56 protein-coding genes and 2 riboswitches (1 of these 58 only partly in view) are annotated in these 53,772 nt (G+C 62.7%); of the genes, 36 read left to right on the top strand and 20 right to left on the bottom strand.

All coding sequences use genetic code 11. The features are described from left to right. The 6 genes from rpsD to bfr form a co-directional block, all read left to right on the top strand. Window positions 1-189 carry the 3' end of a 30S ribosomal protein S4 gene (rpsD, locus tag B3M58_RS07680; RefSeq protein WP_296218082.1) on the top strand. 432 nt of this gene lie to the left of the window's left edge, so the window shows 189 of its 621 coding nt (coding positions 433-621); the start codon falls outside the window, past its left edge; its stop codon occupies window positions 187-189. A gap of 22 nt (window positions 190-211) precedes the next feature. Next, window positions 212-1,213: a DNA-directed RNA polymerase subunit alpha gene (locus tag B3M58_RS07675; RefSeq protein WP_296218079.1), complete on the top strand. Its 1,002-nt coding sequence runs from the start codon at window positions 212-214 to the stop codon at window positions 1,211-1,213. 42 nt (window positions 1,214-1,255) lie between these two features. Then, window positions 1,256-1,642 (top strand): 50S ribosomal protein L17, encoded by a 387-nt coding sequence (rplQ, locus tag B3M58_RS07670; protein ID WP_160347644.1) that lies wholly within the window; start codon window positions 1,256-1,258, stop codon window positions 1,640-1,642. 27 nt (window positions 1,643-1,669) lie between these two features. Then, the gene (locus B3M58_RS07665; RefSeq protein WP_296218075.1) at window positions 1,670-1,837 is read left to right on the top strand and encodes a hypothetical protein; all 168 of its coding nucleotides are present in this window, start codon (window positions 1,670-1,672) and stop codon (window positions 1,835-1,837) included. 117 nt (window positions 1,838-1,954) lie between these two features. Beyond that, window positions 1,955-4,108, top strand: a complete 2,154-nt coding sequence (gene katG / locus B3M58_RS07660; RefSeq protein WP_296218074.1) for a catalase/peroxidase HPI — start codon at window positions 1,955-1,957, stop codon at window positions 4,106-4,108. 158 nt (window positions 4,109-4,266) lie between these two features. Continuing rightward, window positions 4,267-4,731, top strand: coding sequence for a bacterioferritin (gene bfr, locus B3M58_RS07655; RefSeq protein ID WP_296218072.1), 465 nt, complete (start codon window positions 4,267-4,269; stop codon window positions 4,729-4,731). A 92-nt stretch (window positions 4,732-4,823) separates the two neighbouring features. On the opposite strand, the gene uvrA is transcribed toward bfr, so the two are convergent. Then, entirely contained in the window at window positions 4,824-7,658 is a 2,835-nt protein-coding gene (gene uvrA, locus B3M58_RS07650; protein ID WP_296218071.1) for an excinuclease ABC subunit UvrA, read from the bottom strand. Between the two features lie 133 nt (window positions 7,659-7,791). Between uvrA and B3M58_RS07645 the strand changes: the two genes are divergently transcribed. The 4 genes from B3M58_RS07645 to B3M58_RS07630 are packed head-to-tail and all read left to right on the top strand — an operon-like array spanning window position 7,792 to window position 11,522. Beyond that, window positions 7,792-9,180, top strand: a complete 1,389-nt coding sequence (locus B3M58_RS07645) for an MFS transporter (protein ID WP_296218070.1) — start codon at window positions 7,792-7,794, stop codon at window positions 9,178-9,180. 18 nt (window positions 9,181-9,198) lie between these two features. Further along, window positions 9,199-9,690 carry a single-stranded DNA-binding protein gene (locus B3M58_RS07640; protein WP_296218067.1) on the top strand — a complete coding sequence of 164 codons (492 nt, stop codon included), beginning with the start codon at window positions 9,199-9,201 and terminating at the stop codon, window positions 9,688-9,690. Between the two features lie 22 nt (window positions 9,691-9,712). Beyond that, complete coding sequence (locus B3M58_RS07635; protein ID WP_296218066.1) at window positions 9,713-10,597, top strand: sugar nucleotide-binding protein; 885 nt, start codon at window positions 9,713-9,715, stop codon at window positions 10,595-10,597. After that, window positions 10,590-11,522, top strand: a complete 933-nt coding sequence (locus B3M58_RS07630; protein WP_296218065.1) for an NAD-dependent epimerase/dehydratase family protein — start codon at window positions 10,590-10,592, stop codon at window positions 11,520-11,522. The genes B3M58_RS07635 and B3M58_RS07630 overlap by 8 nt, the downstream gene beginning before the upstream one ends. A 69-nt stretch (window positions 11,523-11,591) precedes the next feature. Here B3M58_RS07630 and B3M58_RS07625 read toward each other — a convergent pair whose 3' ends face one another. Then, window positions 11,592-12,263 (bottom strand): OmpW/AlkL family protein, encoded by a 672-nt coding sequence (locus B3M58_RS07625; protein ID WP_296218063.1) that lies wholly within the window; start codon window positions 12,261-12,263, stop codon window positions 11,592-11,594. A 185-nt stretch (window positions 12,264-12,448) separates the two neighbouring features. Between B3M58_RS07625 and B3M58_RS07620 the strand changes: the two genes are divergently transcribed. The 6 genes from B3M58_RS07620 (at window position 12,449) to B3M58_RS07595 (ending at window position 17,491) form a co-directional block, all read left to right on the top strand. After that, window positions 12,449-13,219 (top strand): DUF3450 domain-containing protein, encoded by a 771-nt coding sequence (locus B3M58_RS07620; protein WP_296218062.1) that lies wholly within the window; start codon window positions 12,449-12,451, stop codon window positions 13,217-13,219. Next, window positions 13,216-14,565 (top strand): MotA/TolQ/ExbB proton channel family protein, encoded by a 1,350-nt coding sequence (locus B3M58_RS07615; protein WP_296218061.1) that lies wholly within the window; start codon window positions 13,216-13,218, stop codon window positions 14,563-14,565. The genes B3M58_RS07620 and B3M58_RS07615 overlap by 4 nt, the downstream gene beginning before the upstream one ends. Before the next feature lie 10 nt (window positions 14,566-14,575). Further along, a complete protein-coding gene (locus tag B3M58_RS07610; RefSeq protein ID WP_414704063.1) occupies window positions 14,576-15,106 on the top strand; it encodes a MotA/TolQ/ExbB proton channel family protein in 531 nt (176 codons plus the stop codon). A gap of 192 nt (window positions 15,107-15,298) precedes the next feature. Further along, window positions 15,299-15,709: an ExbD/TolR family protein gene (locus B3M58_RS07605; RefSeq protein ID WP_296218058.1), complete on the top strand. Its 411-nt coding sequence runs from the start codon at window positions 15,299-15,301 to the stop codon at window positions 15,707-15,709. Next, complete coding sequence (locus B3M58_RS07600; protein ID WP_296218057.1) at window positions 15,709-16,392, top strand: energy transducer TonB; 684 nt, start codon at window positions 15,709-15,711, stop codon at window positions 16,390-16,392. The genes B3M58_RS07605 and B3M58_RS07600 overlap by 1 nt, the downstream gene beginning before the upstream one ends. A 1-nt stretch (window position 16,393) precedes the next feature. Next, window positions 16,394-17,491: a tetratricopeptide repeat protein gene (locus tag B3M58_RS07595; RefSeq protein ID WP_296218056.1), complete on the top strand. Its 1,098-nt coding sequence runs from the start codon at window positions 16,394-16,396 to the stop codon at window positions 17,489-17,491. A 188-nt stretch (window positions 17,492-17,679) separates the two neighbouring features. Here B3M58_RS07595 and B3M58_RS07590 read toward each other — a convergent pair whose 3' ends face one another. The 4 genes from B3M58_RS07590 to B3M58_RS07575 form a co-directional block, all read right to left on the bottom strand. Then, window positions 17,680-18,201 (bottom strand): DUF3299 domain-containing protein, encoded by a 522-nt coding sequence (locus B3M58_RS07590; protein ID WP_296218055.1) that lies wholly within the window; start codon window positions 18,199-18,201, stop codon window positions 17,680-17,682. A gap of 8 nt (window positions 18,202-18,209) precedes the next feature. Then, the gene (locus B3M58_RS07585; protein ID WP_296218054.1) at window positions 18,210-19,475 is read right to left on the bottom strand and encodes an ABC transporter permease; all 1,266 of its coding nucleotides are present in this window, start codon (window positions 19,473-19,475) and stop codon (window positions 18,210-18,212) included. Between the two features lie 217 nt (window positions 19,476-19,692). Then, window positions 19,693-20,403, bottom strand: coding sequence for an ABC transporter ATP-binding protein (locus B3M58_RS07580; protein ID WP_296218053.1), 711 nt, complete (start codon window positions 20,401-20,403; stop codon window positions 19,693-19,695). Window positions 20,404-20,527: 124 nt separating this feature from the next. Continuing rightward, complete coding sequence (locus tag B3M58_RS07575) at window positions 20,528-21,151, bottom strand: DUF2796 domain-containing protein (protein ID WP_296218052.1); 624 nt, start codon at window positions 21,149-21,151, stop codon at window positions 20,528-20,530. Window positions 21,152-21,277: 126 nt separating this feature from the next. Between B3M58_RS07575 and B3M58_RS07570 the strand changes: the two genes are divergently transcribed. Further along, window positions 21,278-21,616, top strand: a complete 339-nt coding sequence (locus B3M58_RS07570) for a hypothetical protein (RefSeq protein WP_296218051.1) — start codon at window positions 21,278-21,280, stop codon at window positions 21,614-21,616. A 92-nt stretch (window positions 21,617-21,708) separates the two neighbouring features. On the opposite strand, the gene trxA is transcribed toward B3M58_RS07570, so the two are convergent. From trxA to B3M58_RS07555, 3 genes are all read right to left on the bottom strand, one after another. Continuing rightward, a complete protein-coding gene (gene trxA, locus B3M58_RS07565; protein ID WP_296218050.1) occupies window positions 21,709-22,581 on the bottom strand; it encodes a thioredoxin in 873 nt (290 codons plus the stop codon). 72 nt (window positions 22,582-22,653) lie between these two features. Then, window positions 22,654-23,310 (bottom strand): class I SAM-dependent methyltransferase, encoded by a 657-nt coding sequence (locus B3M58_RS07560; RefSeq protein ID WP_296218048.1) that lies wholly within the window; start codon window positions 23,308-23,310, stop codon window positions 22,654-22,656. Beyond that, window positions 23,307-23,753, bottom strand: coding sequence for a hypothetical protein (locus tag B3M58_RS07555; RefSeq protein WP_296218047.1), 447 nt, complete (start codon window positions 23,751-23,753; stop codon window positions 23,307-23,309). Before B3M58_RS07555 ends, B3M58_RS07560 begins: the two co-directional genes overlap by 4 nt. A 122-nt stretch (window positions 23,754-23,875) precedes the next feature. On the opposite strand from B3M58_RS07555, the gene nrdR reads away from it, so the two are divergent. From nrdR to B3M58_RS07490, 13 genes are all read left to right on the top strand, one after another. Beyond that, window positions 23,876-24,340 carry a transcriptional regulator NrdR gene (gene nrdR / locus B3M58_RS07550; RefSeq protein WP_296218045.1) on the top strand — a complete coding sequence of 155 codons (465 nt, stop codon included), beginning with the start codon at window positions 23,876-23,878 and terminating at the stop codon, window positions 24,338-24,340. After that, window positions 24,340-25,452 carry a bifunctional diaminohydroxyphosphoribosylaminopyrimidine deaminase/5-amino-6-(5-phosphoribosylamino)uracil reductase RibD gene (ribD, locus tag B3M58_RS07545; RefSeq protein WP_296218044.1) on the top strand — a complete coding sequence of 371 codons (1,113 nt, stop codon included), beginning with the start codon at window positions 24,340-24,342 and terminating at the stop codon, window positions 25,450-25,452. The genes nrdR and ribD overlap by 1 nt, the downstream gene beginning before the upstream one ends. 99 nt (window positions 25,453-25,551) lie before the next feature. Then, a riboswitch (FMN riboswitch) is annotated at window positions 25,552-25,713 on the top strand. Window positions 25,714-25,838: 125 nt separating this feature from the next. Then, window positions 25,839-26,501: a riboflavin synthase gene (locus B3M58_RS07540; RefSeq protein ID WP_296218042.1), complete on the top strand. Its 663-nt coding sequence runs from the start codon at window positions 25,839-25,841 to the stop codon at window positions 26,499-26,501. A gap of 12 nt (window positions 26,502-26,513) precedes the next feature. Continuing rightward, the gene (gene ribBA, locus B3M58_RS07535) at window positions 26,514-27,608 is read left to right on the top strand and encodes a bifunctional 3,4-dihydroxy-2-butanone-4-phosphate synthase/GTP cyclohydrolase II (protein ID WP_296218041.1); all 1,095 of its coding nucleotides are present in this window, start codon (window positions 26,514-26,516) and stop codon (window positions 27,606-27,608) included. A 197-nt stretch (window positions 27,609-27,805) separates the two neighbouring features. Beyond that, on the top strand, window positions 27,806-28,282 hold the full coding sequence (ribE, locus tag B3M58_RS07530) for a 6,7-dimethyl-8-ribityllumazine synthase (protein WP_296218040.1): 477 nt from the start codon (window positions 27,806-27,808) through the stop codon (window positions 28,280-28,282). Then, window positions 28,279-28,776: a transcription antitermination factor NusB gene (nusB, locus tag B3M58_RS07525; RefSeq protein WP_414704062.1), complete on the top strand. Its 498-nt coding sequence runs from the start codon at window positions 28,279-28,281 to the stop codon at window positions 28,774-28,776. Before ribE ends, nusB begins: the two co-directional genes overlap by 4 nt. A 120-nt stretch (window positions 28,777-28,896) precedes the next feature. Beyond that, a complete protein-coding gene (gene thiL / locus B3M58_RS07520; RefSeq protein WP_296218038.1) occupies window positions 28,897-29,865 on the top strand; it encodes a thiamine-phosphate kinase in 969 nt (322 codons plus the stop codon). Beyond that, on the top strand, window positions 29,858-30,370 hold the full coding sequence (locus tag B3M58_RS07515; RefSeq protein WP_296218036.1) for a phosphatidylglycerophosphatase A family protein: 513 nt from the start codon (window positions 29,858-29,860) through the stop codon (window positions 30,368-30,370). The genes thiL and B3M58_RS07515 overlap by 8 nt, the downstream gene beginning before the upstream one ends. Before the next feature lie 66 nt (window positions 30,371-30,436). After that, window positions 30,437-31,165 carry a substrate-binding periplasmic protein gene (locus tag B3M58_RS07510; RefSeq protein WP_296218034.1) on the top strand — a complete coding sequence of 243 codons (729 nt, stop codon included), beginning with the start codon at window positions 30,437-30,439 and terminating at the stop codon, window positions 31,163-31,165. Between the two features lie 18 nt (window positions 31,166-31,183). Continuing rightward, window positions 31,184-31,831: a retropepsin-like aspartic protease family protein gene (locus tag B3M58_RS07505; protein ID WP_296218033.1), complete on the top strand. Its 648-nt coding sequence runs from the start codon at window positions 31,184-31,186 to the stop codon at window positions 31,829-31,831. A gap of 178 nt (window positions 31,832-32,009) precedes the next feature. Further along, window positions 32,010-32,630: a GTP cyclohydrolase II gene (gene ribA, locus B3M58_RS07500; RefSeq protein WP_296218031.1), complete on the top strand. Its 621-nt coding sequence runs from the start codon at window positions 32,010-32,012 to the stop codon at window positions 32,628-32,630. After that, window positions 32,627-33,043: an MFS transporter gene (locus tag B3M58_RS07495; protein WP_296218029.1), complete on the top strand. Its 417-nt coding sequence runs from the start codon at window positions 32,627-32,629 to the stop codon at window positions 33,041-33,043. The genes ribA and B3M58_RS07495 overlap by 4 nt, the downstream gene beginning before the upstream one ends. Next, window positions 33,043-33,840 (top strand): cobalamin-binding protein, encoded by a 798-nt coding sequence (locus B3M58_RS07490; RefSeq protein ID WP_296218027.1) that lies wholly within the window; start codon window positions 33,043-33,045, stop codon window positions 33,838-33,840. The genes B3M58_RS07495 and B3M58_RS07490 overlap by 1 nt, the downstream gene beginning before the upstream one ends. Before the next feature lie 153 nt (window positions 33,841-33,993). On the opposite strand, the gene B3M58_RS07485 is transcribed toward B3M58_RS07490, so the two are convergent. The 6 genes from B3M58_RS07485 to B3M58_RS07460 form a co-directional block, all read right to left on the bottom strand. Further along, the gene (locus B3M58_RS07485) at window positions 33,994-35,886 is read right to left on the bottom strand and encodes a TonB-dependent receptor domain-containing protein (protein WP_296218026.1); all 1,893 of its coding nucleotides are present in this window, start codon (window positions 35,884-35,886) and stop codon (window positions 33,994-33,996) included. A 99-nt stretch (window positions 35,887-35,985) separates the two neighbouring features. Next, a riboswitch (cobalamin riboswitch) is annotated at window positions 35,986-36,223 on the bottom strand. A gap of 103 nt (window positions 36,224-36,326) precedes the next feature. Beyond that, the gene (dxs, locus tag B3M58_RS07480) at window positions 36,327-38,237 is read right to left on the bottom strand and encodes a 1-deoxy-D-xylulose-5-phosphate synthase (protein WP_296218025.1); all 1,911 of its coding nucleotides are present in this window, start codon (window positions 38,235-38,237) and stop codon (window positions 36,327-36,329) included. Window positions 38,238-38,351: 114 nt separating this feature from the next. Next, window positions 38,352-41,633, bottom strand: a complete 3,282-nt coding sequence (locus B3M58_RS07475; RefSeq protein ID WP_296218023.1) for a carboxyl transferase domain-containing protein — start codon at window positions 41,631-41,633, stop codon at window positions 38,352-38,354. 218 nt (window positions 41,634-41,851) lie between these two features. Further along, a complete protein-coding gene (ispA, locus tag B3M58_RS07470) occupies window positions 41,852-42,739 on the bottom strand; it encodes a (2E,6E)-farnesyl diphosphate synthase (protein WP_296218021.1) in 888 nt (295 codons plus the stop codon). Continuing rightward, complete coding sequence (locus B3M58_RS07465; protein WP_296218019.1) at window positions 42,736-42,978, bottom strand: exodeoxyribonuclease VII small subunit; 243 nt, start codon at window positions 42,976-42,978, stop codon at window positions 42,736-42,738. The genes ispA and B3M58_RS07465 overlap by 4 nt, the downstream gene beginning before the upstream one ends. A gap of 152 nt (window positions 42,979-43,130) precedes the next feature. Then, the gene (locus B3M58_RS07460) at window positions 43,131-43,901 is read right to left on the bottom strand and encodes a sulfite exporter TauE/SafE family protein (RefSeq protein WP_296218018.1); all 771 of its coding nucleotides are present in this window, start codon (window positions 43,899-43,901) and stop codon (window positions 43,131-43,133) included. A 472-nt stretch (window positions 43,902-44,373) separates the two neighbouring features. On the opposite strand from B3M58_RS07460, the gene B3M58_RS07455 reads away from it, so the two are divergent. From B3M58_RS07455 to B3M58_RS07430, 6 genes are all read left to right on the top strand, one after another. Beyond that, window positions 44,374-44,949, top strand: coding sequence for a fimbrial protein (locus tag B3M58_RS07455; protein ID WP_296218016.1), 576 nt, complete (start codon window positions 44,374-44,376; stop codon window positions 44,947-44,949). Window positions 44,950-45,014: 65 nt separating this feature from the next. Then, a complete protein-coding gene (locus tag B3M58_RS07450) occupies window positions 45,015-45,713 on the top strand; it encodes a fimbrial biogenesis chaperone (protein ID WP_296218015.1) in 699 nt (232 codons plus the stop codon). Between the two features lie 35 nt (window positions 45,714-45,748). Continuing rightward, entirely contained in the window at window positions 45,749-48,379 is a 2,631-nt protein-coding gene (locus B3M58_RS07445; protein WP_296218014.1) for a fimbria/pilus outer membrane usher protein, read from the top strand. Continuing rightward, complete coding sequence (locus B3M58_RS07440) at window positions 48,372-49,298, top strand: fimbrial protein (RefSeq protein WP_296218013.1); 927 nt, start codon at window positions 48,372-48,374, stop codon at window positions 49,296-49,298. Before B3M58_RS07445 ends, B3M58_RS07440 begins: the two co-directional genes overlap by 8 nt. Before the next feature lie 20 nt (window positions 49,299-49,318). Then, window positions 49,319-49,810 (top strand): fimbrial protein, encoded by a 492-nt coding sequence (locus tag B3M58_RS07435; protein ID WP_296218012.1) that lies wholly within the window; start codon window positions 49,319-49,321, stop codon window positions 49,808-49,810. A gap of 7 nt (window positions 49,811-49,817) precedes the next feature. Next, the gene (locus tag B3M58_RS07430; protein WP_296218009.1) at window positions 49,818-50,336 is read left to right on the top strand and encodes a fimbrial protein; all 519 of its coding nucleotides are present in this window, start codon (window positions 49,818-49,820) and stop codon (window positions 50,334-50,336) included. On the opposite strand, the gene B3M58_RS07425 is transcribed toward B3M58_RS07430, so the two are convergent. From B3M58_RS07425 to B3M58_RS07405, 5 genes are all read right to left on the bottom strand, one after another. Further along, window positions 50,337-50,969 (bottom strand): response regulator, encoded by a 633-nt coding sequence (locus B3M58_RS07425; RefSeq protein WP_296218007.1) that lies wholly within the window; start codon window positions 50,967-50,969, stop codon window positions 50,337-50,339. Between the two features lie 45 nt (window positions 50,970-51,014). Further along, the gene (locus tag B3M58_RS07420; protein ID WP_296218004.1) at window positions 51,015-51,662 is read right to left on the bottom strand and encodes a response regulator; all 648 of its coding nucleotides are present in this window, start codon (window positions 51,660-51,662) and stop codon (window positions 51,015-51,017) included. A gap of 413 nt (window positions 51,663-52,075) precedes the next feature. Then, a complete protein-coding gene (locus tag B3M58_RS07415; protein WP_296218002.1) occupies window positions 52,076-52,204 on the bottom strand; it encodes a hypothetical protein in 129 nt (42 codons plus the stop codon). Between the two features lie 72 nt (window positions 52,205-52,276). Then, entirely contained in the window at window positions 52,277-52,939 is a 663-nt protein-coding gene (locus B3M58_RS07410) for a transmembrane anchor protein (protein ID WP_296218000.1), read from the bottom strand. Window positions 52,940-52,955: 16 nt separating this feature from the next. Then, window positions 52,956-53,690, bottom strand: a complete 735-nt coding sequence (locus B3M58_RS07405) for a HupE/UreJ family protein (protein WP_296217999.1) — start codon at window positions 53,688-53,690, stop codon at window positions 52,956-52,958. Window positions 53,691-53,772 lie beyond the last annotated feature (82 nt).

Genomic DNA, 53,772 nt, shown 5'->3' with positions numbered 1-53,772 from the left:
GTTCGCGAGAAATCGAAAAATCAGCTGCGCATTGTTCAAGCTCTTGAGCTGTGTGCCCAGCGTGGCCGCGTTGAATGGGTAGAAGTAGACATTGAGAAGAAGTCTGGCGTGTTCAAAAACGTCCCGGCTCGTAACGATCTGTCCGCCGACATCAACGAAAGCCTGATTGTCGAGCTCTACTCCAAGTAAGGGCTAGAAAATAGGTGCATCCATGCAGATTTCGGTAAATGAGTTCCTGACCCCCCGTCACATTGATGTGCAGGTGGTCAGTCCGACCCGCGCCAAGATCACTCTCGAGCCTCTCGAGCGTGGCTTTGGCCATACCCTGGGCAACGCGCTGCGTCGCATCCTGTTGTCCTCCATGCCTGGCTGTGCAGTAGTCGAGGCCGAGATTGACGGTGTACTTCATGAGTACAGCGCCATCGAAGGTGTTCAGGAAGACGTCATTGAAATCCTGCTCAACCTGAAAGGCTTGGCTATCAAACTGCACGGTCGCGACGAAGTGACGCTGACTCTGGCGAAGAAGGGCTCGGGTGTAGTTACCGCTGCCGATATTCAGCTGGATCATGATGTCGAAATCGTCAATGGCGACCACGTAATCGCCAACCTGGCCTCCACTGGCGCGCTGAACATGAAGCTCACTGTAGCTCGTGGTCGCGGCTATGAGCCGGCTGACGCCCGTCAGAACGACGAAGATGAGAGCCGCAGCATTGGTCGCTTGCAGCTTGATGCGTCGTTCAGCCCGGTGCGTCGTGTGTCGTACGTGGTGGAAAACGCTCGTGTTGAGCAGCGCACCAACCTGGACAAACTGGTTATTGACCTGGAGACCAACGGTACTCTGGACCCGGAAGAGGCTATCCGCCGTGCCGCAACCATTCTGCAACAGCAGTTGGCTGCGTTCGTCGACCTCAAAGGTGACAGTGAGCCTGTGGTAATCGAGCAGGAAGACGAGATCGATCCGATCCTGCTGCGTCCGGTAGATGACCTGGAACTGACTGTGCGTTCGGCAAACTGCCTCAAGGCAGAGAACATTTACTACATCGGCGATCTGATTCAGCGCACCGAAGTAGAACTGTTGAAAACGCCGAACCTGGGCAAGAAATCCCTGACTGAAATCAAGGATGTTCTGGCTTCTCGCGGTCTGTCCCTCGGTATGCGCCTCGACAACTGGCCGCCGGCAAGTCTGAAGAAAGACGATAAGGCTACTGCCTGATCGTCATCATCACCGAACGTGAGTTTGGTAAGGAATTGAACCATGCGTCATCGTAAAAGTGGCCGTCACCTCAGCCGCACCAGCGCACACCGCAAGGCCATGTTCCAGAACATGGCGGTATCGCTGTTCGAGCACGAGCTGATCAAAACTACTCTGCCGAAAGCCAAAGAGCTGCGTCGCGTTGCCGAGCCGCTGATTACTCTGGCTAAAGAAGATAGCGTTGCCAATCGTCGTCTGGCCTTCGACCGTACGCGTTCGAAAGCCATCGTCGGTAAGCTGTTCAACGACCTGGGCAAGCGCTACGCCACCCGTCAGGGCGGTTACCTGCGTATCCTCAAGTGCGGTTTCCGCGCTGGCGACAATGCTCCGATGGCTTATGTTGAGCTGGTTGACCGTCCGGTCGCCGGTGCAGCGGTAGACGCCGAGTAAGTTGTAGGTTGTAAAAAAAACCGGGCCTTGGCCCGGTTTTTTGTTGCTGAGATAAATGTTTCCGCAAGCCCATACCTTGGTTTCCAGGCCTTCGGCTGCCTGGCCATTGCCATCGTCATGCCGCTGGCCCGCGCCATGAATGCCGATATCCCGCCAGCGAGCGACGCATTGATGCCGTATCTGCGCGTTGATTGAAAAATAATTTCTATCGCCTGCATTGCTTTCAATGCATTGGTTGGTCTGTCTGTCAGGGTCTAGTCTTTCCTAACTGTTGGCGTAAGCCAGCTGATTGACCTGATAAGGAGAGAATACATGTCGACCGAATCAAAGTGCCCGTTCCATCATGTCGCCGGTGGCGGCACCAGTAACCAGGATTGGTGGCCTAATCAGTTGCGCGTCGATCTGCTTAACCAGCATTCGTCAAAGTCCAACCCGCTGGGTGAGCAGTTCAATTACGCCGAAGAATTCAAGAAGCTCGACTACGCCGCGTTGAAGGCCGATCTGGTCAAGCTGATGACCGACTCGCAGGACTGGTGGCCGGCCGACTTCGGCCACTATGGCCCGCAGTTCATTCGTATGGCTTGGCACAGTGCCGGCACCTACCGCACTGTTGACGGCCGCGGCGGCGGCGGTCGCGGTCAGCAGCGCTTCGCACCGCTCGGCGCATGGCCGGACAACGTCAACATCGACAAGTCGCGCCGCCTGCTGTGGCCGATCAAGCAAAAGTACGGGCAGCAGATTTCCTGGGCCGACCTGTTCATCCTCGCGGGTAACGTCGCGTTGGAGTCGATGGGTTTCCGCACCTTCGGTTTTGCCGGTGGTCGCGAGGATACCTGGGAGCCGGACAATGACGTGAACTGGGGCAGCGAAACCGCCTGGCTGGGCGATGACAAGCGCTTCCACGGCAATCGCGAATTGGACAGCAATCTGGCCGCTACCCACATGGGCCTGATTTACGTGAATCCGGAAGGTCCGAATGCCAGCGGCGACTACCTAGCCGCCGCCCACGACATCCGCGCCACGTTCTATCGCATGGCGATGGACGACGAAGAAATTGTCGCCCTGATCGCCGGTGGTCACACGTTCGGCAAGACCCATGGCGCTGCACCGGAATCACACAAGGGCCCCGACCCGGAAGCCGCTCCGATCGAGTCGCAGGGGCTGGGCTGGATCAGCAACTATGGCAAGGGCCACGGTGGCGACACCATTTCCAGCGGTTTGGAAGTGACCTGGACCAAGACCCCGGCGTTGTGGAGCAACAACTTCTTCGAGAACCTGTTCAAGTACGAGTGGGAGCTGACCAAGTCTCCCGCTGGTGCCAAGCAGTGGATTGCCAAGGATGCGCCGGAGATCATCCCGGATGCGCATGATCCGTCGAAGAAGCACAAGCCGACCATGCTGACCACCGACCTGACTCTGCGTTTCGACCCGGAGTTCGGCAAGATCTCCAAGCGCTTCTACGAGAACCCGCAAGCCTTCGCCGAAGCCTTCGCTCGCGCCTGGTACAAGCTGACCCACCGCGATATGGGGCCAAAAGCGCGCTACCTTGGCCCGGAAGTGCCGAGCGAAGACTTGATCTGGCAGGACCCGCTGCCAGCAGCCGCGCACAAGCCGAGCGCGGCGGACATCGCCGAACTGAAGGCGCAGATCCTGGCTTCCGGCCTGTCGGTTGCCGAGCTGGTGTCTACCGCCTGGGCTTCGGCCTCGACTTTCCGCGGTGGCGACAAGCGTGGCGGCGCCAATGGTGCGCGCATTCGTTTGGCGCCGCAGAAGGACTGGGAAGCCAACAGCCCGGCGCAATTGGCCAGGGTGCTGGCCAAGCTTGAGGGCATCCAGCGGGCATCTGGTAAGGCTTCGCTGGCTGACGTGATCGTGCTGGCCGGCAGCGTGGGGGTCGAGCAGGCCGCCAAGGCCGCTGGCGTGAACGTCGATGTGCCATTCGCCCCCGGCCGCGTGGATGCCGTGCAGGCGCAGACCGATGTCGAGTCTTTCGCCGTGCTGGAGCCCATCGCCGATGGCTTCCGCAACTATAAGAAGGGCACGATCGGTGCGACGACCGAGGCTTTGCTGCTCGACCGTGCGCAGCTGCTGACCCTGACCGCCCCGGAAATGACCGCGCTCGTCGGTGGTCTGCGCGTGCTCGGTGCCAACCACGATGGCAGTAAGCACGGGGTATTCACCGCGAAGGTCGGCGTGCTCAGCACTGACTTCTTCGTCAACCTGCTCGATATGGCAACCGAATGGAAGTCGCTGGACAGCCAAGCGGAAGTGTTCGAGGGCAAGGACCGCCAGAGCGGTGCGCTGAAGTGGACTGCCACGCGCAACGACCTGATCTTCGGTTCCAACTCGGTGCTGCGTGCTTTGGCCGAGGTTTATGCCCAAAGCGACGCCAAGGAGAAGTTCGTCAAGGACTTCGTCGCTGCCTGGACCAAGGTGATGAACCTGGACCGCTTCGACCTCGCCTGAGTCATTGCCGGGCGTGGGCGCCGCTTGGCGCTGCGTCTGGCGAGTCCGTCAACCGATGCAGCGCCTCCCTTGTGGAGGCGTTGCGCTTTTTGCTTGACCCGGAGGGGTGAGGCGCCGAGCATTCGGTTTATTCCACAGAATGTTGCAGGGTTCCAGGCATGAAAGGCCATATCGAAGTCATCGACTACCTCAAGCAGCTGCTCAAGGGCGAGCTGGCCGCGCGCGATCAGTATTTCGTGCACTCACGGCTGTACGAGGATTGGGGTTTCAGCAAGCTCTACGAGCGGATCAACCATGAAATGGAAGAAGAGACGCAGCACGCGGATGCGATTCTGAAGCGCATTCTGTTTCTCGAAGGCTCGCCCGATATGCTGCCGGACACCTTCGTCTTCGGTCAGACCGTGCCCGAGATGCTCAAGCTCGATCTTGCCCTGGAATATCAGGTGCGTGAGGCGCTGCGTAAAGGCATCGAGTTGTGCGAGCGACACCAGGACTATCAGAGCCGCGACATGCTCTTGGTGCAGCTGAAGGACACCGAAGAAGACCATGCCTATTGGCTGGAAATCCAACTCGGCTTGATCGCCAAGATGGGCTTGGAGAATTACCTGCAGACGCAGATGTAAGTGAGACCATGCAACAAAAAGCCCCGACTTCTCGGGGCTTTTTGTTGGGCGGCGTTTGCCTGGGCTAGTTGTTACAGGAGCGTTCAGCGGGCCTATGCACGGTCGCGTTCCAGCAGGGGTTTGAGGAAGTAGCCGGTGTGCGATTGCGGCATTTCGGCGACTTCTTCCGGCGTGCCGACGGCGATGATTTGGCCACCTTTGGAGCCGCCTTCCGGACCGAGGTCGACCAGCCAGTCGGCGGTCTTGATCACGTCCAGGTTGTGCTCGATCACCACCACGGTGTTGCCGTGGTCGCGCAGGCGGTGCAGCACGTCGAGCAGTTGCTGGATATCGGCGAAGTGCAGGCCGGTGGTCGGCTCGTCGAGGATATACAAGGTCTTGCCGGTATCGCGCTTGCTCAGCTCGCGGCTCAGCTTGACGCGCTGCGCCTCGCCGCCGGACAGGGTGGTCGCACTCTGTCCCAGCTTGATATAGGACAGGCCGACGTCCATCAGCGTTTGCAGCTTGCGCGCCAGGGCCGGCACGGCATCGAAGAACAGCCGCGCTTCCTCGATGGTCATGTCGAGCACTTCGGTGATGCTCTTGCCCTTGTATTTCACTTCCAAGGTTTCGCGGTTGTAGCGCTTGCTCTTGCACACATCGCAGGGCACGTAGATGTCCGGCAAAAAGTGCATTTCCACCTTGATCAGACCGTCGCCCTGGCAGGCTTCGCAGCGCCCGCCCTTGACGTTGAAGCTGAAGCGCCCCGGGCCGTAACCGCGCGAGCGCGATTCCGGCACGCCGGCGAACAGTTCGCGGATCGGCGTGAACAGCCCGGTGTAGGTCGCGGGGTTGGAGCGCGGGGTGCGGCCGATCGGGCTCTGGTCGATGTCGACCACCTTGTCCAGGTGTTGCAGGCCGTCACAGCTGTCGTGGGCGGCGGCTTCCAGGGTGGTCGCGCCGTTCAGTGCGGTGGCGCTGAGCGGGAACAGGGTGTTGTTGATCAGCGTCGATTTGCCCGAGCCGGACACGCCGGTGACACAGGTGAGCAAGCCAATCGGAATATCCAGGTCGACGTTGCGCAGGTTGTTGCCGCGCGCCCCCTTGATCTTCAGCGAGAGCTTCTTGTCGCGGGGCGTGCGCTTGGCCGGTACGGCGATCTTCACGCGCCCGGACAGGTATTTACCGGTCAGTGAATCGGGGTGGGCCATGACTTCGGCGGCGGTACCCTGGGCAACGATCTGCCCGCCATGCACCCCGGCACCGGGGCCGATATCGACCACGTAGTCGGCCATGCGGATGGCGTCTTCGTCATGCTCGACCACGATCACGGTGTTGCCGATGTCGCGCAGGTGGCGCAGGGTACCGAGCAGGCGCTCGTTGTCGCGTTGGTGCAGGCCGATCGACGGCTCGTCGAGGATATACATGACCCCGACCAGGCCGGCACCGATCTGGCTGGCCAGGCGGATACGCTGCGCCTCACCGCCGGACAGGGTGTCGGCGCTGCGGTCGAGGGTCAGGTAGTCGAGGCCGACGTTGACCAGAAACTGCAGGCGTTCGCGGATTTCCTTGAGGATCTTCTCGGCGATCTCACCGCGGCGGCCGGGTAGTGCCAGGCTGCCGAAATACTCGGTGGCATCGCCAATCGGCATGCCGCTGACGGCCGGCAGGGTCTTCTCGCCCACCCACACATGCCGCGCTTCACGGCGCAGGCGGGTGCCGCGGCAATCCTGGCAGGCCTGGGTGCTGAGAAACTTGGCCAGCTCCTCGCGCACGCTGGTGGATTCGGTTTCGCGGTAGCGCCGCTCCAGGTTGGGCACGATGCCCTCGAAGGGGTGCGAGCGCTTGACGATATCGCCACGGTCGTTGAGGTACTTGAAATCGACGTTCTGCGTGCCGCTGCCGAACAGGATGCACTTCTGCTGTTCGGCGCTGAGGTCGTCGAACGGCACTTCCAGGCTGAAGCCGTAATGCGCGGCCAAGGAGCCGAGCATCTGGAAGTAATAGACGTTACGCCGGTCCCAGCCGCGGATTGCACCTTCGGCCAGGGTCAACTCGCCATTGACCAGGCGCTTGGTATCGAAGAACTGCTTGACCCCAAGGCCGTCGCAGGTCGGACAGGCACCGGCCGGGTTGTTGAAGGAGAACAGCTTGGGTTCCAGTTCGCTGATCGAGTGGCCGCAGACCGGGCAGGCGAAGCGCGCGGAGAAGATGATCTCTTCGCCTTCCTCGCCTTCCATTGGCGCGATCAGGGCCAGGCCGTCGGCCAGCTTGAGGGCGGTCTCGAAGGATTCGGCCAGGCGCTGCTGCAGATCGCCGCGCGCCTTGAAGCGGTCGACCACGGCATCGATGCTGTGCTTCTTCTGCTTGTCGAGTTTTGGCAGTTCGTCCAGCTCGTAAATCTTGCCGTTAACCCGTACGCGGACGAAACCCTGGGCGCGTAGCTCGTCGAAGATCGCCAGGTGTTCGCCTTTGCGCTCGCGAATCACCGGCGCCAGTAGCATCAGCTTGCTGCCTTCGGGCAATGCCAGTACCTGATCGACCATCTGACTGACTGTCTGCGCTTCCAGCGGTAGATCGTGGTCCGGGCAGCGCGGAATACCGGCGCGGGCGTAGAGCAGGCGCAGGTAATCGTAGATCTCGGTGATGGTGCCGACGGTCGAGCGCGGGTTGTGCGAGGTGGATTTCTGCTCGATGGAGATCGCCGGCGACAGGCCTTCGATGGTGTCGACATCGGGCTTTTCCATCATCGACAGGAACTGCCGGGCGTAGGCCGATAGCGATTCGACGTAACGGCGCTGGCCTTCGGCATACAGGGTATCGAAGGCCAGCGACGATTTGCCGGAACCGGACAGGCCGGTGATCACAATCAGCTTGTCGCGCGGCAGGGTAAGGTCGATGTTTTTCAGGTTGTGGGTACGTGCCCCACGGATCAGAATCTTGTCCACAAACAGCGGCCTCGCATGGCGGGCGGAAACCCGCGAGTATACGGCCCGCCGGCACCCTGCGGCAAAGTGCGCTCCTGTGCCACAGGCGGGATGACTGCTAGAATCGCCGGCTTGTTTGAATAGGGCCTATGCAATGCACGATCCGCACAGCGAGCGCATGAGTGGCGGTGAAACCCGCGCGGCCGGTGGCCTGGCGCTGGTGTTCGCATTCCGTATGCTCGGTATGTTTATGGTTTTGCCGGTATTGGCGACCTATGGCATGGAGCTGCAAGGCAGTACGCCGGCCTTGATCGGCCTGGCCATTGGCGCCTACGGCCTGACCCAGGCGTTTCTGCAAATCCCCTTTGGCATGCTCAGTGACCGTATCGGCCGGCGGCCGGTGATCTATGTCGGCTTGCTGATCTTCGCCGCCGGCAGCCTGCTGGCGGCCAATGCCGACTCGATTTGGGGCGTGATCGCCGGGCGTGTGTTGCAGGGAGCTGGAGCGATTTCCGCGGCGGTGATGGCGTTGCTCTCGGATCTGACTCGCGAGCAGCACCGCACCAAGGCCATGGCCATGATCGGCATGAGCATCGGCCTGTCGTTTGCCGTGGCCATGGTGGTCGGGCCGTTGCTGACCCGTGCCTTTGGCTTGTCCGGCCTGTTTCTCGCCACCGCCGCCATGGCGCTGCTGGGGATCGTGATCGTCGCCGGGGTGGTACCGGGGTCAGCCGGGCCGCTGCAGCACCGCGAATCCGGGGTGGCCAGACAGGCGTTGCTGCCGACACTCAAGCATGCCGATTTGCTGCGTCTGGACCTCGGCATCCTGGTGTTGCATGCGATCCTCATGGCCAGCTTTATCGCCCTGCCGTTGGCCCTGGTCGAGGAGGGCGGCCTGCCTAAGGAAGAGCACTGGTGGGTCTACCTGACCGCCTTGCTGGTGGGCTTCTTCGGCATGCTGCCGTTCATCATCTATGGCGAGAAAAAACGTCGGATGAAGCATGTGTTGCTCGGTGCGGTGACCGTGCTGCTGGGCTGTGAAGTGTTTTTCTGGGCCTTTGGCGATAACCTGCGCGCGCTGGTGCTCGGCACCGTGGTGTTTTTCACCGCGTTCAACCTGCTGGAGGCCTCGCTGCCGTCGCTGATCAGCAAGGTCGCACCGGCTGGCGGCAAAGGCACGGCGATGGGCGTGTACTCCACCAGTCAGTTCCTCGGCGCGGCATTGGGCGGCATTCTCGGTGGCTGGCTGTATCAGCATTACAGCTTGTCGGGGGTGTTCCTCGGTTGTGCGGCGCTGGCTCTTCTTTGGCTGGTCTTTGCTGTTACTATGCGTGAACCGCCTTATGTCACCAGCCTGCGCCTGCCGCTTTCAGCTGCGGCATTGCAAGAAGTGGGGCTGGCCGAGCGTTTACAGGCAGTGCCGGGAGTGGCGGATGCCGTGGTGGTGGCTGACGAGGCTGCCATCTATATCAAAGTAGATACCCAACAATTGGATCGCATGTCCCTTGAGCGCCTGATCGAATCGGCGCCGGCGACGTGCTGAAAGCCTAGGAGAACGTTTATGGCCCGTGGGGTTAACAAAGTCATTCTGGTCGGTACCTGCGGACAGGATCCGGAAACCCGTTACCTGCCAAGCGGTAATGCGGTGACCAACCTGAGCCTGGCTACCAGCGAGCAGTGGACTGACAAGCAGACTGGCCAGAAGGTCGAGAAAACCGAATGGCACCGCGTCTCGTTGTTCGGCAAGGTTGCCGAAATTGCCGGTGAGTACCTGCGCAAGGGGTCGCAGGTGTATATCGAAGGCAAGCTGCAAACCCGCGAGTGGGAAAAAGACGGCATCAAACGATACACCACCGAAATCATTGTCGACATGCAGGGCACCATGCAGCTGCTCGGTGGCCGTCCAGACAACGCCGGTGGCGATTCCGCACCGCGTCAGCAGCGCCCGGCACCGCAGCGCGAGCCGCAACAGCAAGCGCCGCGTCAGGCACCGCAGCAACAGGCGCAACCTGCGCAGGACTTCGACAGCTTCGACGACGATATTCCATTCTGATCACCTGAGTCGGCGTTCAATCATGCGTATGCGCCTGATGCTGCTGGGTGGCGGCAATGCCTTGGGGCAGGCGCTGATTCGTCTTGGCGCCGAGGAAGATATTGGTTTTCTCGCACCGAAACCGCCGGAGTCGGGCTGGGATGCCGCCAGCCTGACTCAGTTGCTCGACGACACCCGCCCCGATGCGTTGATCAACCTCGCCTATTACTTCGACTGGTTCCAGGCTGAAGACGTCGGCGAGGCGCGCTTTGCCTCACAAGAGCGGGCGATCGAGCGGTTGGCCGAGCTCTGCCAGCACCACGATATTCGTCTGCTGCAACCGTCGAGCTACCGCGTCTTCGACGGCTCGCGCGCCACTGCCTACAGCGAAAAGGAAGAGCCGGTGCCGTTGGGTGCCCGTGGCCAGGCCTTGTGGCGACTGGAACAGCGGGTACGGGCGACCTGTCCGCGGCATGTGCTGCTGCGTTTTGGCTGGTTGCTGGATGACAGCCCCGAGGGTTTGCTGGGGCGCTTTCTCAGTCGAGCCGAGCGCGACGAAAGCATGTCGCTCGCCGATGATCGGCGCGGCAATCCGACCCCGGTCGACGATGCGGCCCGGGTGATTCTCGCCGTGCTCAAACAACTCGATTGCCAGACGCCGTTGTGGGGCACCTACCACTACGGCGGTCACGAGGCGACCACCTCGCTGGCGCTCGGCCAGGCGGTGTTGAGCGAGGCGCGCAACTTCCGCAGCAATCTGGTTGAAGAGCTCGTCGCCCAGGCGCATGCCGTGCGTCCGGACGCGGCCGACGAACCGCAGCACGCGGTACTCGCCTGCAAGAAAATCCTCCACACCTTCGGTATCAAGCCGCGTGCCTGGCGCGCCGGTCTGCCGAGCCTACTGGATCGCTACTATCGCCATGTCTGACGCCCCTGTTCTGGTCACCGGCGGCGCCGGCTTTATCGGTTCGCACCTGGTCGATGCGTTATTGGCGCAAGGCCATGCGGTGCGGGTGCTGGACAACCTGTCGATGGGCAAGCGCGCCAACTTGCCGCTGGATAACCCGCAGCTGTGCTTTATCGAGGGCGATGTCGCCGACGCCGGGTTGGTCGAGCAGGCCGTGGCCGGCTGCAGTGCGGTGGTGCACCTGGCGGCTGTGGCCTCGGTACAGGCCTCGGTCGATGACCCGGTGAGTACCCACCAGAGTAATTTCATCGGCACCCTCAACGTCTGCGAAGCCATGCGTCTGCATGGCGTCACGCGCGTGCTGTTCGCCTCCAGCGCGGCGGTCTACGGCAACAATGGCGAGGGTTTGGCGATCAATGAGGACACGCCCAAGGCGCCGCTGACCCCCTACGCCACGGACAAACTGGCCAGCGAGCACTACCTGGATTTCTATCGCCGCCAGCATGGCCTCACGCCGGTGATCTTTCGTTTCTTCAATATCTTCGGCCCGCGCCAAGATCCGTCTTCGCCGTATTCCGGGGTGATCAGCATCTTCACCCAGCGTGCGCAGCAGGGGTTGCCGATCAGCGTATTCGGAGACGGCGAGCAGACCCGCGATTTCTTCTATATCGCCGACCTGGTGCAGGTGCTGCTGCAAGCATTGTTTGCGCCGCAGGTGGCGGCCGGTGCACTGAATGTTGGCTGGAGCCAAGCCACCAGCCTGAATCAGTTGCTGAGCGAAATCGGCAGCCTGTTCGGTGGTTTGCCTGCCGTGACTTACCTGCCGCCGCGACCTGGCGATATCCGTCACTCGCGGGCGGACAACCAGCGCTTGCGCGCTGGTTACTCATTGCCCGCGCCCACGCCGATTCGTGAGGGCTTGCAGCGCTTGCTGGGGTTGGCCTGACGAACGCTTGACGCGACGCAGAAAAAAGCCGGCATCTATTGCCTACTTTTTTCTGCGTGCGGCTACGGCTCAGAATTTGTAACCGAGGCCGACCATATACACCCACGGGTCGATGTCCAGGTCGACTTTGACCTTGCCAGCGCCGGCCAGGTCGGTGCGGGCAGTGGTGTCGATGTCCATGTACCAGACGGCGGCATTGAGCAGCAGCGTGTCGCTGAGCATGTAGTCCATGCCCGCTTCCAGAGCCAGGCCCCAGGAGTCGTCCAGCTCCAGATTGCTGAAGCCCTGCTCCCGGCGTTGTGCGCTCAGGCTTTCGTCGAAGAACAGGGTGTAGTTGAGGCCGGCGCCGACGTACGGCTGGAAGGCGGAGTCGGCATCCAGTGGGTAGTACTGCAGGTTGAGCGTCGGCGGCAGGTGTTTGATATCTGCCAGCTTGCCGTCCAGTGCGCCCAGTCCCTTGATCCCGACCTGGTGTTTGAAGGGACTGGCAGCGACCAGTTCCACGCCAATATAGTCGGTCAGCATGTAGGTGCCAGTCAGGCCCAGTTGCGTGTCGCTGTCCAAGGTGGCCTGGGTTGCGCCAACGCGGCTGCCGGCGATCGACAGGCTGGAGCTGTCTTCGCGCGGGTCCACGGTCGCCGCGCCAGCGCGGAGGATAAGGTCACCGGCGCGGTGGGCGTGGGCCACCGGGGCGGCGAGGGCCAGGGCGATTAGCGAGGCGGTGAGCAGCGGCTTGTGCATAACGAACTCCAGCGAGTCATCTGAGATGGGCGCTAGGGTAGGAGATCGAGCAAATACCTGGTTGATCCAGCTCAATAGAGCGGTGAATGGTCTGCGCGGGCTTTTCGCCGTTGCCTTTAGATGCGGTTGCAGATGATAATGTTTCTCTTTTTGAAATGTGCCCGTCGCTCGAGGACTTTTCCCGCATGAACCCGTATCCCCTTCGTTCGCTTGCTGCCGCCTTGCTGGTGGCCAGTGCGCCACTGGTGGCGGCGCCCCTGGATGCCGCGCTGGACGAAAGCCAGCGCCTGGCTGCCGAGGCCAAGGCTTCGCAAGCGCGCATCGAGCAGCTCGATGATGCCAGCCGCGAGATGCTCACCGAGTACCGCAATGCTTTGCAGCAGGCTGATGCATTGAAAGGTTATAACGAACAGTTGCGTGAATTGGTGGCTGCCCAGCGTACCGAGCTGGCCGGTTACCAAGCGCAACTGGATGGCATTGAGCGTACCCAGGAAGCGGTGACCCCGCAGATGCGTCAGATGGTCGAAGTGCTGGGTGAGTTCATCGCTGCCGACCTGCCGTTCCTGCCGGATGAGCGCAGTGATCGGCTGGCGCAGTTGCAGGATTTGCTGCCGCGTGCGGATGTCAGCCTGGCGGAAAAATACCGGCGCATCCTCGAGGCGTATCAGGTCGAGAGTGATTACGGCCGCACCCTTGAGGCCTGGCGCGGCGAGCTGCCGGTCGACGGCGGTTCGCGCAGTGTCGAATTCCTGCGCCTGGGCCGCAGCATGCTCTACTACCAGACCCTCGATGGCCACGAAAGCGGCTGGTGGAGCCCGCAGAGTCGCAGCTGGCAGGTGCTCGACGGCAGTGCTCGACGTCCCTTGCACCAAGCCATCGCCATCGCCCGTCAGGAGCAGGCACCCGCACTGCTCGACCTCCCGGTGCAAACGCTGTCCCAGGAGACTGCCCAATGAACCGTCGTTTTCTCGCGGTACTCACCCTCAGTTTGTTCTCGGCCGCCGCGAGCGCTGCCGAGCCGCTGACCCCGGATCAACTGTTACAGCGCATTCGCAGCGACCGCGCCGCCGAAGTCACGGCCATGCAGGCGCGTGAGCAGGCGTTCGTCGCCGAGCGTAGCGAGCGTGCGCAATTGCTCGCCGGTGCCCAGGCCGCATTGGCCACCCAGAAAGCCGAAGCCGAGCGCCTGAAGGCCGAGTTCGACCGTCAGGAAGCGGCCTTGGCCGAGCAGGAAAAACTTCTCGCCCAGCGCGTCGGGCATCTCGGCGAGCTGTTCGGCGTGGTGCGCCAGAGTGCCGGCGACGTGGCCGGGCAATGGCAGGACAGCCTGCTCAACGCGCAATACCCCGAGCGCTTGCAGCGCCTCAAGGCCCTCGCCGAAAGCCGTGCCTTGCCTTCTGCGGCGGACCTCGACGGTTACTGGATGCTGCTGCTCGAAGACCTCGCCGCCAGCGGCCGGGTCGAGCAGGTCGAGTTGCCGGTGGTGGCGGCCGATGGCACCCGCTCGACCCAGCCCGTGCTGCGTGTCGGCGCGTTCTCGGCGTTCAGCCCGACAGCCTTCCTGCGCTACGACGCCGATGCCGGCGAGCTGCTGGCGCCGGCCATTCAACCGTCCGGTCTGGGTCGGGTTGAGGATTTTCTGGCGAGCAGTGAAGCGCTCGCCCGTCTGCCGATCGACCCGAGCCGCGGTACCTTGCTGGCGCAATTGCAGCGCCAGCCGAGCTTCTGGGATCGCCTGCAGCAAGGCGGCCTGGTCGGTTGGGTGATCGTCACCCTGGGTGTCTTCGGTCTGCTCCTGGCCATCTGGCGGATGGTGTATTTGGCCCGCGTGGCCAAGGGTGTGAATGCGCAGATGCATGACCTCAGTGCGCCGCGTGGCGACAACCCGCTGGGGCGGATCATTGGCGTGCTGGGGCCGAAGCCGCAGCTGTCGGACCTGGAAACCCTGGAGCTGAAGCTCGACGAGGCGATCCTGCAGGAAACCCCGCCGCTGGAAAAAGGCCAGGGTCTGCTCAAACTGCTCTGCGCCGTGGCCCCGCTGCTCGGCTTGCTCGGCACCGTGACCGGCATGATCGTCACTTTCCAGGCCATCACCCAGGGCGGTGGCGGCGATTCGCGGCTGATGGCCGATGGCATCTCGCAAGCGCTGGTGACCACTGTGCAAGGTTTGGTCGTGGCCATTCCGCTGCTGTTCCTGCACACCTTGCTGGCCAGCCGCAGCAAGGGCTTGATCCAGTTGCTCGAACAGCAAAGCGCCGGGCTGATCGCCCTGCACCTGTCCGGGGCGCCGCGTCGTGACTGAGCTGCTCGGCATGTGGCTGCGCCTGGTTGACAGCAGCCACGCGCTGCTCGACTTCATGAGCGCCGGTGGCATGGTGATGTGGGCGCTGGCCGGGCTCTGCGTGGTGTTCTGGACGCTGGTGTTCGAGCGTTTCTGGTACATGCGCAAGGTTTTCCCGCTGTGGGTTGGCGAGCGGCGCCTGGCTTGGCAGCAGGTGCTTCGAGACGACAGCGGCAGCTGGCAGCGCGCGGTGCGCAGTGCCTGGCTGGCGCAGGCGCAGCAACACCTGCTCGGGCCGTTGCGCCTGAGCAAAACCCTGGTGGCGATGTGTCCGCTGCTGGGGCTGTTGGGCACCGTCAGCGGCATGGTCGCGGTGTTCGATGTGCTGGCCATCAACGGCACCGGCAATCCGCGCGGCATGGCGGCCGGTGTTTGGCAGGCAACCTTGCCGACCATGGCCGGCATGGTGCTGGCGATTACTGGATTGTTCAGCCTGGCGCGCCTTGAACGCGACGCCCGTCAGGCCATCGAGCGGCTGGCCGACCAGCTGCGTCACGAGTGAGAGCTTGTGAAAACACTGCCCGTCTGCTGCGGCCGCCTCCAAACGCCCGCAGCGGCGTTGTGTTAATTGAAACGCGGGGTCATTTAGCTCACTAAGCTCCCCCGTTTTTCAACTAGCGCGCCTTGCCGCGAACGCCTGGAGTCGCCCTCGCGACGACGCTCAATATTTTCACAAGCTCCGAGACTGCAAAACATGAGAATGCGCCGTCACCACCAGCAAGACGAAGACACCGGCATCGACCTGACGCCAATGCTCGACGTGGTTTTTATCATGCTGATCTTCTTTATCGTCACCAGCTCCTTTATCAAAGAAGCCGGTGTCGACGTGCAGCGCCCGCAGGCGGAAACCGCCAGCCCGCAGGACAAAGGCAACATCCTGATCGCCATCACCGCCGACGGGCAGGTGTGGATGGACAAGAAAGTCGTTGATGTGCGCAGCGTGCGTGCGCACGTCGAGCGCATGCGCGTCGACCAACCGGAGGGCGCTGTGGTGGTGCAGGCCGATCAGGATGCGCGCACCGGTCTGGTGGTGCAGGTGATGGACCAGGCGCGCCTGGCGGGTGTACAGGATGTGGCGCTGGCGGCCACCGCGGGAGCGCTTTGATGCGCGTGCCGCTGTCTTTTCTCGGCGCCTGCCTGATGGCCCTGGCGCTGTTCGCGTTGATGCTCTACATGGTCGCGCCGCCGCGTAGCCAGCCGTCCGATGAACCGGTCACGGTGGCCAACTTCGTACGCCTCGATGGCGAGTCGAGCAACGCCGCGACCCGTACCCGTCAGCAAGCGCCGCAGCCACCCCAGCCGCAAACTCCGCAAACGCCGACGCCACCGACGCCGGTCGCGGCCACGCCGAGCGCCAACCTGCCGGCATTGGACCTGCCCCTGCCTAGCCTGAGCAGCGGCATTAGCGTCAACAGTGCGCCAACCCCGAGCCTGAGTGGCTTGAGCGCCGGGGCCGCAGCACCGAGCGCGGCGAGCCCGGCACCAGCGGGCGGTCAGCCCGGCGGCCCGGAAAGCGAAGTGATGCCGCTTAACGATGTCAGCCCGGAATACCCGCGTTACGCGTTGCAGCGCGGGATTCAGGGGCACGTCAAATTGGCCTTCACCATCAACCGTGCCGGCGCCGTGGAAAACGTGCGCGTGCTGGAGGCCAGCCCGCAGAACGTCTTCGAGCGCGAAGCGCGCCGCGCCGCCGTGCGCTGGCGTTTCGCTCCGCGTACCGAGGGCGGCTTGGCCGTGGCGCGGGAAGCGGTGAAGACCCTGTACTTCCGTCTTGAGGGAGGTCGCTGAGATGCAGCGTCTGTTGCTGATATGGATTCTCTGCACGGCTGGCGCTGTCCAGGCTGCCGGGCAAACCGTCGAGCCGGGTGTGTTCCGCGCCCTGAACAGTGCACAAAGCGCCCAGCAGCAGGGTGATTACGCCGCTGCCCGGCGCGCGCTGGACGCCGCCACGGCCAGCCCCGGCAGCCTGGAAGAAACCCTGTTGTGGCGCAGTCGCGGTTACCTGGCCTGGGCCGAGGGGCAGAATGCCACGGCCATCGAGTTTTTCGACAAGGCGGTTCAGAGCGGCAAGCTCGATGCCGAATTGCAGGCCACTGAAACGCTGAACCTGGCCAAGCTCAACCTGGTCGAGCAGCGTTACGCCCGGGTTGTCGCCTTGCTCGCTGGCAATCAGGCCAGCGCAAATGAAGAGGTGCTGCACATGCTGGTGCAGGCCTATCAAGGTTTGGGCCAGCCCGCCAAGGCGCTGCCGTTGGCCGAGCGTTATGTGCAGGCCAATCCAAATGCCGCGGACAGTTGGTTGCAGTTTCTGGTGGCGGTCAACGCCGATCTCAAGCGTTATTCGGCGGCCGAACGCTGGCAGCGCCAGTTGCTGCTGCGCCAGCCCAATCGCGCGCAGCACTGGCGCCAGCTGGCCGCGTTGCAACAGATGACGGGTGGCCACGACAAAGCCTTGGCCACCCTGCGTACCGCGCACAGCAAAGGCCTGCGCTTCAACGAAAGCGAACTGGACAATCTGGTGTTGCTGGCGGGCGCGGCCGATCAGCCGTGGCAGGGTGCCAAGCTGCTCAGCGGCCTGCTCGAACAGGGCTTGCTGCCGCGCACCGCAGGCCGCGAAGAGCGCCTCGGCCTGCTCTGGTGGCAGGCACGCGAGCGCACGGCGGCGGCGCGGATCTTCCGCGAGCTGGCGGCGCGCTCCGGCAGTGCCAAACATTGGTTGAACCTGGCGCAACTGGAGCTGGAACAGGCGCGCTGGGAAGCTGGCCTCGATGCCTTGGCCAAGGCCGAGCGCGCCGGTGCCGAACGCAGCAAGGTGCGCGCCTGGCGTAACTGGGCGGAAAGCGAGCTGCGCTACCAGCGGGAAAAGCGCGTGGCCAGCACGCGCTAGGGTGAGTAAAGAGTCACAAATGCGTAGGGTGGGTTAGCCGCATGCAGCCATTACCCGGCATCACGCCACCGGGGACGCGGCGTAACCCACCATTGGCGCAACGCGGTCGATCGCTTGGTGGGTTACGCGCCGCGGCATGATCGGGCCGGCGTACCGCGCCGCTAACCCACCCCTATCGGTCAAGGTGCTCAGCTGTCCGGCAGTTCGTAGGCGTAGATCTTCTCGGCTTGCATCTGGTAGCCGGCCTCGGCCAACTCACTGCTGCTCTGCTCGACCTTCAGCGGGCCTTCGATCCAGAACGGCTGGTACAGCGCATCGAGCAGCACGCCCAGCTCGCTGGTGACGTGCACGATCTGGTTCGACGGCGGTGGCGGTACGTGGATGCAGGCGCCGAAATACGGCACCAGGAGGAATTCGGTGACACGGCCTTCGTCGGTGACGTCCAGCGGCACGATATAACCCGGCAGCTTGATCGCCTGGCCGTCCAGCGCCGTCACTACCGGGGCGGCCGGCGATTGCTGCATGGCCGCCGGGCCGGACTCCGCCAGGGCGTCGGCGAGTTGCGATAGATCATGGATCGGCGCCGGTTCGACGTTTTGCGGTGGCGCGTCGGCGGGCACCAGTTCGGACCAGGTCAGTTCGCGGACCCCGTCGGCCCACAGCGGTGTGGCCAAGGCGAACAGCAGGGCGGCGAGCAGCGGGCGGGGCATGTGAAACCTCATAAACGAATGGACAAGCCGTCGGCCAGCGACTGGCGGTAGGCCCGCCAGGCGGGCACGCCGCCCATCAGCAAGGCAGCGCCCAGAATAGCGCCGAGCAGCGTCCACTCATAGGCCGTTGGCAGGCTGAGTGGCAGGTACAAGCCGTAGTGTGCCTGAACGAAGCCCTGCGCGCCGGCGATGCCCAGGTACAGCAACACGACGCCGAGCACGACGCCGGCCAGGGCCAGGGCGAAAGCCTCGAGAATCAGCAGGCCGGCGATGTGCCAGGGGCGGGCGCCGACCGAGCGCAGGATCGCCATCTCCCGTCGACGTTCGTTGAGGCTGGTGAGAATCGCCGTGAGCATGCCGATCAGCCCGGTCAGCACGACGAACAGCGAGACCACGAACAGGGCCTTTTCCGCCGTGCCCATCAGACTCCACAGTTCCTGCAAGGCGACGCCTGGGAGAATCGCCAGCAGCGGCTCGCCACGGAATTCGTTGATCTCTCGTTGCAGGCTGAAGGTGGCGATCTTGCTGTTCAGGCCGAGCAGGACGGCGGTGATCTGTCGCGGCTGCAAATCCATGCCGCGCGCTTGCTCGGCGCTGACCTTGCCGGCACCGCGCGCCGGCATGCCGTTCTGCCAGTCGACATGCAGCGCTTCCATGCCGGCCAGCGAAATATGCAGGGTACGGTCCACTGGGGTGCCGGTGCGCGCGAGGATGCCGACCACCTTGAATGGTTTGTCGTCGTGTTTGAGTAGACTGATGGTGGCCACGCCATGGGCCAGCACCAGTTCCTCGCCGAGTGTGTAACCCAGCGCATGTGCGACTTCGGCACCGAGCGTGACCTCGAACGGGTCGTCGGCAAAGGCGCGGCCCTCGGCCAGTTGCAGGTGCTGGCCGCGCGCGAAGCGGTAGTGCTGGAAATACGCCGGGCTGGTGCCCATCACCCGGTAGCCGCGGTGCGAATCGCCGAGGGAGATTGGAATCGCCCACTTCACCTGACGGTGTTCGGCGAACTGCTCGAAGCTGTCCCAGCGGATGTTGTTGGTGGCGTTGCCGATGCGAAACACCGAGTACAGCAGCAGGTTCACGCTGCCCGAGCGCGCGCCGACGATCAGGTCGGTGCCGCTGATGGTATTGGCGAAGCTGGCGCGAGCCTCGGTGCGCACCCGCTCGACCGCCAGCAACAAACACACAGAGAGCGCGATGGCGAATACCGTCAGCCAGGCGGTAAAGCGGCGGTTGCCCAGGCTGGCCAGGGCGAGACGCAGTAGGTACATCCTTAAATCTCCGTGAGCAGGCCGTTGAGAAACGTAGGCGAGGCCGCCGAGGTAAGGCAAAGACAGGCGAGACACGAGCGCAGCGAAGTAACAGCCAACGGCTGGCCCGAAGGGCGAGCGAAGCGAGTCAAGCGGAGTTTACTGGTGTAAATGAGCATTTCGAGCCTGTTTTTAACGCCCCTTTCTTTTCTAAAAGAGGGGCAACGTAGGTAGTTTCTCAATGGTCTGCGGGGCGTGTGGCGCGGTTCAGTTCGGCCAGCGACAGGCTGCGGTCGAACAGCCGCGCCAGGCTCTGATCGTGGCTGACGAACAGCAGGCTGGAGCCGGCTTCGCGGCATTCGGCGAACAGCAATTCGAGAAAGGCTTCGCGGGCATCGGCATCCAGGGCCGAGGTGGGCTCGTCGGCGATCACCAGCTCCGGCTGGCCGATCAGTGCCCGTGCGGCAGCCACGCGTTGCTGCTGGCCGATCGACAGATCACCGGCGCGGCGCTGCAGCAGTTCCGCCTGTTGCAAGCCCAGGTGGGCGAGCAGGGCGCTGGTGGCCTTGGCCACGCTGCCATGGCGCTGCACCGCACGGCTGGCGCGCAGTTTGGAGAAATGACAGGGCAGTTCGACGTTCTCGCGTACCGAGAGAAACGGCAGCAGGTTGAACTGCTGGAAGATATAGCCGGTGTGGTCGACGCGAAAACGGTCGCGGGCGCCGGCCGAGAGTGTACTCAGGTCCTGTTCAAGCAGGTGAATCGTGCCGCGGTTGGGCTTCTGCACGCCGCCGAGCAAGCCCAGCAGGGTGGTCTTGCCACTGCCACTGGGGCCCTTGAGAAACAGGCTTGCGCCGCGTTGCAGGGTGAAGGTGTCGATGTCCAGCAACTCGGGCTGGCCGGGCCAGGCAAAGCCGAGGTTGGACAGTTGGATCAGGGCTGAACTCATGGAAAACTCGTTTGGCGCGTAGGGTGGATCGGGGCGCGTAGCTGACGCTCTTTTCATCCACCACAAAATTGCAATGGTGGATGGATGAAGCGTCATCCACCACAAACGTTCTGCAAAGTGGCGATTAGAAACTCAGGGTCGGCTGGGCGGGCGTCAGCTCCAGGCCCTGCTGGCCGTTCGGGCCGATCAGTTGTACCTGAATTTTCTCGGTGGTGGGGAAGCGCTTGAACAGTTCGCCGAGGTCAAGTTGTTTCAATTCTTCAGGCTTCTGACAGTCGAGGCTGTAGTGCGCGTGGATATCGCTGTGCTCGCTGTCATGGGACTTTTCATGTTCATGTTCATGTTCATGTTCATGTTCATGTTCATGTTCATGTTCATGTGAGTCGGCATGCTTGGCGAACAACGGGCTTTCCAGCTCTTGTTTGCTGATGTTGCAGGCGCCCGCATTCAGGCCGAACAGCGCCTGCGGTTGTTCCAGCTGGCTGCGCGCAGCAGCGACCTTGGCTTTGTCGGCGTCGCTCTTGGCCGCATGCTCGAAGCCCACCAGGTTCATGGCCGGGCTATCCAGTTGCAGGTGCAGCATCTTGCCGTCGAGCACCACATTGAGCTGCGCCGCGCCGTGCTCGTGGGCATCCAGGCTGCCGTGTTCGGCGTGATCATGCGCGTGGTCGTGTTCATGGCTGTGCGCGGCAGCGCCAGTGGCGAGGGGTAGCAGGGCAAACGGCAGGGCAAGTAGCAGGCGGCGCATGGCGGTCTCCGGGCAGAAATAATTACGTGTTACGTTATAACAACTTTGTGGTGGCCATGGCCAGCCTTGCTTGGCGGCCCGCTGCGGACATGGGAGCATGGCGGCTGATCAGTTGAGGGCAGAATAATGGTGCGAATTCGTGGGCAGATCGGTGCCTGGCCGGTGGATCTGACGGTTGAACTGGATGCGCAGGAGTGGGCACAGTTGGCTCAGCACGTGACCCTTGAAGCACCCGCTACGCCAGTAGCGGCTGCCGCGCCGGTGGCCAACGATGCCCTGTGGCAGACCACGCTGGAGTTGTTGCGTCAGGCTGGGCAGATCGAGGGGCCACAATTGCTCGGGCAATTGGCCGGTTTGGCCGGCGGAGAGGCGGCAGGCAAGCGCCTGTTGGTGCGCCTACGTCATTGCGCGCAGGTGCGCATGGAAACCGGTGTCGATGCGCCGATCTATCACTGGGTCGGGTAACAAGTGCTGCCATGGCAGGGCCGGTTAGCCATCATCTGATCTGTCGCGGCTAAAGCGGAGGGGCTTTAGCCGCGAGGCTCGACAGGCAGTTGTCAGTAAATCGCCTGGTACAGCTTGCGCCGGTAGGCGGTGACCAGCGGGTGGTCGTTGCCGAGCAGGTCGAAGACTTGCAGCAGGGTTTTGTGCGGCAGGCCGTCGGCATAGCTGCGGTTGCGCACGAACAGTGTGAGCAGAGCCTCCAGCGCCGGTTCGTATTGCTGGCGCGCCAGTTGCTGAATGGCCAGCTGGTAGGTGGCCTCATCGTCTTCGCCGTTCTGCGCCAGGCGGCTCTTCAGGCTGGCGGCGTCGGGCAGATCGGCGGCTTGGCGGAGGAAGGTCAGTTGCGCGCGGGCGCCGGCCAGCGCCTGTTTGTGTTCATCGCCTTTTACCGCGCCCAGTACCGCCTCAGCTTCGCCCAACTCGTCGCGCTCGGCCAGGCAGCGAGCGTAGAGAATCAAGGCGGCGGGGTTTTCGCTGTTTTCGCTGAGCAGTTGCTTGAGCACGCTTTCGGCGTCGGCGATGCGGCCGTCGGCGAACAGCGCCTGGGCACTGTCGAAGGGATCGGCCTGGACGGCCGGCGGCTCGGCGACATGCGGCTGGAGCAGGGCGCGGATCGCCGATTCCGGCTGGGCACCGGCAAAGCCATCGACCGGCTGGCCATCCTTGAACAGCACCACGGTCGGCAGGCTGCGAATGCCAAAGCGCGCGACGATGTCCTGCTCCAGGTCGCAGTTGACCTTGGCCAGCAGCAGCTCGCCGCGGTACTCCTCGGTGATTTTCGCCAGCAGCGGCATCAGCGCCTTGCACGGCGCACACCACTCGGCCCAGAAGTCCACCAGCACCGGTTTGTGGAACGAATTCTCGATGACCAGCTGCTCGAATTGGGCGGCGCCGGTTACATCAAACAGATAAGGGGAGTCGCTCATGGTCGGTCTCGCTGGCTCAAGGGTGATGGGCACTATAAATGTGGGCGCCTGCTTGCGGAAACAAGGCGTGGGTCAATTGCGCTGTGCGTGGTACAGGCTGACGTAGCGAAATTCGGCGGGCTCGGCCAGGTCGGGCCAGGTGCAGGCCTCCAGCACGTCGAGGCGCTGGTACAGCGGGTGCTGGAAATCGCGTACCCGCGAGTCGGCGACCAGTGCCTCGCGGCCGCGGCTGAGAAACTGGTCGAGCAGCGGCAGGTTGGCGCGGTCGTAGAGCACGTCGGCGACGATGATCAGGTCGAAGCGGTCGGCCTCGGCGAAGAAGTCTGCGGAGTAACTCAGCTCCACCTGATTCAGCGCGGCGTTGGCCCGGCAGGCCGCGAGCGCCAGCGGGTCGAGGTCGCAGGCCAGCACTTCCAGCGCGCCGGCCTTGGCCGCGGCAATCGCCGCCACGCCGGAGCCTGCGCCGAAATCCAGCACGCGCTTGCCGCGCACCCACTCGGGGTGCTCGGCCAGCCAGCGCGCCAGCGCCAGGCCGCTGGCCCAGCAGAAACACCAGTAGGGCGGTTCTTCGAGGATCAGGCGGGTTTCTTCCGGGCTGAAACAGCGATCCATGTTCGCCGCATCGATCAGCCAGAGCTGTAGCGCGGTGCCGGGCAGGGGCTGCGCGGTGAGTTGCGCGTCGCCGAGCAGTTCGCCCAGTGCGGCCTGCAACGCCGCTGGTGCCGTCATGGCGCCGGAACCAGGCGCAGTTCGCCCAGTGCCTGGCTTTGCCCGTGACGAATCGGTTGCAGAGGTAGACGCAGAATCAGTCGACCAGTCTGGTGGGCGCGCCCGCGCAGTTCGATACGTGTGCCTGGGGCGAAGGCCTGCGGATTGAACATCAGGCGAAAGGGCAGCGCGGCGCCAGTGCCGCGTAATTGGATATTGCCCAGCAAGCCTTGCGGCAGGCCGCGCTCATTGAGCGTCAGCAAGGCCAGCTCGGCATCCGCGCCGCTCGGTACGCCGAGCAGGCTGCCGCTGAGTTCGCGTAAATCTGCCGCTGGCGCCGTGGGCGTCGGCACGCTGGGCTTGGCTGGCGCCGCGGGCGTGGCCGGCGGTGTGCTGGCGCAGGCACCGAGCAGGCCGACAAGGCTGAGCAGAGCGAGCAATCGCAGCGAGGAGGATGCGTGCATTGGAACCAGAAGCCCGAAATAGAGTGATGGAATGCGCGCGCCTGTATACCGCAAAGCCCTCGGCTTGTCTTGCCTGTGGGATGCGCTACCATGGCGCCTTCCTGTTCAAGGCTGTTGCTCCTATGCACTGTCCCTTCTGCGGCGCCAACGACACCAAGGTCATCGACTCGCGTTTGGTCGCCGAGGGCGAACAAGTGCGCCGTCGCCGCGAATGCCTGGCCTGCGAAGAGCGCTTCACCACCTTCGAGACCGCCGAACTGGTGATGCCGCGTCTGATCAAGCAAGACGGCAGCCGCCAGCCCTTCGACGAAGACAAGCTGCGTGCCGGCATGCAGCGCGCCCTGGAAAAACGCCCGGTGAGCATCGAACGCTTGGAGGCGGCGATTGCCCATATCAAGCACAAGCTGCGCGCCACGGGCGAACGCGAGATCAAGTCGCTGGTGCTCGGCGAACTGGTGATGACCGAGCTGCAAAAGCTCGATGAAGTCGCCTATATCCGTTTCGCCTCGGTGTATCGCCGCTTCCAGGACCTCAACGAATTTCGCGAGGAAATCGACCGGCTGTCCCGCGAGCCGTCGCACGATTGATGATGACTTCCGATCACGCCTTTATGGCCCGCGCCTTGGAGCTGGCCAATAAAGGCCTGTATTCCACGCACCCCAACCCGCGCGTCGGCTGCGTCATTGTCCGCGACGGGCAGATCGTCGGCGAAGGCTGGCACGCCCGCGCGGGCGAGCCGCACGCCGAAGTGCACGCCCTGCGCCAGGCCGGCGACAAGGCGCGCGGCGCCACCGCCTACGTCACCCTTGAGCCGTGCAGCCACCACGGCCGCACGCCGCCTTGCGCCGATGCGCTGGTGCATGCCGGTGTGGCGCGGGTGGTCGCGGCCATGCAGGACCCCAACCCAAACGTCGCCGGCAGCGGCCTGCTGCGCCTGATGCATGCCGGCATCGCGGTGCAGAGCGGTGTGCTGGAAGCCGAGGCGCGGGCGCTCAACGCGGGCTTTATCAAACGCATGGAGCAGGGCTTGCCCTTCGTGCGGGTCAAGTTGGCGATGAGCCTGGACGGCCGCACGGCGATGGCCAGCGGTGAAAGCCAGTGGATCACCGGGACGGCGGCGCGTGCCGCGGTGCAGCGCCTGCGTGCGCGCGCCAGTGTGGTGTTGACCGGCGCCGACACGGTGCTGGCGGATAATGCGCGGTTGACCGTACGCCCGGATGAACTGGGCCTGAATGCCGAGCTGACGGCCCTGGCGATGATCCGGCCGCCACTGCGCGTGCTGGTCGATGGGCGCTTGCGCGTGCCGTTGAGCGCGCCATTTTTCCAGGCCGGTGCGGCGCTGGTCGCCACCTGTGCCGCGGCATCGGCGCGTGATCGCTATCTCGGCGATGGCCATGAACTATTGGCCGTGCCGGGCAGCAATGGGCATGTTGACTTGCGCAAGCTGCTTAACGAGCTGGCGGTGCGCGGTGCCAACGAAATCCTGGTCGAGGCGGGGCCGCGTCTGGCGGGGGCGTTCGCCAAGCAAGGCCTGGTCGACGAGTACCAGTTGTTCGTTGCGCCGAAGTTTCTCGGTTCCAGTGCGCGGCCGCTGCTCGACTTGCCGCTGGCACGCATGGTCGAGGCGCAGGCGCTGAAGATCGTCGACATGCGTGCGGTTGGCGACGATTGGCGGATCACCGCGGTGCCCACGTCGTAGGCTGGGCTTTGTCGCCGTACGCAGTGCGTGCCGCGCCCAGGTAGGCATGCAGGCCTGCGGCAAGTGTGGTAAAACGCGTCTCGGCCGCTTAGGTGGCCGCAACGTTCTCAGGGCGGGGTGTAATTCCCCACCGGCGGTAATGGTGCGCAATGCGCCTAGCCCGCGAGCGCTTGTCACCGCTGTTTGGCGTGCGGACAAGGTCAGCAGACCCGGTGTGATTCCGGGGCCGACGGTTAGAGTCCGGATAAAGAGAGAGCGGGATTCCCTCCATGGGCGCCATGCGTGTGTCTGTGAAATCCCTATCGATCGGCACTGCCCTGTTTTAATCAAAACAGGAGTTCGTCCATGCTGTTCCATACTCAATCCAGCGACGCAGCGGAGGGCGCATGTTCACCGGCATAATCGAATCCATCGGCAGCATCCGTGCACTGACGCCCAAGGGCGGCGATGTGCGCGTCTACGTGGCCACCGGCCAACTCGACCTGGCTGACGTCAAACTCGGCGACAGCATTGCGGTGAATGGCGTGTGCCTGACCGCCGTGGAGCTACCTGGCGACGGCTTCTGGGCCGACGTCAGCCGCGAGACCCTGACGTGTACCGCCTTTAGCGATCTGAAACCCGGCAGCAAGGTCAACCTGGAAAAGGCCCTGACGCCGACCACTCGCCTTGGCGGCCACCTGGTCAGCGGCCATGTCGATGGCGTCGGCGAGGTCATCGCCCGCGCCGACAATGCCCGCGCCGTGCAATTCACCATTCGCGCGCCGCGCGAGCTGGCCAAGTACATCGCGCACAAGGGCTCGATCACCGTCGACGGCACCAGCCTGACGGTGAATGCGGTGAATGGCGCCGAGTTCGAGCTGACCATCGTGCCGCACACCCTGGCCGAGACCATCATGGTCGACTACCGCCCCGGGCGGCAGGTCAACCTTGAGGTGGACCTGCTGGCGCGTTACCTGGAGCGCCTGCTGCTCGGTGACCAAGCGGCCGAGCCGAAAGCCTCGGGGCTGACGGAAGGTTTTCTCGCCGAACACGGCTACTTGAAGAATTAAGGAATCGCCAGCATGGCTCTTAACAGCATCGAAGAACTGATCGAAGACATCCGCGCCGGCAAGATGGTCATCCTGATGGACGACGAGGACCGCGAGAACGAAGGCGACCTGATCATCGCCTCCGAGTGCGTGACCGCCGAGCACATCAATTTCATGGCGCGCTTCGCCCGTGGCCTGATCTGCATGCCGATGACCCGCGAGCGCTGCGAAACCCTCAAGTTGCCGCTGATGGCGCCGCGCAATGGCTCCGGTTTCGGCACCAAGTTCACCGTCTCCATCGAAGCCGCGGTGGGTGTCACCACCGGCATTTCCGCCGCCGACCGCGCGCGCACCGTGCAGGCTGCTGCGGCGAAGGGTGCCAAGGCCGACGACATCGTCAGCCCCGGCCATATCTTCCCGTTGATGGCCCAGCCAGGCGGTGTGCTGGCGCGCGCCGGACACACCGAGGCGGCCTGCGACCTGGCGCGCATGGGCGGTTTCGAGTCGAGCGGGGTGATCTGCGAAATCATGAACGACGACGGCACCATGGCCCGTCGCCCCGAGCTGGAAGAGTTCGCGGCGCAACATGGCATCAAGATCGGCACCATCGCCGACCTGATTCACTACCGGCTGATTCACGAGCGTACCGTCGAACGCATCAGCGAACAGGTACTCGACAGCGAGCTGGGCCAGTTCAACCTGGTGACCTACCGCGATTCGGTGGAGAACGATGTGCACATGGCGCTGACCCTGGGCACCATCTGTGCCGACGAGCCGACCCTGGTGCGGGTGCACAACATGGACCCGCTGCGCGACCTGTTCATGGTCAAACAGCCGGGGCGTTGGAGTCTGCGCGCGGCCATGGCCGAGGTGGCCAAGGACGGCAGCGGCGTGGTGCTGCTGCTGGGTAACCCGCTGACCGGTGCGGATTTGCTGGCACACCTGGAACGGCAGTTGGGTAACGAGACGAAAGTCGCCAACCCGACCACCTACAGCACCGTCGGTGCGGGTTCGCAGATTTTGCGCGACCTCGGCGTGCGCAAGATGCGCCTGATGAGTTCGCCGATGAAGTTCAATGCAATATCCGGTTTCGACCTGGAAGTTGTAGAATACCTGCCCTCCGAATAAACGGCCGACGGCCGCAGCCTTTAGCCTTCTCCCGCGGGAGAAGGTGGCGCCAAGCGCCGGATGAGGGTGCAGTCGGCTAGTCGCAACGCGTGCTGTTTTCCCTTGAGGGAAGTCGCGAAGCGCTGAACGGGACTGATTTTTAATTTCGGGGTGCGCCGTTGCGTGCCCCGGCTCTTTAAACACTGTGAGAACCCGCTATGACCCTGAAGACCATCGAAGGTACCTTCATTGCCCCTAAAGGCCGCTTCGCCCTGGTGGTCGGCCGCTTCAACAGCTTCGTTGTCGAAAGCCTGGTAAGCGGCGCCGTTGACGCCCTGGTGCGCCATGGCGTGAGCGAAAGCGACATCACCATCATCCGGGCTCCGGGTGCGTTCGAAATTCCGTTGGTCGCGCAGAAAGTCGCGCAGCGCAGCGAGTTCGCCGCGATCATCGCCCTTGGTGCGGTGATTCGGGGTGGTACTCCGCACTTCGAATACGTGGCGGGCGAGTGCACCAAGGGCCTGGCCCAGGTGTCCATGGAGTTCGGGGTGCCGGTGGCCTTCGGCGTACTGACCGTCGACTCCATCGAACAAGCCATCGAGCGTTCCGGCACCAAAGCCGGTAACAAAGGCGCCGAAGCCGCTCTTTCTGCTCTGGAAATGGTCAGCCTGCTGGCGCAGTTGGAGGCCAAGTGAGCCAGGGCGACGGTAACCCGCACAAGCCGCAAGCAGGCAAAGGCCCGAAAGCGCCGAGCGCCAAGACCTTGGCGCGCCGTCAGGCGCGCACCCTGGCCATGCAGGCTTTGTATTCCTGGCATATCGCCGGTCAGCAACTGAACGAAATCGAGGCGCAGTTCCGCGTCGATAACGATTTCAGTGCGGTCGACGGTGCCTACTTCCACGAAATCCTGCATGGCGTGCCGCGGCAGAAAAGCGAGATCGATGGGGCGTTCGAGCCATTGCTGGATCGTCCGTTGGCCGAGATCGATCCGGTCGAACTATCGATTCTGCGGCTCTCGACCTACGAGCTGAAGAACCGCATCGATGTGCCGTACCGCGTGGTGATCAACGAAGGCATCGAGTTGGCCAAGGTGTTCGGTGCTACCGACGGGCACAAGTTCGTCAATGGTGTGCTGGACAAACTGGCGCCGCGTCTGCGCGCCGATGAAGTCCGTGCCAACAAGCGTTAACCGCCATGTACCGCTACTGCGCTCGGCCATGCCGCGTTGAGATCAGCCTCAACATGCTCATGTACTACTCGTGCACTGTGCATTTGACTCGCAACGCTCGCCCTGCGGTTGTTACTTCCTTTGGGTGAGTTTGAGCTGATCCGCCATTACTTCGCCGCTGCGTCTTGTGCGCAGCCAGGCGAAGGCGTGGTGTTGGGTATCGGCGACGACTGCGCCTTGCTGGCGCTGCCGGCTGGCGAGCAGTTGGCCGTGTCGACCGATACCCTGGTCGCCGGGGTGCATTTCCCCGAGTCGCCGGATCCTTTTCTGTTGGGCCAGCGTGCGCTGGGCGTGTCGGTCAGCGATCTGGCCGCCATGGGCGCGACGCCTATCGGCTTTACCCTGGCATTGACCTTGCCGAGCGCCGAGCCTGCCTGGCTGCAAGCCTTTGCCCAGGGGCTCGATCAGATGGCGCGCCCGTGTGGCGTGCGCTTGATCGGCGGCGATACCACGCGCGGTCCGCTGAGTTTGACCCTCACGGTGTTTGGCCGCGTGCCACAAGGTCAGGCCCTGACGCGCGGCGGTGCCCAGGTGGGCGATTTGCTCTGCGTCGGCGGCGAGTTGGGCGATGGCGCCGGCGCATTGCCGTTGGTGCTGGGCCAGCGGCAGGCGCCTGCCGCGATTGCCGAGCCCTTGTTGGCGCGCTATTGGTCGCCGCAACCGCAGTTGGCGTTGGGCCAGGCATTGCGCGGCAAGGCCACGGCGGCGCTGGATATTTCCGATGGCTTGTTGGCCGATTGCGGGCATATCGCGGCGGCATCGGCTGTGGCGTTGCTGATCGAGCAGGCGCGACTGCCCTTGTCGGCAAGTTTGCTGGCGCTGCTCGGCACTGCGGCCGCGCGTGCTTGCGCGCTGAGTGGCGGGGATGACTATGTGTTGGCCTTTACCCTGCCGCCAGAGCGGCTCGCGGGCCTCCAGGCGGCGGGATGGCCGCTGCGGGTGATTGGTCGCGTCGCGGCCGGGCAGGGCGTGCAACTGTTGGACGAGCAGGGTCAATGCATCACGCCGCCGGCGCGAGGCTATCAACATTTTGGGAGTGACAGTGACTGAATCGGTAAGAGTGCCGCCGTCGGTATGGCGCAATCCGTGGCATTTCCTGGCCTTTGGTTTCGGCTCCGGCACCTTGCCGAAAGCGCCGGGTACCTGGGGGTCGCTGGTCGCGCTGCCGTTCATTCCGCTGTGGCAGATGCTGCCGGATTGGGGCTACTGGCTGATGCTCGGCGTCACCATGCTGTTCGGCTTCTGGCTGTGCGGTAAGGTCGCCGAAGACCTGCGCGTGCACGACCACGAAGGCATCGTCTGGGACGAAATGGTCGGCATGTGGATCACCCTCTGGTTGGTGCCGGAAGGCTGGGGCTGGTTGCTGCTAGGCTTTTTGATGTTCCGTCTGTTCGACATCCTCAAGCCGTGGCCGATTCGCTGGATCGATCGGCATGTACATGGCGGCGTCGGCATCATGCTCGACGATGTGCTGGCCGGGGTGTTTGCCTGGTTGGCCATGCAACTGGTGGTGTGGGGCTGGGCCAATGGCCTGGCCGCGGGGTTGGGCTTCTAGACCCAGCCGAGCACAGTGCGCGGTAAATGCCGCCATGCGATGGCTTGATGAGTGCCGAGGATAGCTATGCGCGGTTGCTGGTTGGCGTTATTGCTGAGTCTCGTGGGTGGTATGGCGGCCCAGGCCGAGTCGCGGCCGCCGGCGCAGATTCAGGTGGTCAGCGACGTTTGGGAGGATTACAGCGAGGCCGATGGCAGTGGCTTGGCCTGGGATATTTTGCGCCGGGTTTTCGAGCCAGCCGGGGTGCGTTTGAGTATCCAGAGCATGCCCTACACCCGCTCGATCGGTCTGGTGCAGCGCGGTGAAGCGGATGCCTGGGTCGGCTCCTACCTCGATGAGGTCCGCGAGAACGTCATCTACCCGCGTTGGCATTACGATGCCGATCAGATCCAGGCCCTGGGGCTGATCGAGCAACCACGGCCGACGCTGGCCACGCTCGGTAGTTTTCGCCTGGTGTGGCTGCGCGGCTATGCCTACCAGCGTTATCTGCCGAACTTGACGCACTACCAGGAAATTCAGCACCGTAGCGGTATCCTCGGCATGCTGGAGCATCGCCATGCGGATTTTTATATCGATGCGCATACCGAGGTCGAGGAGGTGCTGAGCCGCGCGGCCGATCCGGCGCGTTTCCGGATTACCGCACTGACCCGCCTGCCGATGTACCTTGGCTTTGCCGATAACCCGCGTGGGCGAGCCTTGGCGAAGCTGTATGACCAGCGTATGGATCGGCTGGTCGAGCAAGGCAGCCTGCGTCCGCTGTTTGCCCGCTGGCAGCAACCTTACCCCTTCGATTAACGGATTGTGAGAAGCCTGATGCGTGGACTGAAAGTGCTGGGTGCCGGCGCGCTGCTGGCGGTTACGGGGCTGGCGTGGGCGGCGCCCCAGGTGCAGGTGGTCGGCCTGTTTCCGGGCGCGGCGGTGCTGGTGGTCGACGGTCAACGCAAACTGGTGAAGGTCGGCCAGAGTGGCCCGGGCGGCGTGCTGGTGGTCAGCGCCGACAGCCGTGGCGCGGTGTTGCGGGTCGACGGCGTGGAGCGCAGTTATAGCCTCAGCCGCGAATATAGCGACGGCTTCGCCGAGTCGAGCAAGCGCCAGTTGAGCATCGCCAAAGGCATTGGCGGGCATTACTGGGTAGCCGGTTCGGTGGAAGGGCATCCGGTGCAGTTTCTGGTGGACACCGGCGCCACCTCGATCGCCCTCAACGACGGCCATGCCCGGCGCCTGGGCATCGATTACCGGGTCAACGGGCTGCCGCTGCAGGTGAGTACCGCCAGTGGCACGGTGCGCGGCTGGAAGGTCAAACTCGACAGCGTCAAGGTCGGCAGCCTGGAAGTGCTCGGTGTCGAGGCCGTGATACTGGAAGGCGGTTCGCCGACCGAAGCGCTGCTCGGCATGAGTTTTCTTGGCCGCGTCGGCTGGCGTGTCGAGCAGGATGTGCTGGTGCTGGAGTCCAAGCATTGAGCGATGGTGAAACAACGCTCGCCTACTGCGACCGCCTCCAGGTGCTCGATCTTTTCACAACCTCTGAGCGTGGGTTCGATCCTTATCATCGGTAATTCAGGCTGACCCGCCAGCCAGGGCTGCTGTTACAATGCCGCCCTCGCAAATTATCAGCCCCATACCTATTTAGGAGCATCCGGTGTCTGTCGTGTTCGTCGCCGCCTCCCAGCTGCCTACGCCGTTTGGCGTGTTCACCATGCATGGTTTCCTCGAAGAAGCCACGGGCAAGGAGCACGTCGCGCTGACCTACGGCAACGTGTCCGACGGTGCGCCGGTATTGGGTCGCCTGCATTCCGAATGCCTGACCGGCGATGCCTTGTTCAGCCTGCGCTGCGACTGTGGTTTCCAGCTCGAAGCGGCGTTGCGTGCGATCGCCAGCGAAGGCCGTGGCGTGCTGCTGTACCTGCGCCAGGAAGGCCGTGGGATAGGCTTGCTGAACAAAATCCGCGCCTACGAACTGCAAGACGCCGGTGCCGATACCGTGGAGGCCAACGAGCGTCTGGGCTTTGGCGCCGACCAGCGTGACTACGCGATCTGCCTGCCGATGCTCGATCACCTTGGCATTACCCAGCTCAAGTTGATGACCAACAACCCGCGCAAGGTCAAAGCCCTGGGCGACATGGGCATCAACGTGGCGACTCGCGTGCCGTTGCAGATCGACCATAACCCGCACAACAAAAAGTACCTCGCGACCAAGGCCGGCAAACTCGGGCACATGCTCGGTAGCCTGCATCAGGGCGAGGTCGAGGAAAGCCTGTGACGCGTAGCGAAGTACGCCGCCGGTTGGCGCTGGTCTGGTGGCGACAATTAGCGCTGAGCCTGGCCCCGTTGTTCGTGCTCAACTTGCTGTTCGGCGCCGACCGCCAACTCGGCATGCTGGCCATGCCGCTGTTCGTCGCCGGCATGGCCTCGATGTTCGTCAGCCTGCCACTGTTCAGCGCCTACAAACGCGCGCTGGTGGCCACCGAGCAGGCCCTCGACACGCCTGAAGAGCCGGCTGCTTGGTTGGAACTGGCCAACCGCCGGCGCCTGGCCTTTCTCGGCGCCGGCCTACCGGCCTGGATTGCCGCCATCGCGGTATTCGCCGGGCTGGAAGCGATTCCGCTGTTCCTCCTGGCGATTTCCAGCATCGTCCTGCTCTACCTCTACCGCATCCCCCGCCAGCTCGGCTGATGATCCGCCTGCTCGCCGGTCTGCTCGCGTGCCTGGTCTGGCCGGCGCAGGCGGTCGAACGAGTGGTCAGCCTGGCGCCGTCGCTGAGTGAAATTGTCGTCGAGTTGGGCGCCCGCGATCTGCTGGTCGGCGTGCTGGATGGTGGCGAGCGGCCGACTGCTCTGGCCCATCTACCGTCCGTGGGGCGCTACGGCCAGTTGGAACTGGAAAGCCTGCTGGCTTTGCAGCCCGACCTGCTGTTGCTCTGGCCGGACAGCATCAGCGGCGCCCAGCGCCAGCAACTTGAGCGTTTCGGCATCCCGCTGTTGGTCGCCGAGCCGCGCGACCTGGCGCACCTGGCCGAGCAGTTTGCCGAGATCGGCAAGCGCATCGGCCGGGCCGAGCAGGGACAGCGGCTTCGCCAGCAGTTCAGCGAACGCCTGGCCGAACTGGCTGCGCGCTACCGGCGCGAGCGGCCGTTGCGGGTGTTCTACCAGATCTGGGACGCGCCGCTGTACACCATCGGCGGGCGGCAGATCATCAGCGATGCGTTGCGTGTCTGCGGCGCCGAAAACGTCTTTGCCGAGCTCGACTTGCCAGCGCCGCAGGTCAGCGTCGAGGCCGTGCTGCAACGCGATCCCGAGGTGATCCTCGCCGGCACCGGCGCGCAACTGGACGCCTGGCGCGCCTGGCCACGGCTGGCGGCCGTGGCGCGTAATCAGCTGTTGCAGGTGCCGGACAAGGGCCTGGAACGACCGAGCTTCCAGATGCTCACGGCCACCGAGCGCCTGTGCCAGGCGCTGGCCAAGGCGCATTGAGGCGGGGTGAGTATCGCGCGCGCGTAGGTTGGGCTGAGCTGCGCGAAGCCCAGCATAGTGATCGCAGGCATAACCGTTGGGCTTCGCAGGCTCAGCGTCAACCTACGTCAGCGCAGTCGTAGCCCGGATGCAATCCGGGCTACGTGCTGGCGGTCAGAGCTGAGGCGTCCAAGTCACGGCAAACAGTGCGGTACGGCCTTCGCTGTTGTAGCCAAAGCGCCCGTTGCTTGTGCTGTAGGTCGCCTCGGCATAGTCCTTGTCGAACAGGTTGTTCAGCTTCAGATCGAACGCTACTTCTTGGCTGGCTTGCCACTTGCCGCGCAGGCTAAACAAGCCATAGCCAGCCAGTTCTGTGTCGTTGTCGGCATCGTCATAGCGGCCGCTGACCGCACGCCAACTGGTGCCGACGGCAAACGCGCCGAACTGGCGATCCAGGTCCAGGCTCAGTGTGCGCTTGGCGCGGCGGGCGAGGGTGTGGCCAGTGTCGCGATCCCGTGGGTCGATCAAGGCCAGTGCCAGGTTACCCTGCCAGCCGAACAGCTCCTGTTTGAGCGCGGCTTCGAAGCCATTGATCCGTGCCGTCTGCACGTTCTGCGGGATGAAGTTCTGGTCGAGCACAATCGCGTCTTCCAGGTCGATGCGGTACAGCGACAGCTCCAGCGCACCGGTTTCGCTGTAGCGACTACGCCATTGCGCTTCGTAGCTTTTGGACATTTCTGGCTTGAGGTCGGGATTGGCGCTTGGGAAGCAGAAACCCGAAAAGCAGAAATCTGGGTAGTACAGATCGTTGAAGGTCGGCGCGCGGAAGCCTTCGCTGTAGGACAGGATCAGGTCGTTGTCGTCGTTGAACGGCAGGGTCAACGCGGCGTTCCAGGTGTTCTCGCTACCGAACTGCTGGTTCTTGTCATGGCGCAGGCCCAGTTCGGTCGAGAAGTGTTCAGCCTTGTAGCGGTGCTGAATATATGCCGCCTGGTTCCAGCGCGAGTCTTCGACAAAATCCGTGTTGCTGCGCAGACGATCTTCGTACCAATCGGCGCCCAGCAGCACTTGCTGGTTGTCGCTCAGTGCCAGGGTATTCACCCAGTTAAGTGAATCGCGGTAGGTGTTGAAGCTGTAGAAAGCATCTGCGCCGGCTTGCGGCTGATCGTTGCCAGTGTCGCGCTTGTCCTCGCTGTGGCCGATTTCCAGGCGGCTATTCCAGGCATCGTTGAGGTTGGCGTCGATGAAACTAGACAGGCTGCTGAGCTGGAAATCGGTGGTGGGCAGAGAGGTGCTGAAGATGTCCTCAAACTCGGCTTGGCCGCGTTGGTCGAGTGCGCTGAAGCCGATCTGCAGGTCATCGTTGAAACGGTGCGAGACATTCAGACTCAGCGATTGATTGCGGTAGGCATCGTCATCGCCGTTGGCGCCGAAGCTGTCACGCGTGGCATCGATGCCTTGGGTTTCATCGAGCGCAGCGCCCAGGTTGAAGCGGGTTTGCGCGTCGCCGCCGGACAGGCCAAGGCTGCGCTCGAAGGTCTGGTTGCTGCCAGCGCCAAGGCGAACGTAGGGCTTCAGCCCGTCGCCGCTGCCTTGGCGGGTGAATATCTGGATAACGCCGCCAATGGCGTCCGAGCCGTAGAGTGCCGAGCGCGCGCCGCGTACCACTTCGACCCGTTCGATCTGCTCCGGGCTGAGAAACTCCAGGCTGCTGGTGCCGCTGGAGGCGGCAGCAATGCGTTGGCCATCTACCAGCACCAGGGTTTGCGCAGTCGACGTGCCGCGGACGAACAGACCGGTTTGGCTACCCGCACCGCCGGTACGGCTGACGCTGACGCCTGGGACGCGCTCAAGTAGCTCAGCCACGCTGCGCACTTGCAGGCGCTCGATATCCTTGCGGGTAAAGACCGTGGTGGCCGCTGTCGCCTGTTGGACGGGTTCTACAGCGCGTCCGGAGGTGACGATGAGCGGTTGCAGGTTCACTGCGGTCGTTGGGGTGGTGGTTGGCTCGGCGTGAGCCGCTAATGGCAACAACGCCACGGCCAAGGCGATACGGGACAGTTTCATCGATAAATCCTCAAAAGGGAGACGTCTTTTGAGGAGGGCAGGGGCAAGCACGGGCAATCGCAAGCGGCCAGCGCTTGACGGTGATGCCCTCCGCAACACCTATCAAATTGCACCGAGGCAGGTCTCCGGGCTGCCGACTGGCGTGTTCTCACCTTCCCAGGCGAACCCAGTGGTGTTTGAGAGCACGCGCGCTGAAGCGGTTATCGCTTCAGCGCTGTCGGTTACCGTTGCGGGGGCAGCGCAGGCTTTGCGGCTGTCGAGGCGACAGCGACGCACCTGCTTCCCTTTTCACGCCTGGGCCTTACGGCTGTCGGCGACCTCGGACAAGCAAAACGCCGCGCACCATAAGCGTGTGCGGCGGGTAAAGCAATTCAGCCCGTAGGGCGGACATCGCGAAGCGTTGTCCGCCGGTGTCGTTGTCGAACGCGGCGGACTATCGGTTATTCGCCGTGCAGCGTGGCGAGCCGCTGGCGGACCGCCGCTTCGATGCCGGCGGCATCCAGGCCGCATTCGGCGAGCATCTGCGCCGGTTTGGCGTGTTCCACGTAATAGTCCGGCAGGCCCAGGTGCAGGATCGGCTTGAGCAGGTTCTCGCGGGCCATGAACTCGCTGACCGCGCTGCCGGCCCCGCCCATGATGCTGTTTTCCTCAACGGTTACCAGCAGCGCGTGACGGGTGGCCAGGTCGCGCACCAGGGCTTCGTCCAGCGGTTTGACGAAGCGCATGTCGACCACCGTGGCGTCCAGGGTCTCGCCGACCTGCAGCGCTTCGCCCAGTTGTACGCCGAACACCAGCAGGGCGACGCCCTGGCCCTGGCGGCGGATCACGCCTTTGCCGATTTCCAGCGCTGCCAGGCCGGCCTCGATGGCGGCGTTCGGGCCACTGCCGCGCGGGTAACGCACGGCGGCCGGGCCGTCGAACAGGTAGCCGGTAGTCAGCATGCGGCGCAACTCGTTCTCGTCGCTGGGGGTCATCACCAGCATGCCGGGGATGCAGCGCAGGTAAGAGAGGTCGAAGCTGCCGGCGTGGGTCGGGCCGTCTTCGCCGACCAGACCGGCGCGGTCGATGGCGAACAGCACGTCGAGGTGCTGCACCGCCACGTCGTGGATCAGTTGGTCGTAGGCGCGCTGGAGGAAGGTCGAATAGATCGCCACTACCGGTTTCACGCCATCGCAGGCCATACCGGCGGCCAGGGTCACCGCATGTTGCTCGGCGATGGCCACGTCGAAATAGCGCGCGGGGTAGCGTTCGCTGAACGCCACCAGGTCGGAACCTTCCTTCATCGCCGGGGTGATGCCGACCAGGCGCTCGTCGGCGTCGGCCATGTCGCACAGCCACTGGCCAAACACGCTGGAATACTTCGGCCCGCTGGGTTTGGGCGTGGCCAGCGGGGTGGCGCTGGCCGCCTTGAGCGGCTCCAGTTTGGTGATCGCGTGGTAGCCGATCGGGTCGACCTCGGCGGGGGCGAAACCCTTGCCTTTCTTGGTCACCACATGCAGGAACTGCGGGCCTTCCAGGTCGCGCATGTTGCGCAGGGTGGCGAGCAGGGTGGGCAGGTCGTGGCCGTCGATCGGGCCGATGTAGTTCCAGCCCAGTTCTTCGAACAGGGTGCCGGGCACCAGCATGCCTTTGGCGTGTTCTTCGGTCTTACGCGCGATTTCCCAGGCGCCGGGCAGGCGCGAGAGCACCTTCTTGCTGCCTTCGCGCATGCTCGCGTAGGTGCGGCTGGAGAGGATTTTTGCCAGGTAGTTGGACAGGCCGCCGACGTTGCGCGAGATCGACATGTCGTTGTCATTGAGCACCACCAGCATGTTGGCGCCGACATCCGAGGCGTGATTCAGCGCTTCGAAGGCCATGCCGGCGGTCAGCGCGCCGTCGCCGATCACCGCCACCGACTTACGCTTGCTACCTTGCAGGCGCGCGGCGATGGCCATGCCCAGCGCCGCGCTGATGCTGGTGCTGGAGTGGCCGACGCCGAAGGTGTCGTACGTGCTTTCCGTACGGCGCGGGAAGGCGGCGATGCCGTCCTTCTGGCGTAGGCTGCCCATGCGCTCGCGGCGCCCGGTGAGGATCTTGTGCGGGTAGGCCTGGTGGCCGACGTCCCACACCAGGCGGTCGTCCGGGGTGTCGAAGACGTAATGCAGGGCGATAGTCAGTTCGATCACGCCGAGGCCGGCGCCGAAATGCCCGCCGGTCTGGCCGACCGTGTAGAGCAGGTACTGGCGCAGTTCGTCGGCCAGGGTTTCCAGCTCGGCTTCGCCCAGCCGGCGCAGCTCGTCCGGCGTGTTGGCGCGGTCGAGCAGGGGCGTCAGCGGGCGCTCGCGGGGGATCTCATGGAAGGTCGTCGGCATCAGGCGAATCGTTATAGGTATAAAAGATGCGGCAGTTTACCCGATGCACCAGAAACTGCCCAAACAAGGTTCGGGCAGGCGGGTCGCTCGCACATTTGCCGGGTGGGTGAGCCGTTACCAGGTATCGACCGCGCGCTTCTTGCCTTCGCGCGGCGCGGGCTTGGGCGTGGCGTTGAGGCCGCGCAGCAGCCAACTGCGGGTTTCCAGCGGGTCGATCACCGCATCGATCTCGAGAAAGCTGGCCATATTGATGCCCTTGCCGTTCTGGTAGGCCTTGGCCACCAGCTTGTCGAACAGCTGCTGGCGCGCGGCGGGGTCTTCCACGGCCGCCAACTCCTTGGCGAAACCCAAGCGCACCGCGCCTTCCAGGCCCATCGCGCCAAACTCGGCGCTGGGCCAGGCGATGGTAAACAGCGGCGAGTGGAAGCTGCCGGCGGCCATGGCCTGGGCGCCGAGGCCGTAGCCCTTGCGCAGCACCACGGTAAAGAACGGCACACTAAGGCTGGCGGCGGCGACAAACATGCGCGAGACATGGCGCACCGTGGCCTGCTTTTCCGCCTCGGGGCCGACCATAAAGCCGGGGGTGTCGCACAACGACAGCAGCGGGATATCGAAGGCGTCGCACAGCTGCATAAAACGTGCAGCCTTGTCGCCGGCTACGGCGTCGATGGCTCCACCGAGGTGCGCCGGGTTGTTGGCTAGCAGGCCGAACGGCTGGCCTTCGATGCGGATAAACGCGGTGATCAGGCCGGGGGCGAACTGGCGGCGCAGTTCCAGCACACTGTCCGTGTCGGCAAGGGTGGCGATCACCTGGCGGATGTCATACACGCGCAGGCGGTTTTCCGGAATCAGCTGGCGCAGCTCGCGTTGGTCGGCGCAGTGCCAGTCGTTGAGCGCACCCTGGAAGTAGCTCAGGTACTGCTTGGCCACGCGCACCGCCTCGGCTTCGTCGGTCACGCGCACATCGATCACCCCGTTGGGGCCTTGCACGCTGACCGGGCCGACTGCTTCCGGCTTGAAGCTGCCGAGGCCGCCGCCCTCGATCATCGCCGGGCCGGCCATGCCGATAGTCGCGTTGTCGGTGGCGATAATCACGTCGCAGCAGCCGAGCAAAGCGGCGTTGCCGGCGAAGCAGCGCCCGGAGACCACGCCGACCAGCGGCACCAGGCCGGATAGTTTGGCCATGCCGACAAAGGTGTGACAGTCCAGCCCGGCCACCCCGACGAAATCGCTATCGCCGGGGCGCCCGCCACCGCCCTCGGCAAACAGCACCAGCGGCAAGCGCCACTGGGCGGCGAGGCCGAGCATGCGGTCGGTCTTCTTGTGGCTCATCAGGCCCTGGGTGCCGGCGAATACCGTGTAGTCGTAGGCAATCGCCATGCAGCGCGCCGCCTGGCTGCCGAACGCCGCGGCGTTGACCGTGCCGATGCCGGCCACCAGGCCATCGGCCGGGCTCTGTTCAATCAACTCCTCCAGCGATCGGCGGCGCCGTTGCGCGGCCAGGGCGAGGGCGCCGTATTCGATAAAGCTGCCGTCATCCAGCAAGTCCGCCAGGTTTTCACGAACGGTGCGCTGGCCGGTTTTACGGCGTTTGGCCACGGCTTGCGGGCGGCGCTCGTCACGGGTGATGGCGTGGCGTTCGAGCACTTCGGCGAGGTCGGCGCGTAGGTGGTCGAGGTCGAGGCTTTCTTCGCTGTGGCCGAGCGCGCGCGCCACCTCGGCCGGTTCGATAAACAGCAGTGCCTGGCCCTCGCCCAGCGCCTGGCCCGGTTGCACGACCAGGGTGCGGACGATGCCGCTGTGGCTGGCCTTGACCTCGAACTCCATCTTCATCGCCTCGAGCACGGCGATGCGTTGGCCAACCGCGACCGCGGCGCCCTCGGCAACATCCAGGCTGACCACCACACCGGCGCTCGGCGTGCTCAGCGGCTGACAACCCGGCGGTGCGTCGTGCTGTGGTACTGCGCTGCTGGTTGTCGCCGGGCTGCCGGCGAAGTACAGGTGCGCATGGGCTTCGGCTTGCGCGGCCAGCAAACGCGGCAACTGGCTTTCGACAAAGCGCGTGCTGACCTGGTGGGCGGCGACTTCCGGCAGGCGCAACAGGTTTTGCAGCAGGTGCAGATTGCTGGCCACGCCCTCCAGGCGGAACTCGCACAGCGCACGGTAGGCGCGGCGCAGGGCGGCCGGGTAATCCGGGGCATGGGCGATTAGCTTGGCCAGCAACGAGTCGTAGCTGGGGTTGACCGGGTAGCCGGCGTAACCGTAGCCGTCCACGCGCAGGCCCGGCCCGCTGGGCGGCTCGTAGGCGCTGAGGGTGCCCACCGCTGGCCGCGTGTTGCCGTCGGCGCCGATGCTTTCCAGGTTGATGCGCAGCTGCACGGCGCAGCCACTCAGCGGTGGTGGTTGCAGCAGGTTCAGTTCGGCGAGCGTGCGGCCGCTGGCTAGTTGCAGCTGAGTCTGGAGCAGATCGACACCGGTGACCTGTTCGGTGACCGTGTGTTCGACCTGGATGCGCGGGTTGGCCTCCATAAAGTAGAAGCGCTCGGGCTGCTCGGCATCCAGCAGGAACTCGAAGGTGCCGAGGCCCTGGTAACGCACCTCGGCGGCGAGGGTCAGGGCGGCGGCGATCATTCGCTCGCGGGTAGCCGTCGGGAGGTTGGGGCTGGGGGCGATTTCCAGCAGCTTCTGCTGACGCCGTTGCAGGCTGCAATCGCGCTCCCAGAGGTGGCTGACGGCCCCCGTGCCATCGCCGATCACCTGGATTTCGATGTGCCGGGCATTGCTCACCAACTGTTCGACATACAGCGCCTCGGCGCCGAAGGCGGCGCGCGCCTCGGACTGGCAACGGGTGAAGGCGTGCGCCAGTTCGGCCTCGTCGAACACCGCGCGCATGCCGCGCCCGCCGCCGCCGGCCAGAGCCTTGAGCATCACCGCGGCGCCAGGGCCGAGGCGGTGCAGGAAATCCCGGGCTTCGATCAGGCTGACCGCGTGGTTGATGCCCTGCACCAGCGGCACCGCGCAGCGCTCGGCGAGGGTGCGGGCTTGGGCCTTATCGCCGAACAGCCCCAGCACCTCGGCGCTGGGGCCGATGAAGCGCAGGCCGGCGGCCTGACAGCGGCGGGCGAACTCGGCGTTTTCGGCGAGAAAACCATAGCCCGGATGAATCGCCTGGCAGCCCTGCGCCTGGGCCACCGCGATCAGTTGCTGCATGTCCAGGTAGGCCGGCACCCCGCGCCCGGTGAGCGCCACGGCGCTATCGGCCTTGCGTACATGCAGGGAGGCGGCATCGTCTTCGGCGTATACCGCGACCGTGCGGATACCCAGTTCACTGGCGGCACGGGCGATACGGATGGCGATTTCGCCACGGTTGGCGATCAACAGCGCGGCAAAGGGCATGGTGGCTCCAGATTTTTATTCTGCGGGCCATCTTAGGCGCTCTGCGGGCTGGGTAAACCAAGCCTTAGCGGCTGAGGGTCGGGCTATTGATATGGGTGATAACGGGCGGGGGCTGTGGCGCGATGGTCGCGGGCATGGCGCGCTCCTACAGGCGCGTGGATGATCTGTAGGAGCGGGGGGAACGCCCAGTTATTGCCCGCGATGGGCATTGCGCAGGCTTAGCTGCGCCGTTCGACGATATAACGCGCCAGTTCGCGCAGCGGTTCGGCGGCACTGTCGAACGGGCGCAGGGCATGCAGGGCCTGGTCGCGCAGTTCCAGGGCGTAGGCCTTGGCGGCGTCGAGGCCGAGCAGCGCCGGGTAGGTCGGTTTGTCGTTCGCCTGGTCCTTGCCCTGGGTCTTGCCCAAGGTGGCGGTGTCGCTTTCCACGTCGAGAATGTCGTCCTGCACCTGAAACGCCAGGCCGATGGCCTGAGCATAGTTGTGCAGGGCTTTCAGCGCGCGCTCGTCGGCACGGGCGCTGGCCAGGGCGCCGAGGCGCACGCTGGCTTCGATCAAGGCGCCAGTCTTGTGCCGGTGCATGCTTTCCAGCGCGGCTTGATTGAGTTTCATGCCGACCGAACCGAGGTCGATGGCCTGACCGCCGACCATGCCCGCCGGGCCGGCGGCGCGCGCCAAACTGCTGATCATCGCCAGGCGCACTTCGGCGTTCTGCGGATTGCGCCGGGCGTCGGCGAGCACTTCGAAGGCCAGGCTTTGCAAGCCATCGCCGGCGAGGATCGCGCTGGCCTCGTCGAAGGCTTTATGAGTGGTCGGCTGGCCGCGGCGCAGGTCGTCGTCGTCCATCGCCGGCAGGTCGTCGTGCACCAGCGAATAGGCATGGATCAGCTCCACCGCGCAGGCCGCGCCATCGGCCCGCTGCGGCTCGCCGCCCAGGGCTTCGCAGGCGGCATACACCAGCAGCGGGCGAACCCGTTTGCCGCCGTTGATCACGCTGTAACGCATGGCCTGATAGAGCTGCGTCAGTTCCGGGCGCGGGGCTTCGAACAGCGGCTCCAGGGCACTATCGACGCGGCGTTGGCAGTGCGCTTGGTAGGCCGCGATCATGCGCCGTGATCCGCGTCGAAGGGGGCTTCCTCCAGCTCGCCGTCGCGCTCCAGAAGAATCTGCACTTTCTGCTCGGCCTGGGTCAGGGCGGCCTGGCAATCGCGGGTCAGGCGGATGCCTTGTTCGAAGGCGGTCAGCGAGTCTTCCAGCGACAGTTCGCCGTTCTCCAGGCGTTCGACCAGGTTCTGCAAGTCGGTGAGGGACTGCTCGAAGTCGAGCGCGGCTTTTTTACGGGCCATGGCGGGCGTTCTCTGGCGGGGGCTCGGGCAGGATTTGCAACCGCCGCGACACTAGCAGAGCCATGCCGCGCGGGCAAATCGACGAAGGCGGGTGGGCCACTGCTTGGACGCCGCTGCGGCGCCGGAAGTTCTACTCGCTTCGTGGGGCTGATTCAGTGCGAAAAATAGGTCGCCCAGAAGTAATACGCGGTCATGCCGCTGCCCACCAGAATCACCAGGGCGCGCAGCCAATGGGCTGGCAAGCGCTGGCCAAGCGCCCCACCGGTATAGCCGCCCAGCGTGGCACCGACCAGCAGGATGATCAGCTCGTACCAACTGACCCGTCCGGCGATCACGAAGGTGGCAGTGGCGACGCTGTAGATCACCGCCGAGATCAGGTTCTTCAGCGCGTTGGCGCGCGCCAGCGGGTGGCCTTCGATGGAAAACGCCGCCAGTTGCAGGATGCCCATGCCGGCGCCGAAGTAACCGCCGTAGATCGAGACTGCGACGTGCGCGCCGAGCGACAGTTTGTTGTGCGGCGGGTGCGTCGCCTCGGCACGCCGCGCGGCCAGCCAACGACTGAGCCAGGGGCTGGCGGCGAACAGGGCGGTGGCGGCCAGCAACAGCCAGGGAATCAGCGTGGCAAACACATCGTCGCCACCGGCGAGCAGCAACAAGCCGCCGAGCAAGCCGCCGCACAACCCGGCGAGCAGCAGCGGCAGCAGGTAGCCGCCGAGCGGGCGCAACGAGTCGCGCGCGGCCCAGGCGCCGGCCAGGCTGGCTGGCCACAAGGCCACGGCATTGGTGGCATTGGCGGTCACCGGCGGTAGGCCGGCCGCGAGCAGGGCGGGGAAGGAAAAGAAGGTGCCGCCGCCGGCGAGGGCATTCATGCCGCCAGCGGCAAAGCCGGCCAGTACCAGGAGAAGAAGCTCAGAAATCGACATCGACCGTGCCTGCACCGAAAAGAGGCAAGGGTAAGGCCTGACCTATCGGTCAGCCAAGTGCTACCAAAGAAGCAATTCGCGGGCATGCCATGTTGGCGTTGGGCTGGCCATCGCGCTCGGCGGCACTGCATAAAAAGCTTCATGTCCATGAGTGCTTCCATCAGCCGTGCGACGTGACATCGGTCTTCTCGCTTTGCGCGTTCAACACGTTGTTGGCTGCCTGATAAACAGTGCAAGCCCGCTCAGCAGGAGTGGTTGAGTGAGCTCAGTGCCAGTGCACCGAGGCTTAGCTACATGGGGCGTGCCGCTGTTTTATTCAGCAGGAACTTTGCAGGTCAAGGACATAGAGAGGGCCCGAATAGGAATCGTCTGATGGGGTTGGCGCCCTGCACATTGCATCCTAGGTAACACCTGCTGCGGCAAGCCGTGAACAGGGGCACTAAACATCACTTACTTGTAGAGGGCATCTCTCATGTTTAAAAAAATGGGCCAATACACTGCGCTTTGTGGTTCCTCGCTGTTGATTCTGATGGCTGCTGCTACCGTTCAGGCGTCTGATGGCCAGGTTGAGTTCACCGGTACCATCAACGATAACGCGTGCACCATCAACAGCGAAAGCGTGAAGAAATCGGTTGAGATGGACCAGGTTCGTATCGCTGATTTTGCCAACACCGTCGGTGCCACTGCCGGTTCTACCCCGTTCTCGATTTCTTTGGAGAACTGCAGCGGTTCGACCCTGAAAAACGCTTCCATCAAGTTCAGCGGCCAACAAGCCGCGACCGATGCGACCGTCCTGGGCATGATCGGTGATAACCAGGTGTCTGGCGTCGGCATTCAAATCAACGATGCGCGTACCGGCGAAAAACTGGCTTTGAATGCCGCCAGCAACGATTACGTGCTGCGCCCACAGTCCAACACCTTCGACTTCACTGCGTCCTACGTGCGCTTGGTTGCAGACACCGAAGCCTCGGGTGAGACCCCAGGCGTACGCGGTATCGGCACCGGTAAGGTCAACGCGTTGGCCAGCTTCGACGTTACCTACAAGTAATTCATCTTTAACGAGAGAGCTTGCGGCTAATCGCGAGCTCTGGCGTTAATCGGAGGACCTCCTTCATGCGTTTAAAAGTTGCAGCCTTTTTGGTATTGGCAGTGGGCTTTTGGCTGCCGCAGGTTCAGGCAGGCGTCAATGTGGGCTCCACGCGCGTTATTTATCAAGGCAAGGAAAAGGAAGCCAATCTTGCACTTGCAAACTCGGGCGACGATGGCGTGCCGTATCTGGTGCAGTCCTGGGTCAGCCCTTTTGATAATCGGGATGACAGTGCGGATGAATTTATCATCACGCCGCCGCTGTTTCGTCTGGACGCCAATAGCCAGAACATTCTGCGGATTATTGCTACCAACACGCAGAACTTGCCGGCCGATCAAGAAAGCCTGTTTTTGCTCAACGTAAAAGCGATCCCGGCGATGAGCGACGAGCAGCGTAATCAGAACGTGCTGCAGATTGCGCTCAAGACCACCATCAAATTGTTTTATCGCCCCGCCAGTTTGAAAGGCTCTCTGATCGACGCTGTGGAGAAACTTCAATGGCGTGTTGCAGACGGGAAACTGAGTGTGCATAACCCGTCGGGCTTTAACGTTGTGGTCAGTGAACTACTGATTAACAACATCGCCAGCCAAGACGTGCCCGAAGTGATCAAGCCAGGCAGCACCGTCACCACCCACACCTCACTGAACAACAGCGACACGCTCGTTCTCAGTTACATCAACGAATACGGCAGCACGGTCAAGGCAGCTCCCGTTCCCCCTCATTAATGACTGAATGATTCGCTGACTGGAAGGGTTCCCTCATGCTGCGACTGCGCATGTGCGCCTTCGCGCGCCGAATAAAGTGTTGGAGCACTCTCAGCCTTGGTGCTGTCGGCCTAACAACGAGCGCCGTTCATGCGGACTACAGCTTCGATGCTTCCTTCTTGGAAATTGGTGGCGGCAACAGTTCGGCCGAGGTTGTCGAACAAGTTAAGGCCATGAGCCAAGGGCAAATACCCGGTATTTATCGCGTCGACCTGTCAGTGGATGAGCGGCTCATCGAGCAACGCGATATCCAGTTTATTCGCGAAACGGTGAGTCAGACTGCGACCCCTGCCGGCTTGTTTCCTTGCTTCAGCCTTCAGGCCTTGACTGACCTGGGCGTTGATCCAGCGCGACTGACGAACGCCGAGATCAGTGCTGACAGTTGCGTGTACTTCAACCGTGACCTCAGCGGTGTCACGTATGACTACGACTTCAATAAACAGCACCTGGACTTGCACGTCCCCCAGGCTTTTATCGGCAGTGTGCCGTTCGCAACCCGCCGTAAAAGCTGGAGCGATGGCGAGCAGGTGGCCTTTGCCAACTACAGTTTTTCAGGCAGCCACTACGAGAATCAGTACGGTGATCGGCAATCCCAGTTCGGCAGTGTGCACAGCGGAATCAACAGTGGTGCCTGGCGCTTTCGCAACTTCTCGACCTGGCAAAAAAGCACCAACGTCGACGGTCGCTGGAAATCGGTGGACACCTATGTTCAGCACGACCTGGGCAATCTGATGGCCATTGCCACTGTCGGTGAAAGCTCAACCGACAGCGATTTGTTCGATACCATTTCCTATCGCGGGGTGGGCATTGCCTCTGATCTGGACATGTTGCCCGATGAGTCGCGCAACTTTGCCCCTGTGGTGCGCGGCGTAGCCAACGGTCGCTCGCTGGTGACGTTACGCCAACGTGGCTATGTGATCAGTGAACAGTGGGTGCCTTCCGGTCCGTTTGCACTCAAGGACCTGTACTCCACCTCAGGCAACGGCGATATCGAAGTCACCATCGAAGGCCCCAATGGCGAACGTCAGGTGTACACCCAGTCGTTTTCCTCGGTGCCGTACATGTTGCGCGAAGGTCAGCAGAGCTACGCCGCGACAGCGGGGCAATATCGCCCGGCAGACGGCGCTCTGCTTACGCAGGCGCCCAGTTTTGTACAAGGCACCTTGCGCCGAGGACTGACCGAAGGCACCACGCTGTTCGGCGGCACCATCGTCAGCCAGCAGTACAAATCCGCGTTACTGGGCTTTGCCCATGACTTCGCGGGGTTCGGTGCCATCTCGTTGGACGTGACCCATGCCATCAGCGACGACATGGGGCCCGAATCCCAGACCCTCTCGGGTCAGTCGTACCGCTTTCGCTACTCGAAATCCATCGACCTGACAGACACCAGCTTCAGCCTGATTGGCTATCGCTACTCCACCAGCGGTTATTACAGCTTTAACGAGGCGATCAACGCGCGAGCCAACAATTCGCTCGCCCCCTATGTTGATGATGCGCTGAACAACGGCGGTGTATTTTCCCCGTATTTAAGCGGCCATATGAAAAGCAGCTTTACCGCCAACGTGGCGCAGCAATTTGGCAGCTATGGCGGCATGTACGCCAACTTGACCAAGACCGACTACTGGAACATGGCCAAGAGCAACACCGCAGTGCAGTTGGGGTACAGCTTCAGTGTCGGCAGCGCCTCGTACAACCTGGGCCTGGCACAAAACAGCGGCAACGGCGATGACATTCGTAGCGTGTCGTTGAGCGTGAGTATCCCGCTTGGCAAACCGGGCAGCAGTAGCCGCATCGGCCTGAGCACTAACCAGGATTCTAGTGGTCATGCCAGCCGCTCGGCTACGTTCAGCGGTTCTCAATTTCAGGACAGTGCCCTGTCTTACAACGTGGGTATCAATCAGCAAGTCAGTGACGATGAGCGCGTGCTCGGCGGCTCAATGGCCGCCCGTTACAACGCAGCCAATGCCATTTGGCACGGGTCTTACAACAAGGATCAACACACCCGCCAGACGGACTACGGCGTGGAAGGTGCGGTAGTTGCCACCCGCGACACGCTGATGTTTACCCAGCCATTGGGTGAGACCAACATCATCGTCGCCACGCCGGGCGCCGCAGGCGTCGGCGTGCTGACCAAAAGTGGGGTTAAAACCAACGGCAGTGGCTACACGATTATTCCTTCGGCTCAGCCGTATCGTAAAAACAAGGTGTCGCTCAATACCGACTCGTTATCGGACAACACCGATGTCGCGCAACTGGTCCAGGAGGTGACCCCCAATCGGGGTGCCTTTGTGCTGGCCAACTTCGAAACCCACAACGGCCGTCGACTGCTGGTCAGCGTCAGCTCGCATACGGGTACGCCTGCACCGTTTGCCGCTGAGGCGCAGCTCTATGGCCTCGATGGCACGTTGCTTAGCAGCGCCATGGTGGCGGACAAGGGCCGGGTATTTCTGACCGGCGTGCCTGACCAGTCGCGACTGCTGATCAACGTCAACGGCCAGCCCTGGTGCGCCAAGGATCTGGACCTGAACACCTACACCCTTGCCGAGACAGGCATCGGACAACTGCAGATCAGTTGCGAGGCCAAGTCGACTTCACCTGAAGACACTCAAGGTATTGCCGATGCATAACTCAACCGCTAAACCACATCGCCTGAACTGGGTAAAAGGCAGCTGGCTGCTGCTTTGCTTGCTGTTCAGCCTTGTCAGCCAACAGGCATTTGCGTTAATTGAAAACAACCTGTCGTGCACCGCTACGGGCACTACCGGCATTATCAATATTGGCAACGTGACGCCATCGCAAAACATCCAGGCCAGCATGACTGCCAATTGCCGAGTGACGCGCTGGTTCCCGTCAGGAGCCTCCCTTTCACATACCCAGTTCTACCCTGTTGGCAACGGTCCAAAACTCGTGGTGTTTCACGTCAATTCCGGGCGGTTTGTGCCCGAACAGACTATCGGCACCGCTTCCACTACCTGTATGCCAAGCAGTTGCGTACCGCTTACGGTTGGTACTACGTTTTCTTACGAGGTGTTGGTGGCAGGGCCTGCCGCTGCGAAACCAGGTGTTTACATGGTTAGCGTAAGCCTGACCGATACCTCGATTAAGGGTTGGGAAAACTACGGGGATTATCTGCAGGTAGTCATTTTGCAATACACCGTTATCCAGCCCGCCTGCTCAATGGGGTCGGCCAAAACCCTGAACCTGCCCTTCGGCACACTGAACAGCAACGACTTTGCGACCTCGCAGCAAATTGCCACTGTCACGATGAACTGCACCCGCGGTACGCAGGCGACCGCCACGTTGGTGCCTACGCAAAGTGCGATCAGCGGCAGCCCGGGCGTATCAGCCACCACGCTGGCCGGTTTGTCGATGGTTGCTACCTGGGCCGACAACAACACCGCCGTCACTTTCAACAGCCCGCGCACGCTAGCGCTGACCACTGGCGCCAACAATATTCGCCTGGGATTTCGTCCCCGTCTGAATACCAGCGTTTCTCCAAGCGGAAACTTCTCCAGCCAGTACACCCTCAACATCACCTATCTTTGATCAGGCGCAGGAAATCGACCATGAAGTTACCATCATCGTTGGCCGCTGCTGTTATCGCAGGCCTGGCATGTACCCCAGTTTCAGCGGTGACTGACTCCGTCACCATCAACGTCAGCGGTACGCTGACACGGCCGCCTTGCACGCTAACCAGCAGTAAAACGCTCACCGCCAATTTCGGCAATTTGCGCTATGACCAGATTGCTTCCGCGCCGATGATCGATATCCCGGTGACGCTGACGTGCCCCCCTAACTCTTCATTAAGCATCAGTATCAAGGCGTCCAATCTTGTACAAGGTTCCACCACTCAGGCATGGGCCGGTAAAGATTATCTGGGTTATTTTTTGTACTTAAACAGCGATAACAGCGCAGTCGATATGACTGGTGTGAAGCGCAACCTGACCAATCAACGCGGCACGGTTGATCTGAGTATGAAAGCAAAATTGAACGCCTTTGGCGCAGTATCTGAAGGCGCCTTCAGCGCCTCGGCCGTCATCAGCATCGAGTACCTCTAAGGTGGGCATGCTGGCCAGATTGAGCCTGTGGGTGGCGCTGGTGTCGGCGTTTACGCTGTGCTTCAGCGCGGCCAGTTACGCAGGCGACGCGGCCCAGCTTGATATCACCGGCACCCTGATTAAACCGCCCTGCACGGCCAGTTTCCCGGCGTCGCAAAGTGTTGATATTCCCAAGGTGAACCTGAACTCCCTGCGGTCGGATAGCACCGACTGGACCGATGTCGCCTTGAGCTTTCAATGCATCAAAGGCAGCCAGGTGCACGTGCGCTTTAGCGCGGGCAATGGCTCTTTTGACAGCAGCACCCTGCGCACCACGCTCGACAAGCTGGGGTTGAAAACCCGCCTGAGTGACATGACCAGTACCGCCAAAGTGGTGGACCTGAAGCTGGGCGAGCAACTGATCTTCCCCGTCGAAGACACCTCGCTAACGCTCAAACTATCGGTCAGGCCGGTGAAGACCGGAGAAGAACTGCCCGCGATCGGCAGCTACAGCTCAACGCTGTTGATGGAGATTGTGTATCTGTAATCAGGCGAACAGATTGGCCTTGATACACAGAATCAGCAGCGCCTGATCAGTGTCGACATCGAGCTTGCGCATCCCCGAGATCTTCAGTGTGCTGATGGTTTTGATACTGCGATTCAGGCTCTGCGCAATATCACTCACGCTCATGCCCGAGGCGAACAGGCGCAAGACTTCAAGTTCCTTGACCGTTAGCTGGCTGAGCTTTTGCGAAACGCCAGGGTCGTCGTCAGTCAGCGTGTCGTGCTGGTAATGCCCTTCACGGTAGAACGCATCCAGCGCCACCAGGATTTGCTCCAGGCTGGCGTTCTTGGAAATTACCCCGCTGATTCCCAACTCATACAACCAGGTCAAAATCTTCGGGTTGGACATTATCGTAAGGATCAATACCCGAGGTCGCGGGAAATGCCGTCGCAGGTATTCCACCAGGCGAGTGCCATCGCCGTATTGCTCGTCTCCCGGCATGTTGTAGTCCGTAATGATGACATCAGGACTCAATTGCGACACTTTGCTGATCAACTCAGACGAATTCATGGCCTCGCCCACGATTTTGAAGCGTGGATCGCGCTCAATTATTCCGCGCACCCCCATCAACACAATCGGATGATCGTCAGCCAATAAGACTTTCATTTGCGGCATGGCGGGTATGGCTCTGTGCTGACAAGCAGTTTGCAGGACGTACAACTACTCAAGGGGTGCGGCCTTGATGCAGTAGGTGAGTAAAGCATGGTCGGTAAGCACTTCCAGCTTGCGCATTGCAGACACCTTCTGGGTGCTCACGGTTTTAACGCTGCGATTTAACTGACGGGCAATGTCACCCACGCTGCTTCCTGTCACGAACAGTCGTAACACCTCGACTTCGCGAGGCGAAAGAGTGGAAAAACGTTCGTCAATGACCTTCGGGTTACTGATCACCGAGGTTGCTTGACCGGGCGGTGCCGTATAGGGCCGATCATTGGCCAGCGCGTTCAGTGCTTTACCAATTTCTTCATGGATATGGTTTTTTGCCACAACGCCCGCCACGCCCATTTCCAGTAAGTGCGAAATAATCAGGTGATTACTCTCCATCGTCAGCACCAGGATTTTCACCGCCGGGAAATGTTCGGTGATGTGTCCGATCAGTTGCAGTCCATCGCCATACGTTGCATCGCCGGGCATGTTGAAATCGGTAATCACCAGGTCAGGCCGATGCAACGCCAACTGCTCAACCAACTGCGACGAACTCACCGCCTCGCCTACCAGGTCGAAGCGCTCATCGCGTTGAATGACTCCCCGAAGACCCACCAACACCACCGGGTGATCGTCAGCAATCACTACCTTTAATTCGCGCATTGCCTGACTCCAAATTGATGACGACTCATGAACGATTACGCTGTTGATTGGCAACCGCTCTGCGCCGAAGAACGAATTCAAGACTGAGGGGGCAGACTCTGCGCGGTCGCCCAGTCAACCGGGCGAACACTGAATAAAACTTGAACACAAGGATGAAACACACAGCAGAGGGCAGGGGCCGCTCGGTGGAGTATGCCCAGAAGAAGCATCCCTTGGGCCGGGTATTGATGAACAGTGGGATTGCAGCCGTAGCGCGATCTTCGAGCAAAAGCGTTGCAAATCCAGAGAGGGCACGGCGCCACAAATAGTAAACCTTGCGCCTGACCACTCTCAATGCGGCCCAGGAATGTGCGTGCTGCCGGTGTTTCTCAGCCATTGGTAACCGCTGAGTCACCCACGCCCCTGGCGAGTGGTCAGTCGTCAGAGTGGCCGTGGCTTTCGACTTCGGACTGGGTTTGCGGCTCGCCACCGCCACATGCCGAGAGTAAGCCCAGCAGACAAACCAGCAGCAGGGAGCGAGTCAGGGTCGTTGTGGTTTTCATCGCGTATTCCTTTCAATTTCGATCATGGATGTAGAAGCCCCAGCGCCTGGTGATGACGCCGGGGCTTTTGTCTTAGATAACGCGTTTGACGCTTAGGTACTCGCCCTTGGTCTTGAGCGTGATGGTCACGTCGCGGTTGCTGCGGTTGCGCCAGAACCAGCCGTGGGTGCCGTCGAAGATGGCGGTGAATTCACCTTTGTCCCCCGTGATCTGCTTGGCCTTGCTGTAGCTGTGGTAGTAGCCCTTCGGGCCGTTGTAAGGCTCGCCGTGGGTGTCGTGGTTGACCGGAACGCCATTGGTGGTCCACTCATAGCTGACCGTGGCCTTGTCCAGCATTTCCAGCTTGATTTCACTGGCCTCGCCCGGTTTCAGCGTGACAGTCACCTCATCCGCTTTCAGCCCTGGCTGCGGCGCTGCTGCCGGTTCAGCTATTGGTGCTGCCGCAACGGGTTCTTGAGCTACAGGCTGAGTAGGAGCCGGGGCTTGAACGACCGGAGCCGCAGCCGGCTGAACCGCTGTATCCGCTGCCGCTTCTTCGGCCAGGGTTTTCTTCATTTCGCCCATCTGGGTCAGGCCGAGTACGCGGCCAATGCCCGTTGGGTCGATGGCGTACTCCGAAGGCATCACCACGCTGACCAACAAGGCAGCGGCAACGCCCACGGCGATCACAGTGGAGCGCAGCAGTTGGCGGCTGGTCGGCAATTCGCTTTGGGTCGGAAGCTGGGTATTGAACATGCTGAGAATTCCTTAATTAAGACAGGAGCAGGCCGGTGAGCTGGTAACCCATCAAGAGGAAACCGGCGCTCATCATGGCGACATTGGCGGTGTAGGCATGACGCCAGAAACTGGCGGTACGCCGCCAGTAGCCCATGACAAGCAGAATGGCGCTCAGGGCCAACAGCTGGCCGATTTCGACGCCGACGTTGAAGGCAATCAGGTTGGCGACCAGGCCGTCTGCCGAGATCTCGTATTCCTGGATCTTGGTCGCCAGACCAAAGCCGTGCAGCAAGCCGAAGATCAGCGTGGCCGCTTGGGTATTCGGCTGGTGGCCGAACCAGCGCTGGAACGCGCCCAGGTTATCCAGCGCCTTGTACACCACCGAGAAACCGATGATGGCGTCGATCACGTAGGCGCTGATGCTGATTTCCGCCAGTACGCCCAGCAGCAGCGTCACGGTGTGGCCCACGGCGAACAGGGTGACGTAGAGCCCCACGTCTTTCAGGCGGTAGAGAAAGAAGATCACCCCGAAGAGGAACAGCAGGTGGTCGTAGCCGGTGATCATGTGCTTGGCGCCCAGGTAGATGAACGGCAGCACCATCACCCCGGAGCTTTCCTGGATAAAGCCCTTGTCGCCCTCGGCAACAGCGTGGGCCAGTGCGTCAGGCATGCCGAGAAACAGCAATGCCGTGAACAGCAGCAACAGTAGTAACGAGCGATTCGGGCGCACGGCAGATGTGTCCATTGCGCCCATAGATGGCGAATGCATGGTTGAGTCCTGAGTTAAAGGCTATGTCCCCGTTACGTGTTGCAGGAGAAGCCGCGCTGTTGTGGGAGCGGATTTATCCGCG

Source organism: Pseudomonas sp. UBA2684 (assembly GCA_002354655.1).
Classification (GTDB): Bacteria; Pseudomonadota; Gammaproteobacteria; order Pseudomonadales; family Pseudomonadaceae; genus Aquipseudomonas.
Note: the sequence above shows the minus strand (reverse complement) of the source record. Positions and strands in the feature narration are given on the sequence as shown.

What these genes read in the sequence shown, in the direction of transcription:
- B3M58_RS07675 (WP_296218079.1), top strand. Translation starts at nt 212, where the DNA reads ATGCAGATTTCGGTAAATGAGTTCCTGACCCCCCGTCACATTGATGTG.
- rplQ (WP_160347644.1), top strand. Translation starts at nt 1,256, where the DNA reads ATGCGTCATCGTAAAAGTGGCCGTCACCTCAGCCGCACCAGCGCACAC.
- katG (WP_296218074.1), top strand. Translation starts at nt 1,955, where the DNA reads ATGTCGACCGAATCAAAGTGCCCGTTCCATCATGTCGCCGGTGGCGGC.
- bfr (WP_296218072.1), top strand. Translation starts at nt 4,267, where the DNA reads ATGAAAGGCCATATCGAAGTCATCGACTACCTCAAGCAGCTGCTCAAG.
- B3M58_RS07645 (WP_296218070.1), top strand. Translation starts at nt 7,792, where the DNA reads ATGCACGATCCGCACAGCGAGCGCATGAGTGGCGGTGAAACCCGCGCG.
- B3M58_RS07640 (WP_296218067.1), top strand. Translation starts at nt 9,199, where the DNA reads ATGGCCCGTGGGGTTAACAAAGTCATTCTGGTCGGTACCTGCGGACAG.
- B3M58_RS07635 (WP_296218066.1), top strand. Translation starts at nt 9,713, where the DNA reads ATGCGTATGCGCCTGATGCTGCTGGGTGGCGGCAATGCCTTGGGGCAG.
- B3M58_RS07630 (WP_296218065.1), top strand. Translation starts at nt 10,590, where the DNA reads ATGTCTGACGCCCCTGTTCTGGTCACCGGCGGCGCCGGCTTTATCGGT.
- B3M58_RS07625 (WP_296218063.1), bottom strand. Translation starts at nt 12,263, where the DNA reads ATGCACAAGCCGCTGCTCACCGCCTCGCTAATCGCCCTGGCCCTCGCC.
- B3M58_RS07620 (WP_296218062.1), top strand. Translation starts at nt 12,449, where the DNA reads ATGAACCCGTATCCCCTTCGTTCGCTTGCTGCCGCCTTGCTGGTGGCC.
- B3M58_RS07615 (WP_296218061.1), top strand. Translation starts at nt 13,216, where the DNA reads ATGAACCGTCGTTTTCTCGCGGTACTCACCCTCAGTTTGTTCTCGGCC.
- B3M58_RS07610 (WP_414704063.1), top strand. Translation starts at nt 14,576, where the DNA reads ATGTGGCTGCGCCTGGTTGACAGCAGCCACGCGCTGCTCGACTTCATG.
- B3M58_RS07605 (WP_296218058.1), top strand. Translation starts at nt 15,299, where the DNA reads ATGAGAATGCGCCGTCACCACCAGCAAGACGAAGACACCGGCATCGAC.
- B3M58_RS07600 (WP_296218057.1), top strand. Translation starts at nt 15,709, where the DNA reads ATGCGCGTGCCGCTGTCTTTTCTCGGCGCCTGCCTGATGGCCCTGGCG.
- B3M58_RS07595 (WP_296218056.1), top strand. Translation starts at nt 16,394, where the DNA reads ATGCAGCGTCTGTTGCTGATATGGATTCTCTGCACGGCTGGCGCTGTC.
- B3M58_RS07590 (WP_296218055.1), bottom strand. Translation starts at nt 18,201, where the DNA reads ATGCCCCGCCCGCTGCTCGCCGCCCTGCTGTTCGCCTTGGCCACACCG.
- B3M58_RS07585 (WP_296218054.1), bottom strand. Translation starts at nt 19,475, where the DNA reads ATGTACCTACTGCGTCTCGCCCTGGCCAGCCTGGGCAACCGCCGCTTT.
- B3M58_RS07580 (WP_296218053.1), bottom strand. Translation starts at nt 20,403, where the DNA reads ATGAGTTCAGCCCTGATCCAACTGTCCAACCTCGGCTTTGCCTGGCCC.
- B3M58_RS07575 (WP_296218052.1), bottom strand. Translation starts at nt 21,151, where the DNA reads ATGCGCCGCCTGCTACTTGCCCTGCCGTTTGCCCTGCTACCCCTCGCC.
- B3M58_RS07570 (WP_296218051.1), top strand. Translation starts at nt 21,278, where the DNA reads ATGGTGCGAATTCGTGGGCAGATCGGTGCCTGGCCGGTGGATCTGACG.
- trxA (WP_296218050.1), bottom strand. Translation starts at nt 22,581, where the DNA reads ATGAGCGACTCCCCTTATCTGTTTGATGTAACCGGCGCCGCCCAATTC.
- B3M58_RS07560 (WP_296218048.1), bottom strand. Translation starts at nt 23,310, where the DNA reads ATGACGGCACCAGCGGCGTTGCAGGCCGCACTGGGCGAACTGCTCGGC.
- B3M58_RS07555 (WP_296218047.1), bottom strand. Translation starts at nt 23,753, where the DNA reads ATGCACGCATCCTCCTCGCTGCGATTGCTCGCTCTGCTCAGCCTTGTC.
- nrdR (WP_296218045.1), top strand. Translation starts at nt 23,876, where the DNA reads ATGCACTGTCCCTTCTGCGGCGCCAACGACACCAAGGTCATCGACTCG.
- ribD (WP_296218044.1), top strand. Translation starts at nt 24,340, where the DNA reads ATGATGACTTCCGATCACGCCTTTATGGCCCGCGCCTTGGAGCTGGCC.
- B3M58_RS07540 (WP_296218042.1), top strand. Translation starts at nt 25,839, where the DNA reads ATGTTCACCGGCATAATCGAATCCATCGGCAGCATCCGTGCACTGACG.
- ribBA (WP_296218041.1), top strand. Translation starts at nt 26,514, where the DNA reads ATGGCTCTTAACAGCATCGAAGAACTGATCGAAGACATCCGCGCCGGC.
- ribE (WP_296218040.1), top strand. Translation starts at nt 27,806, where the DNA reads ATGACCCTGAAGACCATCGAAGGTACCTTCATTGCCCCTAAAGGCCGC.
- B3M58_RS07510 (WP_296218034.1), top strand. Translation starts at nt 30,437, where the DNA reads ATGCGCGGTTGCTGGTTGGCGTTATTGCTGAGTCTCGTGGGTGGTATG.
- B3M58_RS07505 (WP_296218033.1), top strand. Translation starts at nt 31,184, where the DNA reads ATGCGTGGACTGAAAGTGCTGGGTGCCGGCGCGCTGCTGGCGGTTACG.
- B3M58_RS07490 (WP_296218027.1), top strand. Translation starts at nt 33,043, where the DNA reads ATGATCCGCCTGCTCGCCGGTCTGCTCGCGTGCCTGGTCTGGCCGGCG.
- B3M58_RS07485 (WP_296218026.1), bottom strand. Translation starts at nt 35,886, where the DNA reads ATGAAACTGTCCCGTATCGCCTTGGCCGTGGCGTTGTTGCCATTAGCG.
- dxs (WP_296218025.1), bottom strand. Translation starts at nt 38,237, where the DNA reads ATGCCGACGACCTTCCATGAGATCCCCCGCGAGCGCCCGCTGACGCCC.
- B3M58_RS07475 (WP_296218023.1), bottom strand. Translation starts at nt 41,633, where the DNA reads ATGCCCTTTGCCGCGCTGTTGATCGCCAACCGTGGCGAAATCGCCATC.
- ispA (WP_296218021.1), bottom strand. Translation starts at nt 42,739, where the DNA reads ATGATCGCGGCCTACCAAGCGCACTGCCAACGCCGCGTCGATAGTGCC.
- B3M58_RS07465 (WP_296218019.1), bottom strand. Translation starts at nt 42,978, where the DNA reads ATGGCCCGTAAAAAAGCCGCGCTCGACTTCGAGCAGTCCCTCACCGAC.
- B3M58_RS07460 (WP_296218018.1), bottom strand. Translation starts at nt 43,901, where the DNA reads ATGTCGATTTCTGAGCTTCTTCTCCTGGTACTGGCCGGCTTTGCCGCT.
- B3M58_RS07455 (WP_296218016.1), top strand. Translation starts at nt 44,374, where the DNA reads ATGTTTAAAAAAATGGGCCAATACACTGCGCTTTGTGGTTCCTCGCTG.
- B3M58_RS07450 (WP_296218015.1), top strand. Translation starts at nt 45,015, where the DNA reads ATGCGTTTAAAAGTTGCAGCCTTTTTGGTATTGGCAGTGGGCTTTTGG.
- B3M58_RS07445 (WP_296218014.1), top strand. Translation starts at nt 45,749, where the DNA reads ATGCTGCGACTGCGCATGTGCGCCTTCGCGCGCCGAATAAAGTGTTGG.
- B3M58_RS07440 (WP_296218013.1), top strand. Translation starts at nt 48,372, where the DNA reads ATGCATAACTCAACCGCTAAACCACATCGCCTGAACTGGGTAAAAGGC.
- B3M58_RS07435 (WP_296218012.1), top strand. Translation starts at nt 49,319, where the DNA reads ATGAAGTTACCATCATCGTTGGCCGCTGCTGTTATCGCAGGCCTGGCA.
- B3M58_RS07430 (WP_296218009.1), top strand. Translation starts at nt 49,818, where the DNA reads ATGCTGGCCAGATTGAGCCTGTGGGTGGCGCTGGTGTCGGCGTTTACG.
- B3M58_RS07425 (WP_296218007.1), bottom strand. Translation starts at nt 50,969, where the DNA reads ATGCCGCAAATGAAAGTCTTATTGGCTGACGATCATCCGATTGTGTTG.
- B3M58_RS07420 (WP_296218004.1), bottom strand. Translation starts at nt 51,662, where the DNA reads ATGCGCGAATTAAAGGTAGTGATTGCTGACGATCACCCGGTGGTGTTG.
- B3M58_RS07415 (WP_296218002.1), bottom strand. Translation starts at nt 52,204, where the DNA reads ATGAAAACCACAACGACCCTGACTCGCTCCCTGCTGCTGGTTTGTCTG.
- B3M58_RS07410 (WP_296218000.1), bottom strand. Translation starts at nt 52,939, where the DNA reads ATGTTCAATACCCAGCTTCCGACCCAAAGCGAATTGCCGACCAGCCGC.
- B3M58_RS07405 (WP_296217999.1), bottom strand. Translation starts at nt 53,690, where the DNA reads ATGCATTCGCCATCTATGGGCGCAATGGACACATCTGCCGTGCGCCCG.